Here is a 57,142-nt window from a genome sequence, read left to right as displayed (position 1 = left end):
GAAGAGGAAGCTTATCAAATAATTAACAATGACCCGCTTGTTATGCATCATGTTGTAACAGCTAAATTGAGCCCTTGGGAGCCCATTTATAATAAACAGGAAAATTCCAGCCCAAACTTCACCAGAGAATTTTTTGAAAGTCAAGGAATTATAATTTAGAAACTGTACAAGACTACCATTCATTATCGCTACTCATTTCCATTGACGGAAGTGAGTAGCGATTTTTCATGGCCGTATGCTTCTAATAAAACATCATCAAAGTTTTAAAATAACCTATCATGATGGTCTTTTCATTCTTGTTCTAGGTGTTCAGCCTACCCTGCAAACTTCCATTCTCATTAAAGAACCGCTTTATCTTTTCCTCTACTTCTGGATCGGGAATTAGTGGCGGAGCTTGATGCGGTTTCGTGCGAGCATCAATAATGACATTATCGCAGCCCCAATGCTTATGCGCATAGAAGCTGTTCACACCGTAAATATCATGGGACGGATTGCTGCGCGTAAATGCTGCCCATAAGAAGTTATCGAGCGTTGCACTCATAAACTCACTGTCATCGCACACGATGATTAGCGGACATGATGGCATATCTCCTTTTTCACGAATCGCCGCACTTAACTCGTCCATTTGACGCTGTACTTCCGCATAGCTCGTAAAGGCAGAACCTTGAATCGCCACAATCCCCGGCATGATCATATGAGCTTTTTCAAACCCTGGCAGCGATTTTAATGGTTCGGGCACTTCTGTGCACAGCTCCCTCTTCTTATCACCCACGGCTGCAAATATAACCTTACTTCCTGTATTTAATCCCGTACCAGAGTAATCCAAGGTGTCGATCGTCGTATTCGTTTGGAAATGAATATCACGATGCAGATCAATACGCTCCAATATATATCCCAAGAACTCCTCAATATGATGCGTACTAATTGGCTGCTTCTCTTCCGCTGCAATAAACAAATATTTCGCCAAGCTCAACTGGCCTGTACCAAGAATTCGATTCGCGATGGTTAGAATTTCGGCTGGCTGTTTCACCTGCTGATATGGCGTATAGCGTTCGCTGCCGATCGCAAACAGCAATGGATGTACACCCGCTGCATCAATCGCGTGAACTTCCTTCGCACCCGGAATTTCCTGACGGATCGCGCTTCCAGTCAGCTCATGAATCAACGCACCGAAAGAAGTATCTTCCTGTGGTGGACGACCAACGACCGTAAATGGGAAGATTGCATTTTTCCTTGCATATACTTTATGCACTCGCATCATCGGGAATGGGTGCGTAAGGCTGTAATAGCCCAAGTGATCACCGAATGGTCCTTCCGGCTTCGTTTCTTCCGGGTAAATCTCACCCATAATGACAAAGTCAGCATCATGACTGATGCAATAGCCTTCTTCATAGCTGTAACGGAAATTGCGCCCACCAAGCAAGCCTGCAAAGGTCAATTCGCTCATTCCTTCAGGCAAAGGCATAACCGCTGACAACGTATGTGATGGCGGACCGCCAATAAAGCAGCTTACTTTCAAGGGCTTGCCCAGCTTATTCGCCTTATGCTGATGAACACCGATACCACGGTGAATTTGATAATGAACGCCCACTTCTTCGTTCAGTTCATATTCATTACCGCTAATTTGAACACGGTACATTCCTAGATTGGAATTCATAATGCCTGGCTTGTCCGGATCTTCCGAATACACTTGTGGCAAAGTTATAAAGGCACCGCCATCCATCGGCCATGATTTAATTAAAGGCATATCGGAGATTTGGATCTCCTCAAAATTAGAAGGCACACCAGACTTCTTAATCGGCAGTGCTTTCGCTGCGGATAAGCCAGTGCCTGCGTATTTGAAAGGATTTTTGAGCGCTTTCATCGGATCGTTGCGAAGCCCAATTACCTCTTGTACCGATTCCAATGTATCGCGGAACATAAACTTACTGCGCTCCATCGTCCCGAACAAGTTCGATACAGCACGATATTTTGAGCCTTTTACATTTTCAAATAATAATGCTGGGCCACCAGCGGCATACACTTTCAAGTGGATCGCTGCCATTTCCAAATCCGGGTCAACTTCTTCATGGATGCGAATCAAATGCCCATGCTTCTCCAAATCAAGGATGCATTCTTCTAGATTGCGATATCTCATTGTATTGCTCCAATCTGTTGAAGATAGTGAGCTCATATCTTCCTGCTGCGGATGAGTCACTTCTAAAATGTATCGTATGAAACCTGTTCATTCACGAAGTAAAAAGTTGTCCCTTCTATTATCAGGAATCTGGCAGCTCAGGTCAATGATGGACCTATCCACATTGTAATTAATCATTTTTTCAGTTGTACTTTTGTACTTCTGAAGCACGCAAGCTCATTAGTTCTCAATTGCAACTGAAAAGAATAATGCTATTATTTTAGAAGTGCGGAATCATAATAAGGATATTCCATTGTCAGTGCAGCCGTACGAGCAGCTTCTTCCCCAAGAAGCCGTTCCACTATATACATCGACATATCAATTCCTGCCGATATACCTGCGGAAGTGAGCACATCACCGTTATCTACAAATCGCGTATTGCGTATCACTTCAATTTGTGGGAATTTGCTCTCTAAGATATCTAGTGCTAATACGTTTGTCGTTGCTTTCTTATTGGTTAACAGCCCCGCTGCAGCAAGGAAAAAGGCTCCCGTACATGCAGAAGCAATCGTCGCCCCTGACTTGTGCTGAGTAACAATCCATGTCAATAGTTCTTTATTGCGCATTCCATTTCTAATCGCCTTAATAGGTCCCCCTGGAATGATAACAATATCAAACGTCTGCTGATACGTATCGAAGCTGAAATCTGGCATTATTCTCATTCCGTGATCGGCAATAATCAAGCGCTCGTGCTGAGCAATTGTCTTAACGATAAAAGGTTTGTCCTCGATTTCCTTCTCACTTTCAAAAGACTCCTGAATCTTATTAAAATCTCTAAACGTCAAGTTAAATACATCATAGGGTCCCCCGAAATCCATGACGTCAACATCATCAAACAATAAAATACCTACGTTCCACTGATTTTTCATACGGTCATCCCATCCTTTTCCGAGACCGATCGGTCTCTTTATTATATAAAAATTACTGCTTTACGCAGTAATTGATATATCTCTTTAATTGAGCAGCATATTTCTCCACATACCCGTTATCTTTATATAGCTTCCCCATCATAATGCTGCCTTCAAAAGCAGATGTTAAAAATATAGCAGCCTCTTCTACATCCAGATCTGCCCGGAACTCCTTTGCCTGAATCCCCTCGTGCAGAATAGAGCTTAGCAAGGAAAGCCATTCGCTCATCACTTCACGTGCTCGTTGATTTAAGAGCGGATGCGTATCATCTGTATCGACAGCCGTATTTAACACCGGGCAGCCTCCTTGCAAAGGCGGAGCCTCTACTACATTTCTATAGACAGACAGGACAGCAATCAGTTTCTCCTCTGCGGTCTTCTTGCCATAGATCGCCTGTCGATAAGACTTTCTTAATACATCAACGGCATAATTGAACGCTTCTAGCGCCAGTTCATCTTTATTTTTGAAATGACGGTAAATACCGCCTTTCTTCAATCCTGTTGCATCCATAATGTCGTTTATCGAAGACCCAGAATAACCTTTCTCATTAAAAAGGACAGCGGATTGTTCGATAATTCGGTTTCTTGTATCTTGACCATTTCTCATACTAAATCTCCCGCGGAAAATTAGAGACCATTCGGTCTCAATAAGTAGAGTACCATATATTCTCAGATGAATACAACTACATTTTTAGCTTACTGAAAACTAGTCGAGGATTATTCAAATTATCCCAACATATTAGAGCCATGAGATACATACATGCTGAAATTAAATATGTAATAATTTATTTGAGAAAATATTCCATGCGTGATAACATCTACGGTAATTCAACCTACAGGAGGCGTTTGTTATGAAAACAGAACTGTTGTCGCAGGGCATAACTCTACAGGGGAAGCCGCTTACCTAGCCCTCTTAACCGCGAGCTCCCCCTACTTAAGAAAAGGGGTATTCTTTTGAGCACATCTACGTTCAAGCAAGAAAATGAGATCGTAATCCGCAACTTTCAACATGGCGACATGCCAGCTCTCGGTGAATTGTACAATGCTATCGTGGCTGAAGGTACTCCAGACTCTTTCTGGTGGATTGGCGATGAGCACAATTGGAGTAATGTATACTGCGCTTTTGAACATGGCAAAATGGTCGCCAAAGGTCAGGTAATCATTATTAGTACGCTGCCTGCTGGTCGTCCCGCACATAATAAGCATTCGATATATGTTAATTTGAAGACGCTGCCGCAAAGAGAATATGACTACGCACTGCTTGATAAAATGTATCCACATCTTTACGCGCGAGCCTTGGAGCTAAAGGCAACTTTACCACAACAGTACGGTACCAATCTTTGCGTTGGTAATGATGTTTCGGAGACAGCCAACAATCAGTACTTTAAACAAAAAGCATTCCATTATTTATACACTTCGTTCGGTATGTCCCGGGATTTAAGGGAGCCTATTCCTTCGTTTCCGCTGCCTAAATCTTTTCAATTTTCACAGTGGAAGATGGAGTCCTCCCAGGAGATACAAAATTATTTGGACATAGAAGCCGAAATATGGCCCGATACACCGCTTGGTCGCGACAGACTGGCTGAATATAAAAACTATCCGCTATGGATAGCCATGGTCGTGCGTGAAGCAGATACGATTGTGGGCAGCTTAATGGCTTGGCAGGATGGTAGCGCTGAAGATGCAGTTGATGGTGTAATCGAAGACGTATTTGTCCGTGAACAGTGGAGAAATCGTGGTCTGGCGAAGTACATGCTTGCACAAGGATTACACTATTTGAAATCTAATGGCTTAAAGACAGCACATTTAGAGGTGCTTACTACGAATAAAGCTGCTTTAGCCCTCTATGAATCAGTAGGATTCTTTCAAACTTCAGAAGAAGTTAGGCATTATATTGAATTGAAATAATTAAGTAAATATGAAACAGTAAAGGCCGTCCTTATAGGGATGGCCTTTGTTTGTGGTTCTTAAATATTTTATTCATAAATAGCGACGCCGCATTGTAAAGGAAAAAACTTCATACTCAATAAACAGTCTATATGCTATGATTTTCCTTATCTGCTAGCGAGGTGATCACATATGGGTAAACGAAAAAAAGAAATGAAAAGAGTATGGTCAGAGGTAAAGTCCGTCTTTCATTTTATTAGAAAAATCTTTCGAGTCATCTGGAGAGCAATACGGGCCGTTGGACGCATGATTCGAGGCATCTTTAGATTTTTTGCTGATCTCTTCGACTAAATAGCTGTGTGTTCAGCACTAGTACAGTTATTTATGAAACTATCTATCGTACATATGAAATTGGGGCGCTTCGCCCCTGTAAAACTCCAACATTAACACTGTCGTTTTCACTTATCCCCTACTTGCCTTGCACTGTTTTAATTATGCGCTTGTTCCATAAATATAATGGGTACGCCTTCAGGATCTATCAAATCAATTCTCCTACCAGCTTGAAAATGATATACGTCAGTCGTCAACCTAGCCCCTAGCGCTATCGCCTTTTTTGCGGTTTTATCCAAATCTATCACTGTGTAGCCAACTCTCCATTGAGATATTCCTGTTCCTGACGCGACTTGTTTCATTCCACCGACACTCTTACCACCATATCTACACACACGCAGCAACGAACTATCTTCTATCCGTTCAACATTCCAATTAAACACTTCTCTATAAAACTCACCCGAACGTTCAATATCCGTCGTCTCTAATTCAAACCAACATGGAGCGCCTTCACAGGATGCATCAACATTCATCCCTTTAAATTGTTCAGATTCCCATATCGAAATAACAGCTCCTGCATTATCCTGTATAACAGCCATGCGGCCAAAATCAGCCATATCAAACGGTGGGATGAGTATCGTTCCCCCTACTTCTTCTACCTTAACAGCAGATTGTTCAACGTTGTCGACAGCCATATATAAACTGATATGTGGTTTCGTACCCGGTGGAAATATTGGAGAATTCACATCCGTGAAGCCTCCCAGCTTCCCATGATTTGCATAAATCGTTGTATACATCCGGTTGGGCCATGCCTCTTCTTTAAACTGCCAACCCAGTACTTCTTGATAAAAAACTTGAGCAGCAGATATATCCGTCACCTTCAAATCTAACCAACAAAATTCATGTTCAGCACGGTAATTTTCCACTTCATTTCCCTCCCTTATTTCTTATACTCTATCGCGAGGCGTCCATATTTAAATAGGATTCACACAAGCCTCAACAAATTGAATGACCTCTGGACGAATCGGTACTAAACCTGAACCAGGGCTAGACGAAGCTGGGTCTTTGCGCACATCCCAAAACTTTTCCATCAGCTCTTTATCTCCTGAAAAAGTAAGTGCAGACAGCCTTTCTATTTCCCTAGCAATTTGGACTCCCTCCTTCGAGTGCGGGCCGACCCCCTCATGCAAACAACGTTCTATACGAACGATAACGTTAATCCACTGCTGCGTAATCTCATCGTTGCTTTCCAATTTAGGAAGACGGGTCGTAAGCAAACTCAATTCATCTTCATCAAAATAAGACCGCCAAGACTTTGTTTCTTCTGTTTTCGGTCCTTTTACAAGCGGCAGCAGGGTATCCCAGCGAAGTCCCCCCTCAATCTCATAGAGGTTCAACAGTGCGGTTGTATGCTCCAAACTTTCTTGCAGTTGAGCAACTTGAGCACGCAAATGCTTCTGATGCGCCTCAAGAATCTGTTCAATCGACAGCTCATCCAACAAATTCTGAATATCACTAAGTGGTAATGATAGTGACTTCAACAACGTAATTTTCTCCAGCCTGAGCAAGTCTTTTTCTGAATAAAGACGCTTACCGCCGTTTTGTTTACTTTCAGGACTGAACAATTTAATCGAATCGTAATAACGGAGTGTGCGAACAGATATACCAAGCTTGGAGGCTACCTGCCCTGTCGTCAATTGAACGGTCGTCATGATGTGATCCTCCAGATGTGAAATATTTTGTAATACGGCCTAAGATATAAAACGATTACCACAATATAAATTGGAAGTATATTGATATTTTACATCACGTAACTATTGGGAGGAAGCTTGAATACAGCAATTTCATCTTTAATATGACATATACATGACAGAATATTTTTCAGACAAGAAAGTCCTATCAAATGGAAAAATTTAATCTATTAATAATTAATTTTTCGTAGTTTATCCCCCCGTAAAAGGATCTATAGTATAGCTAGCAAAAGTAGTTGGAGGCTATACAGACATGCATAAACTAACACACAGCAAAAAAATTATAATAACTTCAGCGCTAGCCGTTTCCCTGACAATAACGAGTCTATTTGGCACGACTACGGTACAAGCTGCGCCTAGTGGCTTTAACGAAAATCATATATCAACCGGCTCTACTCAATTGTCCAAGCAATTCACAGGCAAAGGAGTCAAGGTTGCCGTTATTGATACGGGTATCAATATGGAGCACCCTCTATTTAGAGGCAACATTAAAAAGGGCTATGACTATGTCGATCACGATTCCATTCCTCAAGATGAGGATGGACACGGCTCGCATGTCGCAGGCATTATTATGCAGCAAGCACCAGATGCGGAGTTGCACATTTATCGCGTATTCGGCGCAGCTAGAGGACAAAAAAACTACGCTGATTCTGTTGTAGATGCCATTCAACGAGCTGTCGAGGACAAGGTCCAAGTTATTAATCTCTCCTTAAATGCAGATATAGATGCTCCTAGTGAACCCGTTGCTCGTGCGATTGCAGAAGCTGTGAAGCAAGGCATTGTCGTTGTAAAGTCAGCAGGCAATTTAGGTGAAGCCTGGTCGATTACATCCCCGGGTTATGGCGCAGAGCCCATTGTCGTGGGAGCAACTTCACAAGCGCGCACAGATGCCGCTCTTGTTAGCGGTACAACAAGAGTGCAATTGCATCCCTTGTATGGTGCAAAGAAGCTACCTATAACAGGATCTACCTCCTTCGTATACGCTGGACATGTAGCTCCTACGAAGCTAAAGGACGCTAAATATCGCGGTAAGTATGTCGTGATTGAAGCAAGTGAAGATTCGGATTATTTCGTAGATGAATGGTATGCAGCGGCTCAAGAAGCAGGCCTGAAAGGGATTATTTTCGCTGTTGCCTCCATTAATGGAGAAGGGTCTTCGATGTACGTCAATGTAGATAAAGATCCTTCGCGTATGATTCCAGGCGCTATTATTTCGATGGAAGATGCTCAAAAGTTGAAGAAGCTAGCGTCCAAATCTTGGTCTTGGGGCAGCGTTAACGTAGCAGAACGATTAGGTAATCTAAGCTCAGGTGGTCCAGCAGTAGGCACTTGGCTGCTTAAGCCTGACCTTGTAGCACCTGGGATGCATATTTACAGTGCACTAGGCGAAGAAGACGGATATGTCATGAATAGCGGAACAAGTATGGCAGCGCCACAAGTAACGGCAGCAGCAGCGCTGCTGCTGGAAGCTCATCCAAATTGGACCCCTGATATGATCAAGTCCGCGTTGATGCAGCATGCCAATCAACTCCTGAATGGGAAAGGCGTCCCTTATAAGCGTACGGAGCAAGGCGCGGGAAGCTTGAATGTAGAAGCAGCATTGCAGACCAACACGTTCGCTTCACCAGCTAGCTTATCATTTGGACATATTGCACCTGGTTACAAAGGGAATAATCCCGTACTGTCTCAAACACTTGAACTAACAAATACGTCGGACAAGCCGGTTACTTATCAGCTGAAAGCAAATATGGAAGCTGGAAAAGGTCAATTGGAACTCCCACAGCAGATAACGATTCAACCAAATCAAACCGTTAAAGTTCCTGTTAAATGGACCGTAGATTTGAAGCAAAAGGCAGGAATATGGTCAGGTGCTATTTCGCTTAAAAGTGATAAGGATGAGCTAAACGTTCCTTTCGTACTAGTTAATCAAGTAAAGAGCTATCCGCTAGTAAAAGGAGAGTACATTGATAATACGATGTATTCACCTAAAGGTGACAGCAGCAAAAAGTCTTCGACGATTCATTATTATGCAACCGTCCCATCGCAGCGCGTTCTAGTAACAGCAACACGTGAAGATGAGCAGCCTAAATCTTTGGCAGGAAAAACGTATGTGTTGTTGAATCAAGCGAAACACGCCAAAGGATTGGCGCAGTTCAAATTTACAGGTAAAGATGTAAATGGAACAACACTTCCAGATGGCCGCTATAACGTTAAAGTAAAAAGCTTTGCGGAAAACCGTCAGACGGTAACAGAGGGTATCACCTTCTTTATTGATTCAAAAGCACCTGTTGTGACGGTCAACAACCAGAAAGCTGCCAAAGGACAGCTCTTTGGTAAAATCGAAGATCAGCTCACCGCCTTTAACGGATTGATAGTTACAAAAGAGTTAGAAAGCTATCTTATCTTTGATCCTAAACTGATTACGATTCAGTGGCGAGTCAAGGATAGTCAGAAGTGGAACTATGTGAATGTCAACGTAGAAGAGAAACAGTTTTTTGCCGATTTGCGTTCCGCCAAATTAGCTCCTGGAAAACATACCATTGTGCTGCGGGTGAAAGATGTATTTGGGAATCAAGCAGAACAGACAACACAAATAACTATTAAATAGAGATATAAATGATGCTGTACGCTGTAAATAGAGATATGAATAAGGACTTATATACGGAAAAAGACCGTTTCACACTAGGTATAAGCTTAGCGTGGAGCGGTCTTTTATTTTTCAAAATCTCTACCCCTTTACCAACCAACTCTTCTCATAGGCATAACGCGCAAGCTGGACTCTATTTTCCAATTGAAGCTTCTGAAGAATATTTTTCAAATGGTTCTTTACCGTATGTTCGGAAATATCTAGCTTACTTGAAATCTCCTTATTGCTCATTCCTTTTGCAACCAATCCTAATATTTCTCGCTCTCGGCAAGTTAAACGATCGGATTGTGCGTCATCAGCTCCCATGGGGGAGAATTCTTTCAAAATACGAAAAGCCAGTTCTCGCGTCATGGGCGCCTCATCAACAGCGATCGCTTTCAAGTATTCATGCCATGCCTCAGGCTTTAAATTTTTTAATAAATAGCCTTGAGCACCCTTCTTGAGCGCATCGAATAAATGAGCAATATCATCCGACACCGTTACCATCACAACTTTGACATAAGGGAATTTCTCCTTCAATCGTCGAGTTGTTTCCAGACCATCTATGCCAGGCATTTGAATATCCATAAGAATTAAGTCGGGCATCCACAGCTCACTAAGTGCAAGCGCCTCTTCGCAGTTGCTTCCCTCCGCAACAATTTCAAAAGCAGGATCGCTCTCTAAAATCATACGAATTCCTGCCCTAGCCAATTCACTGTCGTCCACAATTAATACCCGGAACGTTGACATTCACTACCCCTCCTTAACGATCGCAACACAAGTCCCTCTATTTTTCCTATCGATTTGCAGCTTCCAAGACATATTATTGGCTCGATCCTTCATCATTTTAAGGCCATAGCGGTTGCTGCCAACTGCTTTGTCTGGATCAAATCCCTTGCCATTATCCGTAATCTGACACATCCATCCTCGTTTTGTCGACAACGCTTTCACTCGAACACTTGTAGCATCCGCATGTTTATAACTATTAATCAATGACTCTCGAACGATTGCTAACAATTCTATTTTATCTTTCGAAGAAAGCTGAGAATCTTCTATATCCCACTTTGTTTCAATTTGCATATCCGTTTCACGGCTCAACTCATCTATCAAGCTTCCCATCCCCTGCAGCCAAGGATTTTCGTCTGCATCCGCAGCATGCCGTAAATTAGCAATGGCTTGTCTTACGTAGTCGTTGGTACGGTACACACTTTCCTTCAATTGTTCAAAAGGCAAACCCTCAGCTTGCTTCATTTGTTCCATACGTGTTACTTGAGCGTTCAAGAAAAATAGGGACTGTGCAATGCCATCATGCAATTCTCGAGCAATCTTTTCCCGTTCCTCTAAGACAACCTGCACCGCCTTGGCACGACTCAATTCTTCTTGATTATGCTCAATCATTTTAAACAATTTCGTCAGAAACAACAGCGTTACTACTAATACAAATACAGGTGAAAGCCAATTGCCCAGTTCCATAGAAATATAAGGAAGTAGAAATTCATGCCTTACATACTCCCATAGACCAATCGTCAAGGTGGGAATAATTAAAATTAGCCATTTCATTTGCTTATAGGTCATCTCGACTTCTCCTCTCCATAGGCTTACGGCTTACTGCCGCACAAAACACCTTCTATTAGTAGGCTGCATTCGCCTTGCCGTTTCCTTAATCTTATCCTATAACGTTTGATCAATCGACCAAAATTTGTTAGTGCACCAATTAAACAAAGAGGGCTTTTATATTGTACGCTGCTTTGTTGCTTCAGACTCATTCTCATTTCACATTTCGAAACTATCATCTCGGTACGATCATTGGTATTCCGAACAATTCGTTAAACGCTTCTTGCAAACCAGAGACTCCAAACCTTTGATGAATATCGGACTTCATAATGTCCAGCACCATTTGTCCATCTCGCAAAAATATCATTCGATCTGCCACAGCCTCGGCAATGGGCAGCTGATGCGTCGAAAAAAATACAGTTTGACCACAGGCTGCTGCTTGTCGAACATGCGTCACGAAGCTTTCCATCCAGTAAGGGTCAAGCCCATTAGTTGGCTCATCCATAATAATAAGCGGCGGTTCTGCGAGGAGTGCTTGTCCAAACAACATGCGCTGCCGCATCCCTTTCGAGAAGGAAGCTACAGGCTTACTACCGGTATCGGAGAGACCAACCAAAGATAGAATCTCTATTGTTCGCTCCTTACCGAGTCCACGAAGCTTTGCCCAGAACAGCATCGTTTCCATTGCCGTAAGTCCTGCACTAAAGCGATAATCATCTGGCATATACCCGATTAGACTAGCATATTTCCGTCTATCTTGTTTCCAACGCAATCCATCTACTGTAATCGTTCCGCTAGTCGGACGCAAAATACCGGCCAGCATGCGCAGCAGTGTGCTTTTACCTGCACCGTTGCCACCACATAGAGCGATTACCTCACCACGGTTCACCTGTAAATGGACCTCATCAATGATAGGTTTGCATTTGATTGACTTGTGTACAGCATCAAAGTGAATGAAACAGTCAGCCACGTCCTCTGCCCCTCTCCCATAGGTAATACGAAATAGCTTGGGTTACACCGATCCAAAGCAGCATGACTCCAAAAAATGCTGGTGTCCCCCATGGACTGCGAATCCAGTCCATCCATTGGTAATACTCAGGCCCTAGCGTAGATCCTCCTCCCAGCTTAACCACCGTAAATAGACGAGTTAATTCTGCCGGATTTATAAAGGTCAGTATCGTAACTGCAGTTTTCATCCATGAATAAGGCAGCGTTCCAAGCAGCGCGATGAGAATCGCTGGCCAAGCAATAATAGAAAAAAACCATACTCCTACAGCCATCGTGAGCGCTTGCCAGCGATTCCGTGCAATGGAGCCGATCAGCATCGCCGCACCAAGAAAAAACAGAGATAGGCATAGTGAAAATATGAGCAGTTGGAAATAAGTCACTGCCGCAAACGCTCCTCCAAGCAGCCAGCTCGCCACACCGGATAATCCGAAGCCAAAGCTAACGATGACCATCAGCACGGCGGACAATCCGATATATTTCCCTGTAAGAAACGTCCATGTCCTTAGCGGATAAGTAGATAACAGCTCCCAGTTCCCCTCTTCCTTTTCACCAGTCAAAGAGAAAGAACCCAACATGAGTGCCATCAGAGGAAGAAGATACAACGCAAGATTGATCATGGTACTACTGCTGCCCGTATATCCTTGCACATAGCTTTGCGTATTTATGAGCAGCAGGCTGAACATGAAGAGAGCAAAAAGGGCCGTAAACGAATAGGCCCATGGATTGCGAAAACCAATTTTCATTTCTCTGGAAGCGACATATCCGATTTCATTCACGAATGATGCCCTCCCGTGGTTTCATGATTTTTCTCGTCAGTATGCGGATGTCCTTCTTGTTGGTTAGGTATCTCTGCCGTTGGTTCTTTCTTATGACCATCTTGGGAATGGGAATGACCATGCTCTCCCATTTCCTTCATCATATCGCGGTTTACTGCCCACGAATGATTAGCCAGATCGGCTGCCGTCATAAGCTTACCCATTCCTTGTTTCTTAATAAAGGTATTTGCATCATTTTCTTTTTCAAATGAGACAACTCCATACGCCATTGGTGTTTTCAAAGATGCATCATATACATAGTAGGCCTTGTCATAAGTTATCCATTGCTTGCTGTGGTAGTCGCGAACGAATTCAGCGCCAATCGTGTCTGTACCATTCTCTTTCTTCCATGTATGCATACAGCCGAGATCGTCAAATTTGAGTGACTGCCCATCCTTCGTTACGATTTGTGTGGCATACTGATCATCCTTCACGGCCATTTTGCAGACGACACACACATCTGTCTCTTCTTTAATGATATGTGGTACATAGTTTTCTCCGCCGCATGCAGCAAGCAATGTGACCATCCCTATAAATAATAGAAGCAATCCCATCTGGGGTCTTATCTTCCTATTTTGTCTCATGTGTCTTGTCTCCTCATAGTAAAAAATATCATCCCCGTACATAGTAATAAAATGAATCCCAATATACCGGTTATGACTCCATCGTTCGGATGTTTAGCTTGAATTCTACTATCGGAAGGAGCCATAAGCGGTGCTGTGTCTGTTGCCCAATAATTTCTTTCTGTCTGGTATAAACTCTCTAGAAACACCATGCCAGGCGACTGGAAAAATAATTGGAACGCAGGCCGTTTCTCGGCAACTCCTTGAAAGAATGGATTAATCGCATAGGATAAATCACTTTTTCCATTACCGTCTATATCCAAGCCGCGGAAGCTGTCCCAATAATTTTCCGACAACGCATTGTTTTCACTTCCATGTGCCTGGGAATCAGCCACGTTGCCAATAAATTGGTTGCCTACCATTGTATTGCCGCTCGACTCAAGCAATTGAATACCTATAAAATTGTAGCTAATCCGATTGTTTTCCAAGCGGTTTTTGGTTGAAGCCTCCACGTAAAAGCCGACTCTATTCCCATCCACCGTGTTGTCTGCCACAATCGTTTCGTGGGTATCGTACAGCAATATGCCTTGAGAATATACATTTTCACTTTGCTTCGTGAATGTATTTCCGATAACAGACGCCTGCCGTGATGCCATAATCATCGCACCGGTCACATTGTGCTTCCCCACATTGCGTTCGATCAATGCGCGTTTGGTGTACATTCCATGAATGCCATATCGTGAGCGCTCTATTACATTGTCGGAAATCATTACATCATCACTATTTTCCATATAGATTCCATCATGAACCCCACGAATCGTATTATTGGTCATCTTCCAACGGTGTGCGTTGAGCAGATCGATCCCATTACCTTTGTCGGACCTCTTCACTCCCTTGACCGCCCAAATAATCGTTGTATTCGACACCGTGCCTTCATTCGCATCACGAACAACAATGCCATCTGATCCGGTACGAATGGATAGCCCTTCAAGCACAACTTGGTCACTGGTAACAAGCAGAGTTGGTGTCTCCTTAAGCTCCTCTTCAATAATATGGAGTCCTGAGATGGTCACTTGATCGTCACTAATCGACACAGCTGGCTGCGAGCTGCTATTGTGCAATTTGACTGAACCTTCCCGCTCCACGTGCAGTGTAAGCGGCTTGTTGATTGTGATTGGGCCTTCATACGTTCCTGCTTTTAGTACAATGGTTTGTCCGGATTCAGCCTGATCGAGTATCGACTGTAGGTCCAAGCCAACATTGTCTGCACGAGCTTCTACTGGGAATAGCCATATTGTTAACATGATGAGTACAAAGACTAACCATCTGCTGCGGCTATCCATCATTGTGTATCACTTGCCTTCCTCTACATATAAATTGTCGTTCAAACGATGATAGGATCCATGTTTTCTGTCTCATTCAATCACCACCTACTATTTACTCACCTAATCACTAAAATTGTAGCAGTGTGAAATGTCGTATTCCTATAACTCCTTGGAGCTATTAGCGGGCATAACATCGACAGATTTGTGTCCACTTTCCCGAAAAGGGAGTAGCATGAATGACATCCTTTCACCTCATGCTTCGTACATCATGTGAACTAAAGCCAAAAGGAATGCTGCAAAAAAACAGCCCGTATTTCGAAGTCGTTATGACCCGATATACGGACTGCTTTCACTTTTTATATAAGATTATTGCAAATACTGAACGGTATATCCCTTTTCTTTCAATAGATCGACAACCATGCCTTTTGTGACATAGTGTGCCGCTCCTACAACGACGAAGGATGTGTTCTCTCCTTCTTTCTCCAGCAACTTGGCTAACTTGAGAGCCATGTTTTTGTCCCGCTCACCGATTAAACGTTTACTAGCTTCATCCTCAAATCCGATTTCTAGCAATTTCGCCAAGCCTTCTGCATCGCCCTCGATCCAATCAAGCTGCATCTTTTTCAGGCTCTCTTCGCTTTCCTTGATACCGTTTCCAGTGAGAATCGAGTCCAGCATAGCATTCAATTCTTTTTCCTGCTGTGCAGGAGGTACATTTGCAAATAGGTCAGCTTGCAGCTTTATTCCTTCCAACTCATGAATCGGCTTGCCTGTTAACATAGCCTTTGTAATGAAGTAATTGTCAATACCAGTTAGCATCGCCATTTGGTACGCTTCTGGATTTTGGGCATACCCTAAAGTCGACAGACTCGTGGAAATTGCAAAAGGTTTAAACCCATCAAAAGCATTCCCCTGCAAGTCTAGCTTCGTCAATGCTTTTTGCAGCTTTTCATACGTTTCTTTAGACACATGATCTTTTATGGTAGTTCCATCACTATACTGCATCTTTTCATTAAAATAGCTCATGTCTCCGTTCAGCATATCCAATTCAACCCACAGATTGTCTGAGGCATCAAATGCTTCGCGAATGCTCTTCTGCATCGGATACATATCGGTAAGGCCAAGGTGAACGGAACCTAGCAGATATAACGTATTTTTGTCATTCGTTACTTTCCACATCAAACCTTCAGCGCCGACTCCAGCCACATCGTAGGCAAACTCCACCAATCGGCTCGCCATTACAGCAGCATGCTCAACTGTACTCGGCTTATCCAACTCTAAGCCTGCCTTCGTGCCTTTTACGATTCCTTTTTTCTGCAAATAATCAATTGGCTCCATATCGGCGTCCATGTCGAATGCTTTCGGCAGCTCATAATTTGCTAACAGCTTATGTAAAGAAGTAATAACCGTTTCTCTCGTAATAACTTTATCCGTTGGGAAAGACAAGGACGCTACTTTTTTCTTAAATCCGAGCTTATCTAATTTCGTCGCTGTTCCTTCCATGAGCGTTTTAAGCTTATCTGGTGTAATCGCCTTTTGGAACGACCCATCATAATACCAGTTGATTGGATATATCCCGTACTTTTCACCTTCATGTAAGGTTTTTACTGACCATTGACTAATTTGTGGCGCTGCAGGAGCAGCTGTTTCTGCATGAACGGGGAACACATTTCCTAATAAGATGGAAAAGCTCAACATCCCTGCAGTTGCCCAACGCGTAAGCTTGGACCAGCGTTTTTGTTCTGGCATCATTCTATCTCCTCTCGAATCTAAGATGTGGTAAATCTTGCATACAGTATTATACCTTATCTATTAAAATTACATATGTCAAAAATATAATGAAATTGTTTATATTTGGATCAATCTGTGGAACAGCATTTGTGGAACAGCATCAGTGGTATGCGCTTCGTCTTCGCGAACTAGCGCTTTCGTACGTAGATCATGATGAAATGGACAAAAGTGCAGCTATTTTAAGTAGAAAACGCCATTTTCTACTTAATTAGGACAAATGTGCAGTTATTTTTCTCAATTAGGCACTCAGTAGGGAAAAGGGGCCAAAATAAATGCATTTTTGCCGATAATGACCCAGAAATTCACATTTGCAGATAAAATAACTGCATAATTGTCCATAATTCAAATCTGGACTTGGCACTCATACCATTCGGTTCGGTCTACTTCCACCTCATTTCACTTTTTTCATATAGAAATAGATCGTTAACGGCATAAATAGAAGAAGCAACAGTAGACATACCCCAACACCAGCTGCAATATCGCCAGTCGATGCCGTTCCATGCATCAATCCCCTTGCTGTCGTAGCAGCAACACTAATCGGATTCAGCTCTACAATAACGCCCATCCAGCCCGGCATCGTATCGGAATCCACTAATATATTGCTCGCAAACAGCAGCGGATACATCAGCATCATACTCGTGCCGGATACCGTCTCTGGCTTTTTTACTAGCACACCCATCATCGAGAAAATCCAACTCACACTAAAAGCAAAGCAAACAATAAACAGCAAAGCCATTATCGCGCCTATTGCGCCCCCCTCTGGTCGGAACCCCAACAGCATTCCCACTCCAAAGGAAACAAGCGCAGCACTCATATATCTTAATCCGTCCATCAGAACAGAACCTATCATCGTAGCAGGCTGCCAGAAAGGCATCGTACGGAATCGATTATAGACCCCTTTTACAATATCCTGGCACAACGTCGTTCCACTATACACCGTCATTGGAAGAATCGTTAGCAGAAGAAAGCCTGGCAAAAAATATTGCAAATAAGCAGTCGTAGAGCCTGCAATCGCGCCGCCGAATAGATAAGTAAAAATGAGCAGCGTGAGAACAGGAGCGAGAACAACATCCATGCCATAAGCAAACAGATTGTTGCTCGTGTGCTTCCACGTTCTCCATACAAAGATGCGAACGGCTGTAACCGCATTAGGGCTCGCTAGATTCATCGATTCCCGTGAAAACAGGGAACTGTCTGGAGCAATCCGCGGCATCGCTTTCGTTGTATTATTCATGACATAACCTCCTTGCTTGGAGTATGAAGCAGAGCTAAAAATACCTCATCCATGCTCGGATCACTAAGCGAAAAATGAGCAACCGGCATATCGTTGTCTAGCAAAAGCTGAATGATTTGATTCGCACGTCTCGCTTCTGTTACTGGTATTTTTAATAACATGGGATCTGTATTTTGCAGTAGGGTGAGATGATGTCTGGCCAGCAATCGTTCGATATTAATAGCATTCACCTGATACGGATGCTGCAGCTGAATAGACAACGTCTTCCCTCCAGTAGAGGCCTTCAACTGAGTCGGTGTACCTTCGGCAACAATACTTCCTTTATCGATAATAACAACCCGATCGGCCAACTGATCCGCTTCTTCTAAATACTGCGTCGTTAACAGCACAGTCGTTCCTCGCTTCAGCAGCGTTCGCACGACATCCCATACTTGCATACGACTCTGTAAATCAAGTCCTGTTGTTGGCTCATCTAGAAAAATAATTTCTGGTTGGTTGATGACACTCGCAAGAATATCCAACCGTCTCCGCATGCCACCTGAGTACGTTTGCACAATTCTATCTTTCGCATCCGACAATCCGAATGCTTCTATCAGTTCGTCCGCTAATGTACATGCTTCTTTCACAGAATAGCCATACAGCCGCGCAATCATAACGATGTTCTGATGCCCCGTTAGCCCCTCATCAAGTGCAGCGAATTGCCCTGTCAAGCTTATGTTCCTACGGACGTCATTGGCTTGTGTCGCGGCATCGTATCCTGCAACAAAAGCCGTACCTGCATCAGGCTTAATTAGTGTGCTGAGCATACTTACGATCGTCGTTTTACCCGCACCATTCGGGCCAAGCAGAGCCAATAATTCGCCTTTTTTAACTTGCAAATCTATACCTTTAACGACCTCAATGCCGTTGTATGCCTTCCTCAGACCGCTCACTTCGATAGCAAGTGGCATATCTGCTCATCTCCCCTCTGTAATAGAACAATCAAATCCTATCTTTCTATTAAAATATCTAAATTATCTAAAATATCTTTTATTAGATTCTATCCTTTATCTTTTATCTTTTATCCATTACAAAAAACGGTCTTTATGTTCAGCGGCCCACTCCGCAAACGTCCTGCCACGTCGTCCAGTCACAAGCTTCACTGTAGGCAATACCGTATATCCAACTTCAGGTGGATTTTTGCCCATTTCTACGAAGAAATCGATATCGCCTTCTTCATAGCCTTGCTCTCTCCAACGATCACGAGCTTGCTCTTCCGTTAGCTCTATAAATTGAATTTCCTTGCCAATTTCTTCACTAATCACTTGCACCGCTTCGATACGAGTAAGCACCTCTGGTCCCGTAATAAAATAGCTTTGCTTATGATGCCCACCATCTAGTAATGCCGCGACAGCTACACTTGCAATATCCGCTTCATGCACTCTGGAGCTACGCACACTACCGAATGGCTCACGCACAACGCCTTCCGCACGAATGGAGTCTGTCCAGTCGATTAGTGTATTCGCCATCACTTCCACTGGCTTAAGGAATGTCCACTCCATACCGCTTCGTTGAACCGCTTCTTCTACTGCGCCTTCATAACCCACCAATACCGTCACACGGCGTACACCTGCTTTTTCCGCCATTTCGATAAGGGCAGGATTCGTCTGCAAATAACCATCTGCACTCAAACTCGATGTTATTACGTGCAGACCTGTAACCCCTTCCAATGCAGCTTGCAGCGTCTCAGGCGAATTCAGATCACCCGCCACCACTTCTACACCTGTAGGCAAATTCGCTTTCTCCGGGTTGCGTGATAAGGCGCGCACAAGCGCTCCTTTTTCCACCAGCTGACTTACGATATGTCTTCCCACTGTACCTGTAGCACCTGTCACTAAAATTGTCATTACAAATTCCCCCCACTTACTATTCATAACGTTGTTGAATCTTTTTGATTTCTTCCATTAGCTCGTCTTTCAAATCTTCAGGTGATAGAATTTCGACTTTGGAGCCATAGCTTAAAATGACGGAGATTGCATATTCTCTTAGGTAAAACTCCTTATGAACCTCGATGTGCGTACCAAGATGAATACAGTCGTCTCGAAACTGTTCTGTTACACGCGGCTGCGCGGATAGATCAAAGCGTAAATGCGCTACTGTTCCACGAACTTCTTCCACGACAGGGGAATCAACCAATTCCCTCGGCTGGAATGTCACATCTGTGATTTCCACTTGCTCCATACGCGACACTCGGAACAATCGCTTTGCTTTTTTACTTAAGCAGTAGCCCTCCAAATACCAGAATCCACGCTCCCAATACAGATGGACGGGTTCTAATTGTCTGTTCGTACTTTCACCTATCGCATTTGTATACGAAAAATGAATGATTCTACGCTCATTGACCGCTTGGTGCAAAACTTGAATGATAGCTTTCTCATCTTCCGAGGCGTTCAACGCGAAGATCAGCTTTTCATGCTCGCCTTGACTGAGCAGAGCTGGCTGTAAACTACCGAGCTTATTTACCAAGGAAGTGATTTGCTCTCCGAATGCTCCCTCCATACCCTTTAAGAGGTTGTAAATGACCGCAAAATCCTGCATTGAAAAATGCTGCTTCGTTAAAAAGAAACCTTCCATAAGCTCGAAGCCACCATCTGTACCTGCAAATGAAACAATCGGTATCCCTGCTTGATTAATAAGCTCTATATCCCGATAAATCGTTCGAATCGACACCTCAAACCGAGCAGACAATTCGGTTGCGGTTACTCTTTTTTTGGACATCAACTCCATCGTAATGCCAAGCAATCGATCCAGTCTCATTAGACTCTCTCCTCATCACCGCCATCCTCACATCTGATAATGGCATCATAATATACGAACCCTGACATCTTATATGTCAGGATTAAATCATGACTTTAAAAAATAGACAATAAAAATTAAAAAAAGGGCCCTACCTGCTTATTAGGATTACCCTCTTGGATTAGATTAGATCCGTTTAGTTTAGTTTACATAACGTAATTTACACATACATCGCAACCTTACACATGATGAATCGTTCATCTGTTGTGAAGTTCATGCATTGGATCTATGATGATAAGTAGAAGCGCAAACAGCACGAGTTCGTCAGCATGCTCTAATCAAGGAGGAATGATGAATGAGTAATCTTACTGCGTTATTTCTTAAAAGAATCGGCTACACCAACACCATTGAGCACGATCATCATGAAACGATCACATTTGAAAAGTTACCCCTGATCCTCGAATTAGCATCCACTTCAATCCCTTTCGAAAATTTACGCGTATTAACGAATCGCACTAGAGATATTACGAGAGAGCATTTAATTGAAGATATCCTCATCCATAACGAAGGCGGCATATGTTATGAGCTAAATGCATTGTTTTATTTATTTTTGCTAGATAACGGATTCGATGCTGCATTTACAAGAGCCATTATTTACGAAAATGAAGCGAAAGAATACATTGCGTGGGGCCGAACACATGTAGCGATTCTGCTTAAGCATGAGGGACAAACATATCTGGTAGATGCAGGTGTTGGCGGGAATATGCCATTGAAGCCTGTCCCACTGACTGGGGAGACGGTTACGTCTAATAATGGTGAGTTTCGGGTGACAAAAGTTGAACATGCGCTCGGTGATTATGTATATGAAATTAAGTTAAAACATAAAGATACCGATTGGCACATCAATTATATATTCGATTCCAATATACTGTTGTCTGACTTAGCAGAATGTACGGAGGTACAGCAAATTGTAATCGAACATCCCGATTCACATTTTAACAAAGGCCCGCTCATTACGAAGTTAACGAGTACAGGCAATATTACCTTAACAGCCAACTCATTTACACAATGGGAAAATGGAGTTGTTACGAAGGAACAAATCGATGGTGCTGCATTCTCGAAATTGCTACAAGAGCATTTTGGATTGAAATAGCGGACGGAGATCAGTTAAGCCGGATAGAGTCAAATGGGCACTAGATTCAGGTTCTAGTGCCCTTATGGTTTTCTAACATTCAAATGTACTCATACTCCAGTCTCTTCACCACTTTCGACGAGCTGGCGGAATGCTCTGCGGGAAATGAAAAATATTTTCCGGATCATATCGTCCCTTGACTCGTGTCAGCCTATCAAAATTGCAACCAAAGTAAGCCTGTTTCCAATTCTTAAGTTGGAGATCTGGTGTATTGACATAGACACCGCGGGTATAGGGAAGCAGCGCCCTGCGGAAATCTTCCACCCAGCGAATTCCTCGCTTCGCCCCCGCTTCTGTGTTCCATGTAGCTGACGGAGTCATATTATACAACGCTCGCCGATAAAAATAAGCGGTTGCCCGATTTGGCACTTTAGCCACCCTGCCTCCTAACCCATGCAATAACAGCGTAGCTTGTGAGGTTGGGGGCGATTCGATAAAGCGCCTGATCGTAGCAATGGCGCTCTCGGGCAGCCGATGATAAACGTAGGGCCCTACGCTCTTAAAGGGATAAGGACTTGTTGGTGTAGTCCTTGCCACAAGTTCAACGGACTCAATCCATGGAATTTCCTTAATAACGACCTTCCGTGGGGAGCCTGCCCGAAGCAATGGCTGCAGTAGTTTGCGGAGTTCCTTAGCAGAACCAAGAAAGACCCCTTGCATCAATATCGGAGAAAGCTCTGAAGACTGCTGCTTTGATTGGCTCGATTGTGGGGACTGCTGACCGTTAGCAATTCCCAGTGTCACAGTGAGGCGATCGTTAGCTCCTGGAACGGTGTAGTTTTGCCACGTGCGCAGCACCGGTTCCAAATCGTTCAGATCCCATCCGATTTCTGCAAAGCCAACGGTTTCGATCGGATGTGTACGGAAGCGGAAGGATGTGCAAACTCCGAAATTACCTCCTCCACCTCCACGCAATGCCCAGAACAAGTCAGCATGTTTATTCGCGTTGGCATGTATAATCCGTCCGTCAGCAGTGACCATCTCTACATCGACTAAATGGTCAATTGTGAGTCCATAAGGGCGGGACAGAATACTATGACCGCCACCAAGCGTGACACCAGCAACGCCCGTAGTTGGACAAAGCCCTACCGGCACAACTAGTTTTTCTTTCCAGAGTGCTTGATTCAAGGCACCTCCTCTGATGCCCGTCTGCACCGTAGCTACACCACGCGAACGGTTTACATCCACCTGATGCATATCACTTACATCAATTACGATGCCTCCGTCAACGACTGACAATCCTTCATAGCTATGACGGCCGGAGCGCATGCGAATCGGTACACGATTATAACGGGCCCATCGTATGGCATTGACTACGTCTTGTGTCTTTTGAGCAAATACAATGACACGCGGGAATTTATTAAAGTAGGTGTTGAATTCCTGACGTGCTGAGTTGTATTTTGAGTCCCTTGGTTCTACAATACGTCCGGTTAGTTCAGGCACCTTGCCTCGTCTTAGGAAGCGAGGAGCAAATTGTTTATTGAGCAATAACGTAGATGTTTTGTTGCCGCTCTTTTTATTTTTCAAGTCTTGGATGACATTCGAGCTTACTTTCACTTTGCGGAGTGACATTTTACCGTTCAACCTCTCACATCCTTATTGCTATTTTACATCGCACTCTCTCGAGGCATCTGCATATATCGATCTCTAGAATACATAGGATGTTAGCCCGAACAAATATGTTTGGGTAATCGTGGAGACGGAAAGGAAAGTTTAAAAAAAGGCGCAGCAGAATGAAATTATGGAGACAAGAGCTAAAAAAGCACAAAAAAACACTTGGAGAGTTCCAAGCGTTTTTTACAATGCTTTAAAATATTCTGCTACGAAATACGTGTCAGCTTATCGGGATTTCGAACAATATAAATATGCTGGACTTTACCTTGTCTCATATCCAAGAAGAACACCGATTGAACAACTCCATTACTCCGAATAATAATTCCAGTCTGTCCGCTAATTGGCGCCAGCTCCACGGCAAAGCCGCCTTCCTCTTCTGCGTTCTGGGGCCAATTTCGACGAATCCCTAATAAGAAGCGAGCGACGCGATCACTCGTCACGATTGGGTTAATCGCAGCGGTTACTTTACCTCCACCGTCAGACAGAAGCACTGCATCCTCAGCAAGCATGGAAAGTACTTTATCCACTTTACCGAGCGAGAGCGCAGCAAGAAACTGCTGCACCCACTCTTCTCCGATGCAGCCTTTTCCGATCAGCTCCTCTTCGGATACACCCATCTTCCCTCTGGCGCGGCTCATAAGCTTGCGACAATTTAATTCACTCTTGTCGATTAGTCCAGCAATAGTAGGATAATCAAACCCCATCGCTTCCCTTAAGACGAATACAGCCCGTTCGGCTGCGGACAACCGCTCAAGAAGCGCCAGAATTGCATAAGACAATAGGTCATTGCGAACGACCACCTCAAAGCTATCATCATCCATCGTCGGGATCGGCTCCGGCAGCCATGGCCCAACATACTGCTCGCGGCGCTTTCTCGCTGAGCGAAGCAGATCCAGACAACGGTTTGTAATCATTTTGCACAAATAAGCTTTCGGTTCCTTTAATCGATCGGGGTCGATGCTTTGTACTTTGACGAACACATCTTGAACCGCATCTTCTGCATCAGCGGCAGAACCGGTTAATTGATAGGCAAGACGGAACATTAGACCCCGATATTGTTCATAAAGCTCAATCATAGGCTGCCTCCTTTGATGAGAACTCAGAACTTGGAAATTAGTACTTAACACTTGATACTTGGTACTTGGCAATTTTGAGCTAGAACTTACACCTCGATGAAGCATCAACCGTTCTCACACCATACTGACATAATCCCATAATGTTTTCTTCGTTTTATAAGCTAACTTACCTGTGAGGATTATATCAAGTCCCCATTTATGCGTCCATAATAAGCCACGGTCTGGTCCAAGACCGATCGAGAAAGAGTCTAGCACTCCTTTGTGCTGTGGAGCCTGACCTCCCGTTAAATCCGCCCAAATAATTTTCCCTAAACGTTTCGCTTGCGGTATGGCCTCTTTACACGTCATTTGATCCGCCTTACCGCTCTCCATATCCACTACGTGCGCACAATCACCAACGGCATAAATACCTTGTGATGACGGTACACGATAGCATTCATCTACGATAATTTTACCATCGTCCGTAAGAGGCAGTGTCATGTGCCGCAAAGCTGGATTTGCGATAAGACCAAGTGCCCAAATCGTTAAACCAACAGGCAGCTTGGCACCGCTGGACAAAATAAGATGACCATCTTCTTCGCGTATCGCCTTCTCACGGTGATGAACGATAACGCCTATTTCAGCTAATGTGCTGTCCAATTTACGCGAAGCCTTAGCAGGCCCTTCCATAAATAAACGCTCCTGTGCATTTAATAAGTGCACCTTCACCTTCGCAGGATCGATACCCATGTTGACTGCTTCCTTTCGCATCGCGTGTGCCAGCTCGGCTGCTGTCTCGATGCCGGTTATACCCGCTCCTGCAACCGCTGCAGTTAATAATCTTTCCTGTTCTTGTTCCCCTTTCGCAGCGGCAAGCTTCATATTGGTATACCACTGCTCCCGCATACGCCCTGCAGTATGAATATCATTTAGCGAGATGCCTCCTTGATCCGGTTCCGGCTGGCGCGCGACACTACCAATTGCTACTACAAGCAGATCATAATGTATCCGATGATCCTGCCCTTTTTCGTCTTTGTATAACAGCCATTTCTTATCGCTCTCCACATGCTGTAGCGCACCTTGAACGAACTGCGCATCCTCCTGTAAAATCTGTTTCCATGGAATCGTAATCGGCTCATTGGATACAGCCGGGCGGAACAGCAACACTTTTCGTACATGATAAGGATGTGGGTCCAATAGAATCAGTCGAAGCTTCCGATCCACCTCTTTTTCCTGAAATGCTTTACGTATCGCCTTAATGGCGTGAATCCCAGCGAAACCTCCACCAACAACAACACAAGTTAATTCTTTCATTCCAACCCTCTCCTTTTCCGTATTTGACAATAGAACGAGAAAGGGTTGGTTTTTGTGACACGTCATGATCCAGTGTAATTGGAATACCAATACTATGTTGGACAATTGCTGTAGAACGATTACATAATTGCATGATGATTACGTTTATAGATTAAATGATTAAATGAATGATCGAACAAATGAAAAACCACCTGCCGTGGATATTTTCCATAGTAGGTGGCATCATTTATTAGGCTATTTCAGCATTAACGCCCACGAAATTTTATTTATTATATGCTTCAAACATCAATAAACACTGCAACTTAACAACGAATGCTACAAGAGCTACTCTGGACCAGCGCCCGTTTCAATTCTCGTCATCGTAGACTCATATCCTCCGCCGTCTGGGTACACCCATCTGCCTGAATTGACATTGCCATCCGTATTGAATTCGCCTTTGAAATAGGCAGGAGATCCCTTTTCACCGCCCCAAATCATCAACGTATCGCCATCTATTTCGTACACATAGTCCAGCGTATTGCCCATGCTGTCATAGTACCGCGACTTAATATCCTTGCTCGGCTCCTCGCCAAACGACTGTACGTGACCGATAATCTCAATCCCTTTCACATCTTGACCATACTGCTTCAACTGAACATCTTGGATAAGAAAAAATCCGCCTTCCATCCATCTATAAGTGACGATGCCTTCTACACCGCCGCTCACCTTCCAGCTTCCAACTAAGCGATTCAACGATTGCATATCAGGATTTGGTGTTGGCGCGGTATATGCACCTGTTTCCATAAGATTATCTGTCATAAGACGATTCCTCCTTATATTTACGTGAATGAGTAACATTTCGATGTATTTATTCCCGCTCCGTATCTATGTCTGAACCATCATGTCATTGCGAGTTTGATTCACGCAGCTGCCAGTACTCTTCCAATCGTTCTAACGTATCTGTATAGCCTTCAATCATACCCATCGCCTCAGCTCCTTCAAGCTGCTCCACACTTGTAAAATGGGTCGTAATTGAAACTTTCGTGCCCTGTACCGTATCGCTAAACGTAACCGCCGTTAACATATCACTACCGTTCATAACATTCCAATTCTCATCCGACATTGAGTCTACATAAACAAGCTTGGAAGGCTCAACTACCTCACGATAAACGGCTTGGCATAATACTTTATTTGTTCCATCATCAGCGGCTAATTGATAGCGCCATACGCCTCCAGGGCGGACATCCATTTCATACACCGTAGTAGTCCAGTTCCGAGGTCCCCACCAACGTACAATATGTACAGGCTTCGTCCAGCCTTGCCAAGCAAGCGTACGAGGGATGGCAACTATCCGCTCCACGATAAGTTCCCGCCGCTCATAATTTTTAATAGTGGTCGTCTTCCTGTTCATCGCATACCTCCACAATGGCAATCGAATAGAGCATTCGTATCATGTATGTCATCGAGTAGTAATCCAATATGCACGCAAAATGAAGCGAGCGCTTAAAAGTATCTCATTTATTGATAACTTTTTTGTTGCTCCTGCAGCTAAACGTTACTGTTACTGCTCCTCCTTTCTGTAAATGTCGAGCATATAGTCCTCAAATTGATCAAGACGCTCTTCCCATAACAAGCTAAAGGAATCGAACCAAGCATCCAGCTCTTGAAATGGTCCTGCTTCCAGACTATATATCCGCTGTTGACCCTTGTGCTGCACACCTACCAGTCCAGCTTCGCCCAAAATGCGTAAATGCCGTGACACTTGCGGCTGACCGATATTAAGCTCTTCTACAATTTCCCCAACCGAATGCGGTCTTTTTTTTAACAACTCTACAATGTTAAAGCGGTTGGGCTCTGCGATTGTAAATAACATCATCTGAATTGGTAAAGTTTTCATATTTAATATATACACCAAGGTGTATATATGCGTCAATGTATATTTAGATTGTATTAATCGTTCTTCGTACTCATCTACCCTGTGCGGATAGAAATTTTTTTGCATATTATCGTTGAAGTCTATTGACATAAAATACGCCATGGATATAATTAACAACAAAACCCACTGACATAGTTTATGTCAGCAAGGAGGAAAAGAAATGGAGCCCGCACATTCGATAACAGCGCTGCAGTATGTAGCCCTTATTCACGAAATATCTTACACAAAAGTATGTAAAGAAATCGGATTAACCCCACAGCAATTTTCCGACTGGGTCAAAAAGAGACGTCCCATTCCAAGGGAGCGGCTCCACTCGATCGCCCGTTATTTTGACATTGAGCCTGCTCTGCTTATTGACGAACAGCATTATCTTCAAGACCTGACTGCTGATTTAAAAATTGACCTGCAAATCCTGTTTCTTAACAAGCTCGTACAGCAAGCAGAAGAAGGCAGCGATATCGAGGCTTTTGAAGAGAAGCTAATCCGACTGCAGCACAAAAAAGCACAACAAGGTCTCATTAATAGATTTACAGCTGTCATCCAACAAAACGATGTGCAAACGACCCAACTGTGCGAAGCTTTTTTAGATCAAATACAGAGCGGTAATCTGTCGGCGCTGCAGCAAGCAATTAACCCGAGCGAAGAAGGAGACTGACCATGTGCACAATCTTTCATTTGAACCATGACGGCAGCAATCTAATAGGTAAAAATCAAGATATGATATACGACGGTGTTTATATTTTTACGAATTTACGAGGTATTCGCAAAACGGCACTTATTATGCCTCCTGCTTTGCCTGCTGTATGGACATCAAAGTATGGCAGCTTGACCATTTCCCAAACAGGCAAGGAGCTGCCGAGCGGCGGAATGAACGAAGTCGGTCTCGTCGTGGAGCAAGCGACCCTTTGGATGACGGAATATCCAGCGGCAGACGATAGATCGGCTATTAACGAAGTACAGTGGATTCAATATATGTTGGACACTTGCAGCACCGTTCAAGAAGTACTGCAAGCAGCTGCTAATTTTCGTATTGACCAAAGCACATCAAAAATTCACTATTTCATAGCAGACAGAAACGGAGAACGAGCAATTATTGAATTTTTGCACGGAAATATGCAGGTGTTCCACGATTCTCTCTCCATCCCTGTTCTGACGAACTCCCTTTATCAATACGCAACGGAACAATTCGAGAGAAACGTTAGACAATGGCCTGAGAGCGACGATTATGAGCAGAATTCCATGGAGCGATTTACAACCGTTTCCGCGCACTTGCTACAAGATATCCATCATACCGACCAAACCGACAAACTAGATTTCGCCTTTGAAACGTTGAAGAAAGCACGCCGTGAGGATACCATCTTTACACTGGTATACGATATAGAGAAACTGGAAATTCATGCAAGTACGAAGCGAAACCAGGAGCGTATAGTGCTTCCGTTGGCTGACTTCTCATTTATAAATGATTCCCTTCCTCTCGCCGCAGACCTCCAGACGCTTCATACCTCCAAAGTCCGAGAGCAATTTGTAACGTATCATTATGATTTCAATTTGCATGCTATCCGTTCTTTTTTTAACGATCCTATACTAACTTCCGTCTTCCAATGGAATAGTTCAGATGAAATGATAGCCTTTTTAGCTCGTTATCCGGATTCATTTGAATGATTCAACCACCTGCTCCCTGCCATTTGCTTAGATCATTCTCGACTGTATAAAAAAGAGCAGCTCACTCATCTTAAATGAGTAACTGCTCTTTCATAGCATCATAGCGTATAATACCAAGCTCCGTAGACAGCTAAGCCGTCACATACAACCATTTCAACGCCTCAGGCAAATAGTGAACACCTTTCTCGAAGTTATGCGAGTCACTTTCGTAAACGATCTGCTCCGCCGTATGCTCCGAGAAACCTTTGCTCAGCAATAATTCATAGATTGCCAAGTTGTTAGGTACCATCCACTGCTGCCCATTCGTTCGCCCTACGCCTTCACCATGTCCAACATTCATAAAGATCCGCTGTCCATGATTGCGTACAGGCTGCTGATCAACCCAATCTACAATGCCTGGGAACCAGAACGAACCAGAGAAACTACCTATTTTGCCAAATACATCGGGATAGAGCAATGCCGTATACAACGAAATGAGTCCGCCAAAAGAGAAGCCCATAATCCCCGTATGCTCGCCATCTGGCAGTGTCCGATATCTGCTGTCGATATAAGGCTTCAACTCATTAACCAAATATGCAGCATATTGAGCAGCTTGGCCACCGAACGTTTTTTCTCCCGACTCGAATATATGGTTTGCAGCAAACGGGGTATATTCATCATTTCGATCGAATGGCTTAATACCGACAAAGAGAAATGCGGGCAGTTCTCCCTCAGCAGTAAGCGTGCGGATAGTCGATAAAGAGTTACTTTTCGCCGGATCAATCAAATCCGCACTGTCCTGCATGTATATAACCCGATATCTTTCTGTACTTTCTTCATAGCCATCCGGTAAATAAATGGTTAAATGACGCGCTCCGAACTTTACATGTTTCGCTGTTATCATAAAGACCATCCCCACTGTCCGTTAATCTTTTAATCTTGACCTTTACATACAAATGAAATATGTACTCGGTGCTTTATTTCTAATTGATAATCATTATCATACAATACTTATCCAATGTCCAGCATATGAACAGAGTTCTATATTTTATAGCTAAAACCTATGAAATTCATTGATACTATATATTTCATTTATATCGTTACAGAGTCTATGCTAATAACAGAAACTTGGAGGTGGGCGTATGAATGGCCATGGTCAACATAAAGTGAAGTCTCAATTCGATGAAGCTGCTCAACAGTATGATCAGCAAAGAAAAATGCTTATCCCCTGCTTTGACGACTTTTATAAAGTGTCCGTATCGCTTGCGAGTGCTGCTACAAGTTCCCCGAATATATTAGACCTAGGTGCTGGAACCGGCTTATTCTCGTCATTTTTACTGCAAAAATATCCTGAAGCCAACCTGACCCTCATTGACTTATCTGAAAAGATGCTAGAAATCGCGAAATTAAGACTCAAAGGGTATACGAGCGTCAATTACAGCGTAGATGATTATACGAATTATATTTCTGACGTGAAGTTTGACATTATCATTTCAGGACTATCGATACACCATCTTACCGATACCGATAAACAGACACTGTACAAAAATATTTACATGAATTTGAAGCCAAATGGTGTATTTATCAATGCCGACCAAGTACTTGGCGATACTCCGTTTGTTAATTCCCTCTACAAGAACGATTGGAAGCAAAAAGTAGAAGTAAGCGGGCTTTCTAGACCTGAACTTGACTCTGCGTATGAGAGAATGAAACTAGATAAAATGTCACCATTGCAAACTCAACTTGATTGGATGAAAAAGAGCGGCTTCTCTGAAGTAGACTGCATGTATAAGTATTTCAATTTTGTTGTGCTATACGCCAAAAAGTAACGTTCATTCTCGATCAGAAGAGGATAATATGACAAAAAATATGTATATAGACTTAGTAGAATATCACATGGTATTTTGATTAATACCAAGTCGTAGGTACATAAGAAATGGACTTTTGTGTGTCTGGATTTGAGTTGAGATTTTGGGAGGAGTCTATTTGAAAAGAATCCTTGGTATTGTCATGACACTTGTATTGTTATTACCGTTAGTGAATATCCATCCCGTCCATGCTGCGCCAAGTAAATACACAGGCGGGCTGCTGGATGGAGCAGCTATTAAAGTCAGCAAACAAGTCGGTCAACCTTCTGGCGCAGGTGTTCTCCAAATGACGGATAATAATGTAACAACCTACGCTCGAGTTGAATTGAACAGCCTAGCGTGGTATACGTTCAGCTCCCCAAAAGAAATATCATCGCTCATCCTAAAAAGCGAAGATACCAAGTCAAGTATCCAATTCTATGATAATAATAACAATTTACTATATACGTACAACTCGGTCGTAAATGACGGTGTACAAACGCTGCCGACTTCAGTGAAAAATGTGAGTACGGTCGTATTAAAACCATCTAGGGCTGATTTCGTATTTGAATGGAATGTCTTTACGAAGGCACTCACCCCACCCGCTTCAACCAAAATCAACTGGATACAAGGTGGAGATAAAATAGTAACTTTCGATTGGAATAATACCGGTGCTGCATACTATACGATCAAGCGGGCAACAACCTCTGGTGGCCCATTCTCCACACTTGCCTCTACTATTTCAGGAACTACCTATACAGACCGAACAGTAACGAATGGTGTAACTTATTATTATGTAGTCTCAGCATGGAATGAAGCAGGTCAAAGTGTTGACTCACCTCAAGCAATGATAAAGCCAGCTGCAACGAAGTACACAGGTGGCTTGTTGGATAGAGCTACGCTAAATATAGGCCCTTCCATTTCAAATCCAATAACAACGACGAGAGTGATCACAGATAATAATGCGACCACCTATACTCGAGTGGAATTGAATTACTTGGTTTGGTATAAGTTCAGCTCTCCACAAGAAATCTCATCCCTTATCCTAAAAAGCGAAGCTACAAAGTCCAGCATAAATTTCTATGACAGCAATAATAATCTACTGTATACGTACAACTCGCTCATAAATGATGGTGTACAAACTCTTCCGCAGCCAGTGAAAAATGTGGCTTCCGTGGTGTTAAAACCATCTAAAGTCGATCTCGTATCCGAATGGAATGTCTTTACGAAGGCATCAGCTCCACCAGCTCCAACCAAGATTAGTTGGATCCAAGGTAGAGATAAACTTGTTACTTTGGATTGGGATCATACGGGTGCTGCACATTATACGGTCAAACGAGCAACATCTTCTGGTGGCCCATACTCCATACTTGCCTCTAATATTGCAGGTACGACCTATACGGACCGATCAGTAACCAATGGTGTAACCTATTATTATGTTGTAGCAGCTGGAAATGAAGCAGGATTCAGTGCAGATTCTCCTTTCGCAGCGATGAAAGCAAGCGTGACCAAATATACAGGTGGCTTGTTGGATGGAGTAGTGCTAGATATAGGTACTTCCATTCCAAATCCAACAAAAACAACGAGAGTAATAACCGACAATAATCCGGCTACCTATATCCGAGTCGAAGCGAATAATTGGGTCTGGTATAAGTTCAACTCTCCAAAAGAAATCACCTCGGTAATCCTGCATAGCGATGTTAAGAAGGGGAGTATAGAGTTCTATGATAAAAATTTTGGTCATCTATATACCTTTCATTCGAATCCAACCTTAAATGATACCGTTCAAACCCTTCCGACTCCGGTGAAAAATGTAACGACCGTTGTGCTGAAACCAGCTGGGGCCGATCTTGTAATCGAGTGGAATTTGTTTGGAAAAGACCAAGTACAGCCACCTTCCAAGCCGACTAATCTGATAGCGACAGCAGGGGATTCGAAGGTGACGCTGAACTGGCAATTAGTCAATGGTGCATCCAATTACAATATTAAGCGAGCTACCAAAACGGGTGGTCCATTTACGACAATAAGCACGGTTACAGGAAGCACATATCGCTTTGTAGATACGAATGCCGTAAATAATACGACTTATTACTATGTCGTATCAGCTAGCAACCAAGGTGGCGAAAGTGGTAACTCCAACGAGGTTTCTGCGACACCAAAACAAGTAGTACCACCTACTCCAGCGCCAGCTGGTCTAATAGCCGAAGCAGGAAACTCAACTGTAACGTTGTACTGGCAGTTAGTAAACAGCGCTGCACAGTATCATATTAAACGAGCAAGTACATCCGGTGGTCCATATACGACCATTGCAACCGTGACTGGGAGCACGTATGGTTTTGTTGACTTGGGCGTCATAAATGATACGACTTATTACTACGTAGTTACGGCTAGCGGCCTAGGAGGCGAAAGCAGTCCTTCCAACGAAGTTTTTGCGATACCGCAAGCTGTTGTAAGCTCAGCCCCGAATCTTGGTCGGTTCGATGCTCAAATTAAAACAATAAAATAATGTATCAAAAAAGCAGCCTACTAGTAGGCTGCTTTTCGTTTGTTATATTTCTTTCGTAGGTATCAGACAAAATGAGATTATGACCGCGTCTATGACTCTAGCGATAGCTAAGTCCAAAATCTCTTGGGTACTCTTTACTTAATGTAACAGGCAGTTTCCCCTTTGGATTTGTGCCGAATATAACTTCAACTGATGCATTCCAAGCGATCGGGACAGGAGTAATCCAATACCATGTATCAGCGGCATAAGCTGTTAGATAAGCCTTCACATTTGGATAACTTACGATATCGCTAGGATTGCCGAGAGCAACCGCCACAACAGGCTTACCTGTAGCGACTAGCTGGTTAACAAGATCTACTTGGCCTTTTGGAATTTTGCGATCTGACTGTGTAAATACAATAATACGATCGGCTTGTTTTGCTTTTTCAAGAGCTCCTTGAATAGCCTCTTCCGTTGCATCTAATGGTTCTCCCCAAGCTGGTGCCGCTTGATAAGACAATACTTCGCCCTTGCTTACTGCCCTAACCATCTTTGCAATCCGTTCCGCATAGGCCATACTTACGACAAGTGTTTTTTCATTCGACTTAGGATCGAACGGAAGCACGTTTTCATTTTTGAGCAGCGTTATTGAGTCCAAAGCCATCTGATAGGAACGATCCCAATGCTCTCCGTTTCCGACTATTTTTACAGCCCGATCAACATCAACATAACGGTTATCAAACGTTTTCATTTTTAATTTATAAGTAATAATTCGTGTCACTGCATCATCAACACGACTCTTTTCTATTTTCCCGGCCTGCAATGCTCCGTATAAAGTATCCAACGTCTCGAATTGATCTGCTGCTGAGCCATTGGCCATTACTATATCTGCACCTGCATTAACAGCCATAACGGCGGCTTCGCCCGCTCCCCAGTTTTTTGATATGGCGTCCATGACCATCGCATCGGTAATAATCATTCCTTTAAACCCCATATCCTCACGCAATAGGCCGGTTAGAACTTTTTTCGATAACGTTGCTGGAAGTGTTGAGTCAATCGCTTCAATAATAATGTGGGATGTCATAATCGATTCAATGCCTTGATCAATGACTGCTTTGAATGGAGGGAGATGCACTTGTCTCAATACATCTTCGCTGTAGGATACTTTAGAAAGTGTTGTATGTGTGTCAAAGCTAGTGTCCCCGTGTCCTGGAAAATGCTTAGCGCTGGATAAGACACCTTCACTTTGATACGCTTTCAATTGTGCAACAGCCATGTCGCAGACCATTTGAGTTTGCTCTCCAAATGAACGTACACCAATAACCGGATTCTCTATATTGGAGTTTACATCTACGACCGGTGAGTAGCTCCATTGAAAGCCCAATGCTTTGGCTTCCTTGGCCGTTATCCGTGCTGCTTGCTCCGCGTATCCGATATTACGTGTCGCTCCAATCGCCATCTGTCTAGGCAAAATGGTACCGTTAGCAGGAACTCTCTGAGCCGTTCCATATTCCATATCACCAGAAATGAATAACGGGAGGCCTAATCGGGTTTCAGACGCTAACCGTTGTAATTGGTTGTTGAACTGAGCCGTGTGAACCGTATTATTCATCGTTGCCGTTACCAAGGCACTGCCCACGTTATATTCATTTATCATCTTCTCTGAAAAGGGATCGGCTTGATTCGTAGGCGTATACATGACAAGTTGGCCTATTTTTTCCTTATCATTCATAAGAACGACAATCTTTTTTGCCTTCTCTTCAATTGGCATATTACTGCCAACAATGGCCTCTACACTTACACTCTTCTCCGTTTCCGACGTCTTACCCGCTGGAGGGATAGGGATAACACGAGGGCTGGCACTACTTGCATTCCATGCATACGTAACAATTGTTGTGATCAGTAAGATGCAGGTGAAAATAATAGCGACTTTCTTCTTCATCGTAATCTTCTCCTTCTCGCTCATCTAGGCCGCCATACAAAATGCTGCTGTAGCGCTATATGTTATGGATATCTCCGATGTAGACTACCATGAGGAACGAAACGAGACAATATAATACATCAATTATTTGTTATAGATATCCATGATTTAGGAGATATCTTTCTGTTAATTTTAACATTTTATCAAAATAGGAATACTTTGGACCTGTTGATTACCCATTATTTTGAAGTTCGCTCATGTTTAATAATAGTTCACAGCTCTCTTCTCCAAAGGAGCTCGCCCTTTTACTTATAGGTACTTCCTACACGTAGGCAAAAAGCTTATGCAAAAAAGTAGTAGCAGCTTATAGCTATGTGATTGTATCTAGGACTGAGAGTCAATTGCCCTAACTGCAAAGAGCAACGCAGCAAAAATTGCGCTAACGGTTGCCACGGAGGCTATTCCGTGCTTATGGATGAATTTTGAAATGTAACGGGTGTCAGCGAGCTTAATTGTCGGTGTGATCGATATCATTTGGTATCATTGCTAAAATAAGCTCGACTACAACCGTTAGCAATCTAAAATGAATCATTTTACGAAAATAACGTCCATAGCGCTCGTTAGCGGAATTTGATTGGCATAGGTAATCCATAGTGCAGCGCAGCCTGAGATACAATTCCCCACATGGACTACTGTACAAACCGAAACGAGAACCTTCTCATATGCTGGTACATTCCTATCGCTCAGATGGATGATCAGAGGGGGATAAGATGGAAAAGACGCGGCGCTTTCAAATCTCAAAGGACATTTTGTTGGAAGCATTCCGACAATCAGAAAAAACCAAAGTGGTCGGCATAGATGGTCAGACCATTGAAGATTTTAAGCAAGATCGAATCAAACGGTTACATGAATTGTGGGTAGAGCTTAACTCCGGCAAATATGTTCCTTCTCCCGTTCGAAGAATCGTAATCCCCAAGAAAAGCGGCGGATGGAGGCCAATGGGTATTCCAACGGTGAAAGATTTTATTGTACAAACACTGTTAAAAAATGAACTTGCCCCTGGATTCGAGCGTCTATTTCATCCCAATTCATATGGCTATAAACAAAAAAGACCAGCGCGTGATGATGCCGTACGCATAGCAGGCGAACGCTGTTTACGATATGATTGGGCACTTGTCATAGATATTAAAAAGTTTGGAGAAAACATTAACCATCGGCTGCTTATGGAGATGTTGAAAACACATATTCGGAGCAAATGGGCATTGCTGTACACCCATCGCATGATGATAGCACCTGTTCAAATGAAAGATGGAACAGTAGTCAAATCAAAAAAAGGACTCGCACAAGGCAGCAAACTCAATATTTTGCTAGGCAATGTGTATTTGCATCATATTTTTGATAAATGGATGCAGCAGAAACACCCCGATATTCCTTTCGAGCGCTACACAGATGATATCATTTGCCATTGTAAAAGTGAAACAAGCGCGAAAAAGCTGCTTGCCCAGTTGCAGCAAAGATTAGCGCAATACAAGCTTACCCCTCATCCAGAAAAAACGAAAATCGTGTACTGCAAAGACGATAGCCGTAAAGGCAACTATGCTCATGTTTCTTTTGAGTTTCTAGGCACAACTTTCTGTGCACAGAAGATAACATCCAAATCTGGCAGTTATACCGCTCGTTTTGGTCCAAAAACAAACGACTTCACTGCACCTGCAAGCAGGACAACGTAGCCGTGATTTCGCTTTCAATGATCTATTTCCCCTTTTACAGGAAAACGGCTTTTACAATATAATTGAGCACCTGTTATGGATATTAAAAAATAGGGAGAACATTAACCATAAATAAAAATCGTATATTGCAAAGATGATAGCCGTAAGGAAACTATGTACATTCTGCGTTTGAGTTTCTATATAGGTTCAATTATTAATAATAGCCACGCTGAGCTTGAGTATATAGAAATTCCATAGGTATGCACAGGCGGTCCATGATCGCCCATTTGTCTTTCGAGATCTCATTCATGAAGACTTTTACATTATCCACTACGTTTAAATCGGATCGATAACATCTGTCCCTCATAACTATCCTGCAAAACATGAATAAATATATCAAGGGTAGCTCCATCAGGGATTGAGGCAACATACCCCTTCTCTTTACCACCATATTGATGGTCCCTTTCAGCATAATGAAATCCTGAAATTAATTTTTTATTTTTCCATTCGATTAATACTGTCTCATAAAATGAAATAACATCTTTATCTTTCGAAAACGTCAAATAAAACGGGGAACAAGCATCTGATTTGCCTTTTAATACACTTCTTTTAGGAAGAGGGAGAGAGTGTGGTTTTAAGCTGTCGTAATACTCACAAGTATAAGTGTGAGCTGCGAATAAATAACTTCGTACATAATTATTTAGGCTAGTATTCCAAAAATACAATAAAAGCAATGAGATACAGGGCACAGATACCCACAGGTACCCTCGGATGAATTTAGTATTTCTTTTTATTATGAAACCTGTCAGCAATAGCACCCATACTAAGATCAACAAAACTGTATATAGAATATAACTAAGATTCATCAACAAAACCTCCTCTCTAAAAATAACGTTTATTGTACTTATATGATTAATAATTAAAGTAAATTTACCTTCTTAAAATCTCACTAGCAAGCGTACCTATCATCTTATACCGACTTTATCTCGGAGGAAACTCTTTTCGTTAATCTAAGATATTTTATGTCTACTTTTCATTATCATGAAACGTTCTACTGCTTGAAATTTAAATCCAACCCCGGCAGTTACATCACTCGTTTTGGTCCAAAAGCAAACGACTACGCCGCACCTGCAAGCAGGACAACGTAGCCGTTACATTCATTTCAAATTCAACTATTATTCCTTACGCTCCGTTTCATCGATTCTTGCCACGCATAACGCTCCTTCAGCATATTCTGCTGTTGTACCTTCTACTTCAACGGCTGTAATCGCTCCTCGCGGAGCCGCACCTGGCAAGCGGAAATCAGCCACATCAATCGGCAAAATAGCAACCTCTTCTGGCTGTTCTAGCTGAGGCACCCACTCATAAGGCACACGATATGCCCGATAGACCATATTGGCATTCCGTTGATTTTTATAAGGAGAAATATACTCCCACACCAGTTCATGCTCCCGAGTCACCTCGAAAATTCTACCGTCAGCCCCTTCTGTAATTAACGTATTGCCATTAGGAAGACGCTGCGCCGAGCTAATATATGGACTATAGAAACGATAAGAATCAAGCGGAGCCTGAAATCCCGCTTCAGTCGGCGTATACTGCCACTCAATCTCCAACGTTACTGGATTGATTTCTAAAATACGAGAATGATCCCGCCGAGCTACCCTCAGCCCGTCCGCAGACTCTGGATTTGGCACACCGTAGCCTGCCCAGCCCCCGTTATCAAATACGAGCAAATTCCCTTCACCAGGTAATCCTTTCGGAATAAGATGCGCGTGATGCTGACCAATAATCCAGCCGAGATGCTTCGTTTCCTCTGTGTCGTAATTCGGCCCCAGCTTCCATACAATCTTCCCAGATTGCTTGTCTATAATGGCAATAATGTTAGACTCGCGGGCATCCCAAATAATATTGTCTGGATGGAAACGCTCATCGCCAGCATCGTAGAACTTGTTCGGACCTAATACCGAAACGGAATTAATATGCATCCAATCCCCTGCATTCGCACCAAAGAATCTCGTGTTCGGGTCGCGATACAGTACTTCCTTCGCCTGCTCATCAAAGCCCAGTTCATCGAAATGATCACTGCACGCCCACTCCCAGAGGATATTTCCCTCCCAGTCCACTTCAATAAGGACATCATCCAGCAGCAGCTTATCCGAAATGTTCGGACGAGTTACATTTTTATGGACAAGCAGAAGCGTACGACCAGCATCTACCTTCGGCTCCTGCCCTGGCACATAATAACCGACAGGATTGCCTTCACGCTGATAATCATGATGCTGACGCGCCATCCACTGCGCTGGATTGTCGGGATCTTCAATCCATTCATAGCGGTCGAACTTCCAGACAATATTGCCATGCCAGTCGACTTGAACTAAGTTTTTTTCATCCTGAAACCCGTATCTTGTATCACGTTGTGCCGTACTTCCAAGTACATAACCGCCAGGCAACAGCTTGTTTGGAAATCCACGCAGCCCTTTCCAAAGATGAACCTCTCGACCATTCATATCAATAAGGAGCGCTCCCGTATCTGCCGCTTGATACAGTGTATATCCACTCCATGCCTGCTCTGGCTTGTAAACCGTTGTTCCCGTTGGATAAATCGTAGGATGTCCCATATTTCATACTCCTCTCACTCTCTAGGAAATAAAAAAGACTCATGTCTCTCTATCAGCTTGAAAGCTTAAAAGATACATGAGCCTTTGGTGATCCAATCGGCTGTTGCCTATGTAAATGTATTGGGATTATATTATCCACATTATTCCTAGCAGTCAAGTGCGGATTTTTATATTCATTAAAATGACAGTGACTCAGCAATTTCACTCTTAGCTCTTTACTGCTTGAACCTCATGGCCATCAAGTTAAGAACCTGTGGTGTACTTGCGCTTTTTTGTACTTGTTTAGCAGGAAGAGAATATGTTAGCTATCAATTTTTCTGTAGCAGGGCTAAGGACTTTATTTTTTTGACGAATTAATCCAACAGGTAAAGCGGATGAAATACCATCGATGTCACGAATAGCGTATTGATGTGAATTGGCAACGAAATTGCTAGGCAGCATAGCAATACCAAACCCCTGTAGTACAAGATTTAAAACCATCTCCATATTCGCCGCATCGTACTTAGAGTGTAAATGAAAGCCATGATGAAGAAAAACATGCTCTATTTTTCGTCGATATTCACACAATTGTCCAGTTAAAATGAAATTTTCATCTTCTAAATCAGACATGTTAATTTTTTTCTGTGTAGATAATGGATGGTCGATTGGCAGTATTAAACAAAGCTTGTCTTCATATAGCGGATAAAATTCAAGATTTAATTCTGGCGATGGAGGAGGACATAATGCAATATCAAGTTCATTAGCGATAATCCGTTGACTAAATTGTTGGGTTACGCCACTTTCGATAGAAAGACAAATTTGTGGATGGTCTTTCATAAACGCTGTTAGTACAGAAATCAAATTTGTTTTGCCAATAGAATCAATTGCCCCAATCCGAATAAGTCCTTTCTGACCGATTGAAAATTCTTTTGCAGTTTCGGTGATTACATCCACTTGATTTAATAAAATATCTGCCGTTCTTTCACAAGTCTTCCGGCTTCGGTTAGCACCATTTGTTTTCCTTTGCGCTCAAACAGTTCAATGCCGAGATTTTCTTCTAATTGATTGATGTGTAAGGTGATGGTAGATTGTGCGTATTGCAGCAGATTTGCTGCTTTTATCTGACTACCACATTGGACAACAGCTTGAAATGTCTGTAACAAACGAATTTCCATAGTTCATTTCTCCTGAAGAATAGTTCATTTTTGTTCATATTGAACAATATATCATCGTAAGTTACGATTTGCATAGAAGGAGATGATAACATGAAAAATTTCTTTTCCGTTGATATCACAAACAGTGAGTGGAAGTTTGTTGTGGATGGTATAGAGCAAATTCCATTACGAGATGAAAATGATGAACTGCGTTATGTTGTGCGATTTGCACCGGGGGCAAAATTCCCTCAACACACGCATAAGGATACTGAGGAATTATTCGTATTAGATGGAGCTCTTATCAGCAATGATGTTGAGTATGAAGCAGGTTCTTATCTCTGTTATGGACCTAATACAGAACATGAACCATGGTCTGAAAAGGGTTGTACGGTGCTTGTGATGGAACGTAACGCTGGATAATGTTTTTTGTGTAGGAATTTATTAATTTTTATTGTTTTCATGTAAACATTGCCACCTAGAATGGATAATCTTCATTCCAGGTGGCAACTGTTCGAAAAGGAGCTGTTTTTTTATGTTATGTACTCAGCCAGCTAAGAGCCTTCCATCTCTAACTTTATTGAAAGGCTTATCCATTTTTAAAAGATAATCTTCTTACTTCACAAACTTCTTCTTTTCTCTTGGCCATATAAAATAACTAAGCGTAATCAATAGATCTATACCGATTACAATACCCCATATTCGAAGCGTTCCCATTAAAGCTTCTGTTCTTATTCCTACATTTTAAATTTGTACCGTACGTTCCACAACCGAGCTTGGATCGATATCCAGCTGTTTTGAGTATCGAACTTCACCGATCTTGCATTTCGGGCCAATTCGAATATCCTCTCCAATAATAAGATTGGCTTCTACATAACTCACTTCAACCTTACGTCCCTTTATACTAGAGCAAACTACCTTCTTATTCCCCAATGAAAATAAATTTAAAAATGCACGTCGCTCTATGCCGATCTCGATCGTTCCCTCTGCAATGAGATGTTTAATGGAAGAAGTCACTCCCTGCGAACGAATATTTACATCTCCAGCTGTCAACGTGTCCCCAATTATAACACTGCCTTTTGCAGAAAATGATTGTGTATCCACGGATTGATCAGCTCGAAATGAGCCAGAACAATCGATCCGTTCTGCACTTATGGAGTGAAAATGTCCATGACCAGCACTAGACAGCTGCTTCGCACTACAATGCCCTTTTACATGACAAGAACCCGAGCTTTTGAAACTGTCTGTGCTAATACTGCCCTCAAATCGACCATGACCTGCAACATGTACGCTTTTGGACTGAATATCTTGACGATACGTCCCTGCTCCATTAATCCGTATATGTTCTGCTGTTTCCACTACACTCGCCGCCCCCATAAGTATTTCTGTCATTATTTTAGAAGATAAATGTTTTAACTATTAAAATATATAACTATCAATATAATTTCAAAATCTTATATTGTCAATAACACCCATAAACATAAACACATACAAAAAATAAGCCAACCAGAAATCTCTGGCTGACCTATTCATACGGAAGCCGCCACGTCACTATGCAGCAGCCTATCTTTAATCGACAATTTGGGACATAAGGTCATTCACTTGTCTAAACACATCGGAAATCGTACGCAGTTTTTGAGCTGGAATCCTTGTAAAAATCTCATATACCTTATCTTCTCCTGCTTTCGTTAGAGCCACCATAACCACTCTACGGTCTTCCTTTGAACGAATTCTGCATACCAATTGCTGTTCTTCTAGCTTGTCACACATGGAAGTTGCCGCACCAGCTGTAATAATGAAGCGTTCAGCGATTTCCGTTATGCGCATGCTCCCGTTTAATTTTAAATCCATCAACAGGGTAATATGATTTTGCGACAACACATCATTACTCGTCAGTATATCGATGAAAGCTTTTGATTTCTGCTGTACGAGACGCATGTCCATCATGATGGCTTGTATATCTACAAACTCTTTATGGTTATCCGCCACTGGACATCCTCCTATATTTTAATAAGCATATATTTTATTCATTAAAATATATAGAACGAATATGTTGCAGTCAAGTCAAACGCCATTCTTTTGGTAGAGTCAAGAATAGTATGTAAATGAAAATAACCTTCCCTTGTGAAAATTATGTACATTATTAGTGATGAACATGTATGTTATTGATCAGGATGTATTGTCGGAACAAAATAAAGGATTAGACCCAAAAGCAATTCATTCTTTCGAGTCTAATCCTTTATTTTCTTTTATGATTTACTAGTTTCTTTCCGAACTATAGGAACTACTTCAGAAGCTAGTAGTTCAATGCTTTTCATTACTTTATCAAACGGTAAACCGCCGATATCAAGCTGAGCAATAAAGCGTTTATGACCAAACATCTCGTATTGGCTTAAGATCTTTTCAACAATTTGTTGCGGGCTGCCCACAAACAAAGCTGTATCAGGACTTGTCATATGTTCAAAATCTTCAATAGAAATAATTCTATTACCCATCCCGCGTTGGCTATTCACATACGACCAATAATTAGAATAATAAGGATAGAATTCTTTTTTTGCTTGTTGCGTAGTCTTCGCGATATAGCTGTGCCCTGTCACACTAACGTTTAGGTTTTCTGGAGAATGACCTGCTTCAGCACCGGCTTTGCGATAAATGTCAACTAGTGGCATAAATTTCTTTGGATTGCCGCCTAAAATAGCAAGTGCCATGCCAACTCCCATTTTTCCAGCACGTATTGCACTTTCAGGTGTACCGCCAACGCCCACCCAGACAGGCAATTGACTTTGAACAGGACGAGGTGCAATCTCAGCATTATGCAAAGAAGAGCGGAAGCGGCCGTTCCATGTGAGCGACTCATTAGCGTTTAATTGTAAGAGTAAATCTAGATGTTCTGAAAATAGAGCATCATAGTCGTTAATGTCGTAGCCGAATAATGAAAATGATTCTATGAAAGCCCCTCTACCAACAATGATCTCAGCTCGTCCATCCGAAAGTAAATCCAAAGTAGAAAAATCTTCGAACAGCCGAACTGGGTCAACTGTACTTAAAACTGTAGTTGCACTCGTTAGTTTAATTTGCTTGGTTTGCTGGGCAATCGCTGCTAATATAACTGCCGGTGACGATACCGCATAGTCCAATCGATGATGTTCACCAACTCCAAACACATCAAGTCCCGCTTCATCAGCGAATTTAGCTACTTCAATAATTTCCTTTATGCGCTGCCTAGAACTAATCATCTGCCCTGTATGGGGATCTTTACCTAGATCAGCAAGTGTGTATACACCAATTTCGATTCCCGACTTTTCAGATTTCATAATCGTTTGCATCGTATTTCATTCCCCTTTAAAGCTGTTATAGCACTACTGCATTCAATGGCCTCGATTATTATACGTGAAGTTGAATCCTATTACCTGAAGGGTCTTCAGTGACATAATAACCGTTTTCCTCTTGAACAGGAGCACCGATGTTTTTGAGCTGAGCTATAATATGATTTCTGGCTTCCTCACTCGGGAGCACAAGTAAATAGGATTCGAGCCCTACACTATTCGGAGCAGGAGGTGGAGCACCAATACCCGCCCAAGTATTTAATCCGATGTGATGATGATATTTCCCTGTCGAGATGAAAAGTGCTTGTGCCCCATAGCGATTCATCACTTCAAAACCAAGTCCTTGTGTGTAAAAATGTTCCGCTTCAGCGAGCTGGGATACATGTAGATGGATATGCCCCATAATTGTGCCCGCTGGAAGTCCATTCCACTCAATCTCCTGCTCTCGAGTGAGAAGATCATTGAAATTTAATGGATCAGTCGCCATTGCTACATTGCCACCACTCCAGCTCCAAACGGACGGATTACGGTCGATATAAATTTCAATTTCATTACCATCCGGATCCGCCAAATACAATGCTTCACTCACAAGATGATCTGCGGAACCAATACGTATATTCAGTTCCGCGAAGTGTCTCACAATACTCGCCAAATCAGAACGATTAGGCAATAGTAGTGCAAAATGATACATACCTGTCGTATTTTTTTGCTTAGGCTTAACTTGGTCGGGCTGCTCTATAGTAAGCAGAATCGTTTTCCCATCTGCGGTTAATTCCGCTTTCGTTTCAGTTTGGCTTAAAATTTTAAATCCAATAACCTCTTGGTAAAAAGAAAGAGATTGCTTCAAGTTCGATACCTTGAGATTCACTTGGCTTACAAAAGTGCTCGGCTCACGATGATAATTCATATAAAAAGTCTCCTCGTTCCCTAAATAATCTTTGTATGATGATATTATTCAGAAACAATAACCGGCTTTACTGTCGCTCTACTTGTCAGGAACAGCCCCTACTACCGTCATCGTCAAACTTATTTGTTTGCCAGTTCAAACTGATTTTTAACGCTGTGCATAAGTAGAAAATCGGTGTTTTCCCAATCTGGATATAGCTGCATCATCTTCTGTTTGGCCTCATCTTCACTTTTAGATGCCTCGATAGTGTCCAGCAAGTCATTCATATACTTCTTATCAATATCAAATATTGAAACGTCTGTCGGATTTCCGTGTCCTGGATAGATCGTTGCATTTAGAGGGCCGTATTGTTCCTTCAGCTTATCCAACTGCTCCTGCCAATTGTTAATATGTTCGCGCGCAACCCCAACGCCCATCCAGATATGAACTTTGTTATAGGTTAAGTCAATTGTAAACAGTGCATTCAGGTCTTCTGCAAATACAGTCGTCATATGTGCGCATTCTGTTGGAGGATAGTCCGACTTAATTTGTAAAACACCACCACCCGGAAGCTGCAGCGTGCTTGACTGTAGCACTTCGAGACGTCCCTCATAATCAAAACCGTCTGGATTCTGATCAGACTTCGACTTCATATGAGGTTCGCCTTCTAACCAGTTAACAGAATCCATCCACTGTGTAAAACCAATAATGTCGTCTTTTACTCCTTGCGAAGCAACAACAAATCGAATATTGGGAAACTCCTGAAGAATAGCTCCCATCCCCAAATAATGATCTGGGTGCCCATGCGTAATCAATATCGTTTCTGGATCAGCACCTTTCGAACGAGCTAATGCAGCTACTTTTCTTGCTTCCTCACTATTACGCGTACAATCGATAATGAACGTACCTTTATCATCCGAAAATACATAAGAATTCACGTTAGCCTCTATCGCGTGGTGTACATCTACTTTAAGGTTGTTTGCCGTCACTAGAAAGACTCTCCTTCGCAATTCAGTACAAATTTTATATTAACGAAACCGAAATTATTATCCCCGTCGAGGTACATATTAGTCAGTACAGGCTGTCAACAACTCGACAGCCTGCAGCTGATACAAGTAACGATTATTGATAAGAATACATTTTAAATGCAACCATCTTTGCATTAGCAGGTGTAGAATGTTCGAAACCGTATAGCTTGCCATATTTCGGACGGAGCGTATCTGTTGCTTTTACAGACACTGCATCCATCCATTCTGCTAGGTATGCGGTATGTGCTCCTTTACTTGAATCCACGTAATTTCCATAAGGCAATGCCACCATGGCATCACTGACTGCTTTTTTCAGATCAGCGATGAAAGCTAGATGGAAGTTAATATCTTTTTTCTCGCCCACGTTGCCGTGTCCGCCATTGAGCCATTTCCAATCTAGCTTCAACACATCTTTATAATTTTGCTCTAAATATACAAAGTTCTCAGAGCCTGCAAAATTCCAGAAAGAAGGTTGATCCGGATTCAATAAGTCTGGTGCATGAAGCACTTTTTCTCCTTTAATGAGCCAAGCCGCATGATCGTCTGTATGTGCAGCCCGATCGAATCCATGCAGTTCTACAACTTGATTTTCAAACTTAAACTTCCCCTTCGGCCAAGCCACAAGTTCAGTTGGACGAGGAATTTTGCTATCAACGTATGCAAGCTTCTCTGCGGTTGCTTTTGAAGCTACGATCCGAGGTTTCTTTTGTCCTTCTGCTTCTAGTGCTTTAAGGAATCCTGACGTTCCGTTAATATGATCCGCATGTGCATGGGAATATACAATTGTCGTAATTGGCAGCTTCGTTACTTGACGAATAGCTTTGAGAACTTGTTCAGACCTGTATTCTAACGGATCGAATACCATAACTCCCTTTGAACCTACGTAAAAAGTTGTCCCGTAGTATTGTGCTTGTACCCAATACGTGTTTTTCGTTAATCGTTGTAATACATATGGTTGTTCGGCATTTAGATTGAAAAGATTACCGATTTTCTCACCTGATTGAATCATTCGTGTACTCGACGGGTTTACGTACTTTGCACCGACTGGTGAGAATTCTGTCTCATTTGTATCTATGTTGCTTACAGCAGCTGACACTGGTTGTAATTGATTGCTTGTATCACCATAAGAAATGGCTAGATTAGCAGCCCCCGTTGTGATTGTAATCGCTGCAAAAGCAGAAATAACTTTGATCTTATTCATAAATAATGAACCTCCTAATTTCGAATAAATTTCTTTACGCTTTAATATATTACTTATAACAATGTTTGTTTTGTATAACAAATATAATTTAATGCTATGTAGCATGTCAACAAAAATATTGTTATTATTAATTTATATTTAGTATTAGAAATATTCCGTCGAGGTGATTGCGATATGAATATCGGCTCTGCAATACGGACCATCCGTAAACGAAAAAAAATGACAATAGCTCAAATCTGCGAAGAAACGGGCCTATCACAAGGCTTTATGAGCCAAGTGGAAAATAACAAAACCTCACCTTCCATCGCCACGTTAGAAAGTATTGCTAACACCTTGAAAGTACCTTTGGCTTACTTGCTACTGCGACAAGAAGAACGAATGAATATCGTCCGCAAAGCAGAACGACGGGTAACACAAAGTGGGATTGAGAATTTAAAAGTGGAGCACTTAAGCTCAACAAAGAACTTACAGATGAGGCTGGTTGAGTTACCTCCCGGCGCTTTGACAGGAGATGCAGATGCCCCACATGCGCATGAGGGAGAAGAAGTTCATTTTGTTGTGAAAGGACGAATCTATGCAGAACAAGGAGAAGATTCGGCTGAATTTGAGGAAGGCGATTCTTTCAGCTGGAATGCTTGCACACCTCATTTAGTTAGAAACATCGGTGAAGAAACAGCGATTGTTCTCATTTCCATCTACAGTGAGAGCGAGCAAAGTAAAGATTTTATGTAAATATAAAATAGTAAATAACCTCAATCTACTACGGAAAAATGCCTATGATGATTTTAAAAATCATCATAGGCATTTTGTGTTTGTTAACCAATAAATACGATTTAGAAATGCGCCGCACAACTACCAGAAAATCACTTATCTTTTTCCACAGGAAACCAACCTTCAAGCGATAAAATTAATTTCCATAGAGGGGTAGGTATACTTTTCTCTTTCTGAACGGATGTTTTTAACGTATGCGTAATAAGAGATTCATTGCCTGCATGTACTTTCTCCACCCACTGAGGATCAACAACTAGAGCCCGTCCGATTGCTACAAAGGGTACGTTCGCTTGCTCTAGCACTGCTAGCGCATCATCCGCTGTATGAATTGAACCTACTCCGATTAGCGGCACACGATTATTAATCCTTTCAGCTAAAAGTTCCATGCGTGAACTTTCACTCGTTACACCACGCCGTGGTTTTGCCCAAGCATCTGTTGACGCCAAATGTACATAATCGAGTTGATGTTCAATGAGTGCCTCCACTAGTCCAAACGTTTCTTTCATCGTGATACCAGGTGTTTCAGGCTCTTCCGGTGAAAAACGATAACCAACTAAAAATGGTTTTGTCGCATACTCTGCAATCACACGCTTCACTTCTTCAATGATCGCTAAAGAGAAGTTTAATCGCTTCGCTTCAGACCCACCCCAGTTATCCTGTCTGCGATTTGAATGCGGTGAAACAAATTGTTGAAGTAAATAGCCACTCGCACCGTGGAGCTCGATCCCATCAAAGCCAGCGATAATCGCACGTCTTGTTGCTTCTCCAAAATCATGGATGACTTGTAATACTTCTTCATGGGATAACGCTTTAGGTGCTTGGTCGATACTATAAAAACCACGATCAAGAAGTGGCGCTACATTACTAGCACTCAACGTTTCTTGATTTGGAACTAAACGAGGCACTGCAAGTCTTCCCCCATGGTAGAGCTGCACTACCGCTTTAGCGCCACCTTCTTGAATTACTTTTGCAAGTCGAGTAAGCCCGTCAATTGTCCCATCATGATCAATCGCCATTTGCCCATCAAAGCCTTTACCACTTTTTGATACATAAGCACAGGCTGTAATGACTGTTCCAACACCATTCGCACGCAAACGATAATAATCAAGTTCTTCTTCTGATACATAATCATGTTGATCTGCAGAAAAAGTGGTCATTGGAGCCATCATGAGTCGATTTCTAACCTGCACGCCACTATTAAATGTGAAATTCTGAAATAACCGTTCATATCTTTTACTCATGTTATCCTCCTTTAAAAAATCCCTCACGCTTTAACTGTTCCCAATGCACCCATTGACGCACCCATCATGATAGATAGTTTGCCGTGCATGATTTTATCCACCCGACTCATCCAGTCAATAGCATTGCCTAAAATGCCTTGAATTGTTGAGTTATATTCTGGTGTAACCCAAAGCACAGCGTCTGCTGCATTTACTCTTGGTTTGAAATCTATCACAGCTTGCGGTTAGTCCACTTGATTCTATAAAATCAATGACTGTATTTCGTGAGTAATGGCTTCGCTTCCCTTTGTTAGAAGTGCAACGAACCGCTTCATATTCGCGCGTGTAATAGCGTCCTTTGGTGCAGCAATAGCAACAGCAGCAATGACTTGTTCCTGCTTAAAAAGTGGTACTGCAATACATCGAATACCCACGATTCGTTCTTCATCGTCAAATGCGTAGCCCTGTTTCTCAATTACCTTCAAATGATGCATAAATAACTGCGGATCCTCAAACGTGTTTACAGTTGCCTTCTCAAAGGATAGCTTGTGCATCCATTTTTGCTGGGTGCTGAGTGGTAAATTAGCCAAAATGACTTTGCCAAGAGCTGACTGATGTAAACGTGAACGATTCCCAATCTCCTCTTGAGCCGGCATTGTAAAAGGGGCGTGCAATACTTGTGTCATCACAAGATTGGTCTCATCCATTTTTCCGATATACACACTGTGCCCAAGTTTTTTTGCCAGCTTATAAACAGACTTTAAAGATACCCAATCAAAATCTGCCCTTTTCTCAAAATGGCCACAAAACATCTTGTGATTCAGATGAAATTGGTTCTGAAATTTATACACATAATCCATTTCTTCCAATGTGGCTAGTAAACGGAATACCGTAGATTTGTTCAAATCAAGCGTATTTGTAATTTCAGTAAGTGTGAGCGCTTCTTGTTGTTTGATCAACTCTAGTATTTGCAAACCCTTTTTCAAAGTGGCTACTTCATATTGTCCCATCTCTTCCCCTCAGTCCTCGCCTATATTACTTTTATTAAAAATAAACTACAAAAAAACATGATCAAGTTTCAAATAATGAAACCGAAATTTTTCTCTATGTTAACTCACACACGTCCTTGGTATGTTTCTAGATTATTTCTATAAAAAATAAATTTACTATACTTTATATAGTATAATTAGTGTATGAATAGTGTGTCAAATTTTAACCCAAACGCTTATGTTGAGAAGTTATCATAGAAAAAAGACTATCTCTCAACGATCGTAAATGATCAAGAAATAGTCTTTTTTATACAAAAGTTATTAAGACCGCTGCACTTCTTGTTGCTTCTTTTCAAGCTCTTCCTGTCGTTTTCGTTTACTCTCCTCCATTGCCTTATTTCCTTCTAACATAAGTTGCTCATCTATCTTATTTTGCTCCTCAATACTCAAAGTGTTAGCAGAAAATAAAGTACTAGACTGTCGCTGTCTTAGTGAACTAACTTTCACTGTTAGCTTAAGAACTTACCAAGACAAACACACTCTTCACGATTTAAATATTTACCGTAATTGGTTATTCTCTGATATCCCTTATTTTCATAGAACGATATTGCTTTTTGATTTAGCAAACATTCTTTTTAGTTCAGCTGTGTTATTATCGATTGGACGGATTGCTCCACATCCTATAGGCTCTCCATCCTGGTTTCGGGCAATAACAAATATCGAACGCGGTACATATACATCTGCAAGATCAAAAGAATTCTTCCCGCTATCTCCAGTAATAGATTGTAATGTATCAGATAGTAAATCCATTAGTTCTTTTGCATCTTGAGATGTGGGGACTTCCGCCTGAACACCAATATAACTTTGCATTCAATCACCATTCCTTTTTTTTCTATTATTATGTAATAAACTATAAGACCGAGGGCTCAGATTAATGCAAAATTCTAAACGAAAAAAGGATTACCACTCTTAATAACAAGTAGCAACCCTCTTAAGTTTAGTAGTAGAAATTATAAATAACCTCGTGCTTTTAATATCTGCAAGTACTGAGTGAAATAAGGATTATCTACATGAACGTAGGAAGACGGTATTCCTTTTAAAATAGTAAGATCATGGACTATAGTCATACACATACCTTGGACCGTAAAGTTGGTAAGATTGTCACTATTATTGCTTTCCAATATTACTCGAATGAGTTGGCCAGATTGTATCTTTTCCCATTCGCTGTTGGCGCAAGTAATTGAGTGGGATTGTCTATATTCTTCTTGCATTGATTTTTCAATATCAGAGTATATGCGATTAAGGATATCCTGGTTATTAATGTCATAGCATTTGTATATTTGAGTGAAATTTACTTGAGGGTCTGCTTGTAATTCTTCCATTGAGGACTTTGAGATTTCAGTAGCATCATATCTGCTCCTTAAAAAATCATCAACTACATGGAGCTTATATTCTAGTGGGAATTGTTTTTCTAGAAACTTTTCGAGGAGTTGCTGCATGATTAATTACCACCCTAACATTGTAGTCTAGAAAAATGAATGCCACCAACGCGATTCCAAGTATAATAATGGTATCCAAATCCTAGACTTGGTCCATGGATTTCTGGTCCGACAGGATCTTTGCCTCCACCTGCAAGTTTTGCAACTTGAGCTGCTAAAGAAAATGTCCTTGACCATACCATACATCACTACCAACATTTCATTTGATTGGCTATCCACACGCCACAACTGCAAGCAAAAACATCAATAAATGTTTCTTCAAAGTCAAAACGCTTGTAAAAGGATTTTTTATAAATACAACCGCACCTCGTGTAATAATGAGCTTTATTTCTTAGATCTATATCTTTAATCTCTTCTCCTACCAACTTACGTACTAGAAGTTTATTTTCTTCTGTGAATGAGTCATTACGTAAATACTTCAATCTTAACATCATTGTAAAGGCACTCCCTTTGGTACTTCAGCAATAACTTATCCAGATCCTGGCTCATTTCAACCATCCTACCATCGGTCAATTCTAAACCACTTCTATATGCTTCATTTATTCGGAATCGTAACAATTCGATCTCTTCAAGCATTCTCATCAGTCCTTGCATAATAAACTATGTGGTGGACGAACCCCCTAATTCATCCACCACGCGTATCAAGGTCTCCCTGAACAGAATATATCTTTTGTTTCCAGCCGTTTTCTTCTAATGGAAAGTATGGAAACAAAAAACAAAAAGAGTAGACACTGAATTCAGTGTCTACTCTTCGCTGCGTAACTTCAAACAAAATATTTATATTTTATTTTGGTAGTACCTATCCATGAAAAAATAGCTTGTTCACTAGGTCTTAATCCAAGGAGTGCCGCCTCCAAATAACGTGATAGCATCGTCAAAATTAATTACTCCAACAGACAGCACAGTCAATACTAAAAGAATCGGAAATTTAGACATTATCTTTTTCACGCCAACCAATCCTTTCTAAATTTTTTTATTAATGATTTGCTTGTATACTTCATTGATTTTTCTGACAATTTCAATGCTTAAAAGTGAATGATCCTCAAGGATGCTCTCATTAATTAACATTACGCTACCCAAAGCTCGGTCATACAATCCTATTTTCATATACTCCAAAGCACTCTCCAAATAATAATCAAATGCCTTTTCTACATCTTGGCTTATTAAAGCATTTCCAGCCAGTTGATAGAAGTAAGCCATTCTAGCCTTTTTATCTGGAGTAGTATATTCGAGATTTAAGGAGTTTTTCATTTCTGCTTCGTATGTAAGCAAATCTCTTGCGGAAATAAGATCTGATTTGATTAAATATAAATCCATTAGCATTGTAACGACATATACAAAATTAAATGGAGAGGTCACTTTAAAATATTGTTCTAATTGCTCTATACCTAATTCAATTTTTCCAGATCTCCCATTTATACAACCCGTCATAAATTGAACGTTGTCTTTAACAAACGAAAACGAGTATTTTTTATATTCATCAAGAAAAATTTCACTTTTCGCAAAGTCATTCAAATAGTAATAACAGTTACAAATATTAAATGTAGCATGTGCACTGAACTCACTCTTATAAATATCTATATCAATTACAATCATACTAAAATCAATAGACTCATTGAACTTCAGAAGGGCATAAGCGTGATTTTCCAAACAATAATATAGCTTTATTTGTTCTTCCAAACTTAAAAAATCAACGTAGGCTAACACGTTTTTACCCGATTGATAGCTAGCCTCTAACTTGCTAAAATCATTTCTTTCAATTAAATAAACCTGATACATGCCTTTGGCAATATAAGTCATGACCCCATGACTACGCGAGTAATTTACTACTGTCTTAAATAATGAAAGTTTAATGGAAGTATCATTAACATTGTTTGCAGAGGTAAACATTTGCTCAATAGCGTCATAGCTATCTAAGTGAGGAAGTTCTAAATACTTTATAGCAATATCCGTGATGAGGAGTATAGAATTAGAAGTTGAAATCGCTTCTTGGAGTATATCTAGCATAGCATCTGAATTACGTTCCAAAGAGATATAAATCCCTATGTAATCATCATAAGATATATCCAATGCCTCTGCAAGCGATTTTATTGTCTTAAACTCAGGCTTTTTGACTTCTCCGTTTTCAATTTTGGAGATCGTGCTTTTGCGTATGTTCGCCTTCTCAGCTAACTTGTCCATTGTCAATTCTAAATTTGACCTACGGTGTCTGATCATGTCTGCAAAAGTAACAATCATCTCACTTTCACATCCTTTATCATTATAAACCAAATACTATAGTAGGAATTATGAGTGTCTAAGAAGGGAAGAAATCATAGATTTATACAACATCGTTTCGTGGGATTTCTCTATTAGAGCATTGAGGAAACCTTACTGAAAACTCAGTATAGCATAATTTTACCAGCAGTCAATACATATCAAGCCCTGCTATAGCCTCGCAAACGTGATGTAATCGATTTGGACAGGTTCTGCCGATTCGATCCGCAGTGCTCGGTTGATCTGTCCTCGATGATATTGCCCATGCAAGAGGACCTGCAAGAGGATGTCCCGGACGGACGTTCGGAACGGAGCCCCGCTCAGGTTCGCATAGTCGATCATCTCGTCCAATTTGGATTCCTTGAGCCCTTCGATATAGACGCGATATTGCTCGGCGTTTTCTTCGAACATCATCCGGATCGCGATCAGGTCTTCCGCTTCCTCCCACAACGAATATTGCTCGTTACCCATGCCCTGCAATCGGGACAGCCAAACTCGTTCCGCGACCGCAACGTGCCGAACCAGCTTCAGAAGGTCCTTGTTCTTCGTGTCACTCTCCTCGAGAGCGTCCAAGATGCGCCCGTCTGCCCAGTAAAGGTGATCCATCATGCATTTGATCGTCTTCATTTCGGTTTCCCTCTCTTCATCACATTGATTACTTGAATTTACTGTTATCCGTTAGTCTAATCATATAAATGAACTAAAACAACCTTCCCTTATTGTACACTTCATCCTTTTGATCTTGTACAAATATTGACAATATGAAGCAATCTATATACGCTGAATGTGGTCTTTACCCATTTACAAATTAAACCATCATATTAAAGGGGTTGCTGACATGAATACTGTGATCATTCGTTATTTGAAAGGCGCATTTGTCCTATTCTTTGCGGTCTTTGTTTCCCTCATTGCGTTCGGAAATATAACCGATTACAACACCAACTTCCAGTTCGTCAAACACGTATTAAGCATGGATACTACATTTGAAGGAAACACACTTATGTACCGCGCGATTACGAACCCTCTCTTCCATCATATCGGATATATTATCATTATTATCGCTGAAGTTGCAGCTGCCGTAACCGCTTGGATTGGCGGCGTTAAGCTGCTGAAACATGCAAAGAATGGCGGAGCAATTTATCAAAATTCGAAAAGTTGGGCGTATATTTCACTTGGTCTCGCTATTACCATCTGGTTTTTCGGGTTTACAACAGTAGGTGGTGAATGGTTTGCCATGTGGATGTCCTCACAATGGAACGGGTTAGAGGCTGCTGATCGTATCGTAAGTTATATTTTTGGTGTACTTATCTTCCTATCCCTTAAAAATGATGAGTAATACGTATTTATTATTCTGCGGCAAATAAATCAAACACCGTCATCCATCACTAGCCCCTCGTATGGGCTCATACTGGATACGGTGTTTTCCTTTTTTGAAGAGAGTTGATACTTACTATTATTCAACTTGCATCGCCTATCCATCGAGATTGTATTATGATTTCAAACTTGGGCTAAAAGGTTAAAGTACTTTCTAATGTCATCTGCTTATTTAGTAAGATTAATGGTTGTTATTCCTTATAACCTTGGAATTTGCATGAATGTTATAAGATCAGAGGGTAATAAAAAGTCGATAATGAAAGGATGAAGTGTATGACAGAAGCATTGAACATGCTGCAAGGAATATTGAAAGAACGCGGAGAGGCACGCATCAAAGGAATCGCTCACTTTATTGAGGAGCATATTGCACAACACTGGGAGGGAGTGCTTGTAAACAATGAGGAGAAACTGCAAAAAGCTTATAAAGAAGCTGGCGACGCAGCCTATGGTACGTATTTGAATCTGCTGTTTCTTCCGGTTCACCGTCAATTGAAAGAGGCTGGCATTACGCCTGAGCCTAGATTCCCAGGAGAGTTTGACATCTCAAGAGAATGGGGCAATGAGCAAGAAACACATCAGCAGCGCTGGATGTGGAGCACGGTTTATGGACCACAGGAAGAAGCGATCGGCACGATTGTTACGATCATTTATCATGACCATACCCAATATCGAGTGCCGCAACAGCCAGAAGTGTTAGCTTTAACGGAAGTCGGCAAAGAAGCAGTCGTTAATGCTTTGTCAGCTCACTCTCCACAATTTGCACAAGCACTAGAGTTTACGGTTGAGTACGAGCTTTATTTGAAAAGTCTCCAGTAGACTAGACGCAGGCTACACCATTCACCTCTATCTGGGCCAGTGAATATAGTAGGCAATCACCCACTTTAGAAAGGCGGGATATTGCCAATGTCCACTGACAACATGACGGCCGTACTCAGCTCTCCTTCGCTGAACTTAGCCTTTGACTTAAGAACAGCGCCATTTTACCAAAAGAATGCCCAAAACTTTATTCTCCAGCAATTCGCCAAGCAGCTGCCCGTAATGCAAAACTTAGGCTTGCTCGACATTTATTTGAGTAAAGGAAACAGTGTTGAAGCCCATTGGCATCCGAACGCAGCTGAACTTGTATACGTTATACAAGGAGAAGCAGTTGTCTCCGTACTTAATCCATTTACGTTGCAAGTACTTACCTATCGCGTAAAATCTCCCCAAACGGTATATATCCCGATGGGCTGGTGGCATTGGGAAATTGCGCTCACGGATCAAACACACTTGCTAGCTATTTTCGATAATAGCGCCGCGCAAACGGTATTCGGTTCCGATGTGCTGCGCAAGACGCCGCCAGAAGTGTTCCAGATCATCTACGGCGTAAATGCCGCTCAGCTTGCCGAAGTGCTTAAGCCGATCAATC

55 protein-coding genes and 1 pseudogene (1 of these 56 only partly in view) are annotated in these 57,142 nt (G+C 42.0%); 13 read left to right on the top strand and 43 right to left on the bottom strand.

Features of this window, described 5'->3' with window-relative positions; all coding sequences use genetic code 11:
* Positions 1-301: 301 nt before the first annotated feature.
* The 3 genes from FPZ44_RS04925 to FPZ44_RS04915 form a co-directional block, all read right to left on the bottom strand.
* Positions 302-2,137, bottom strand: a complete 1,836-nt coding sequence (locus FPZ44_RS04925) for a UbiD family decarboxylase (RefSeq protein ID WP_144987940.1) — start codon at positions 2,135-2,137, stop codon at positions 302-304.
* A gap of 254 nt (positions 2,138-2,391) precedes the next feature.
* Complete coding sequence (locus FPZ44_RS04920) at positions 2,392-3,045, bottom strand: DJ-1/PfpI family protein (protein ID WP_144987938.1); 654 nt, start codon at positions 3,043-3,045, stop codon at positions 2,392-2,394.
* Between the two features lie 52 nt (positions 3,046-3,097).
* Positions 3,098-3,691, bottom strand: a complete 594-nt coding sequence (locus FPZ44_RS04915) for a TetR/AcrR family transcriptional regulator (protein WP_144987935.1) — start codon at positions 3,689-3,691, stop codon at positions 3,098-3,100.
* Positions 3,692-4,101: 410 nt separating this feature from the next.
* On the opposite strand from FPZ44_RS04915, the gene FPZ44_RS04910 reads away from it, so the two are divergent.
* Positions 4,102-4,992: a GNAT family N-acetyltransferase gene (locus FPZ44_RS04910; RefSeq protein WP_144991686.1), complete on the top strand. Its 891-nt coding sequence runs from the start codon at positions 4,102-4,104 to the stop codon at positions 4,990-4,992.
* A gap of 467 nt (positions 4,993-5,459) precedes the next feature.
* On the opposite strand, the gene FPZ44_RS04905 is transcribed toward FPZ44_RS04910, so the two are convergent.
* Positions 5,460-6,227, bottom strand: coding sequence for a VOC family protein (locus FPZ44_RS04905; RefSeq protein ID WP_144987933.1), 768 nt, complete (start codon positions 6,225-6,227; stop codon positions 5,460-5,462).
* Between the two features lie 48 nt (positions 6,228-6,275).
* Positions 6,276-7,013 (bottom strand): MerR family transcriptional regulator, encoded by a 738-nt coding sequence (locus FPZ44_RS04900; protein ID WP_144987932.1) that lies wholly within the window; start codon positions 7,011-7,013, stop codon positions 6,276-6,278.
* A gap of 292 nt (positions 7,014-7,305) precedes the next feature.
* On the opposite strand from FPZ44_RS04900, the gene FPZ44_RS04895 reads away from it, so the two are divergent.
* Positions 7,306-9,660 carry a S8 family serine peptidase gene (locus FPZ44_RS04895; RefSeq protein WP_144987930.1) on the top strand — a complete coding sequence of 785 codons (2,355 nt, stop codon included), beginning with the start codon at positions 7,306-7,308 and terminating at the stop codon, positions 9,658-9,660.
* 120 nt (positions 9,661-9,780) lie between these two features.
* On the opposite strand, the gene FPZ44_RS04890 is transcribed toward FPZ44_RS04895, so the two are convergent.
* From FPZ44_RS04890 to FPZ44_RS04840, 11 genes are all read right to left on the bottom strand, one after another.
* Entirely contained in the window at positions 9,781-10,428 is a 648-nt protein-coding gene (locus FPZ44_RS04890; RefSeq protein WP_144987928.1) for a response regulator, read from the bottom strand.
* Between the two features lie 3 nt (positions 10,429-10,431).
* The gene (locus FPZ44_RS04885) at positions 10,432-11,253 is read right to left on the bottom strand and encodes a sensor histidine kinase (RefSeq protein ID WP_144987927.1); all 822 of its coding nucleotides are present in this window, start codon (positions 11,251-11,253) and stop codon (positions 10,432-10,434) included.
* Positions 11,254-11,467: 214 nt separating this feature from the next.
* A complete protein-coding gene (locus FPZ44_RS04880; protein ID WP_144987925.1) occupies positions 11,468-12,202 on the bottom strand; it encodes an ABC transporter ATP-binding protein in 735 nt (244 codons plus the stop codon).
* Positions 12,195-13,016, bottom strand: a complete 822-nt coding sequence (locus FPZ44_RS04875; RefSeq protein ID WP_261378208.1) for an ABC transporter permease — start codon at positions 13,014-13,016, stop codon at positions 12,195-12,197. The genes FPZ44_RS04880 and FPZ44_RS04875 overlap by 8 nt, the downstream gene beginning before the upstream one ends.
* Positions 13,013-13,639, bottom strand: a complete 627-nt coding sequence (locus FPZ44_RS04870; protein ID WP_144987923.1) for a nitrous oxide reductase accessory protein NosL — start codon at positions 13,637-13,639, stop codon at positions 13,013-13,015. Before FPZ44_RS04870 ends, FPZ44_RS04875 begins: the two co-directional genes overlap by 4 nt.
* On the bottom strand, positions 13,636-14,964 hold the full coding sequence (locus tag FPZ44_RS04865) for a right-handed parallel beta-helix repeat-containing protein (protein ID WP_144987921.1): 1,329 nt from the start codon (positions 14,962-14,964) through the stop codon (positions 13,636-13,638). The genes FPZ44_RS04870 and FPZ44_RS04865 overlap by 4 nt, the downstream gene beginning before the upstream one ends.
* Positions 14,965-15,309: 345 nt before the next feature.
* Positions 15,310-16,692 carry a TraB/GumN family protein gene (locus tag FPZ44_RS04860; protein ID WP_144991684.1) on the bottom strand — a complete coding sequence of 461 codons (1,383 nt, stop codon included), beginning with the start codon at positions 16,690-16,692 and terminating at the stop codon, positions 15,310-15,312.
* A 433-nt stretch (positions 16,693-17,125) separates the two neighbouring features.
* Positions 17,126-17,968 (bottom strand): ABC transporter permease, encoded by an 843-nt coding sequence (locus tag FPZ44_RS04855; RefSeq protein ID WP_261378207.1) that lies wholly within the window; start codon positions 17,966-17,968, stop codon positions 17,126-17,128.
* The gene (locus FPZ44_RS04850) at positions 17,965-18,918 is read right to left on the bottom strand and encodes an ATP-binding cassette domain-containing protein (RefSeq protein ID WP_144987919.1); all 954 of its coding nucleotides are present in this window, start codon (positions 18,916-18,918) and stop codon (positions 17,965-17,967) included. The genes FPZ44_RS04855 and FPZ44_RS04850 overlap by 4 nt, the downstream gene beginning before the upstream one ends.
* 117 nt (positions 18,919-19,035) lie before the next feature.
* On the bottom strand, positions 19,036-19,854 hold the full coding sequence (locus tag FPZ44_RS04845; protein ID WP_144987917.1) for an NAD(P)H-binding protein: 819 nt from the start codon (positions 19,852-19,854) through the stop codon (positions 19,036-19,038).
* 19 nt (positions 19,855-19,873) lie between these two features.
* The gene (locus FPZ44_RS04840) at positions 19,874-20,764 is read right to left on the bottom strand and encodes a helix-turn-helix transcriptional regulator (RefSeq protein ID WP_144987915.1); all 891 of its coding nucleotides are present in this window, start codon (positions 20,762-20,764) and stop codon (positions 19,874-19,876) included.
* Positions 20,765-21,098: 334 nt separating this feature from the next.
* On the opposite strand from FPZ44_RS04840, the gene FPZ44_RS04835 reads away from it, so the two are divergent.
* Positions 21,099-21,896 carry an arylamine N-acetyltransferase family protein gene (locus FPZ44_RS04835; RefSeq protein WP_144987913.1) on the top strand — a complete coding sequence of 266 codons (798 nt, stop codon included), beginning with the start codon at positions 21,099-21,101 and terminating at the stop codon, positions 21,894-21,896.
* A gap of 105 nt (positions 21,897-22,001) precedes the next feature.
* Here FPZ44_RS04835 and FPZ44_RS04830 read toward each other — a convergent pair whose 3' ends face one another.
* The 6 genes from FPZ44_RS04830 to FPZ44_RS04805 form a co-directional block, all read right to left on the bottom strand.
* Positions 22,002-23,519: an FAD-binding oxidoreductase gene (locus FPZ44_RS04830; RefSeq protein WP_261378206.1), complete on the bottom strand. Its 1,518-nt coding sequence runs from the start codon at positions 23,517-23,519 to the stop codon at positions 22,002-22,004.
* Positions 23,520-23,755: 236 nt separating this feature from the next.
* On the bottom strand, positions 23,756-24,625 hold the full coding sequence (gene sigJ / locus FPZ44_RS04825; protein ID WP_144987911.1) for an RNA polymerase sigma factor SigJ: 870 nt from the start codon (positions 24,623-24,625) through the stop codon (positions 23,756-23,758).
* A 114-nt stretch (positions 24,626-24,739) separates the two neighbouring features.
* Complete coding sequence (locus tag FPZ44_RS04820; protein ID WP_144987909.1) at positions 24,740-25,918, bottom strand: NAD(P)/FAD-dependent oxidoreductase; 1,179 nt, start codon at positions 25,916-25,918, stop codon at positions 24,740-24,742.
* Between the two features lie 324 nt (positions 25,919-26,242).
* Complete coding sequence (locus FPZ44_RS04815) at positions 26,243-26,716, bottom strand: DUF1579 domain-containing protein (RefSeq protein ID WP_261378205.1); 474 nt, start codon at positions 26,714-26,716, stop codon at positions 26,243-26,245.
* Between the two features lie 85 nt (positions 26,717-26,801).
* On the bottom strand, positions 26,802-27,308 hold the full coding sequence (locus FPZ44_RS04810) for an SRPBCC domain-containing protein (protein WP_144987907.1): 507 nt from the start codon (positions 27,306-27,308) through the stop codon (positions 26,802-26,804).
* A 150-nt stretch (positions 27,309-27,458) separates the two neighbouring features.
* Entirely contained in the window at positions 27,459-27,794 is a 336-nt protein-coding gene (locus tag FPZ44_RS04805; protein WP_144987905.1) for an ArsR/SmtB family transcription factor, read from the bottom strand.
* Positions 27,795-27,993: 199 nt separating this feature from the next.
* Here FPZ44_RS04805 and FPZ44_RS04800 point away from each other — a divergent pair, with 199 nt between their 5' ends.
* Together FPZ44_RS04800 and FPZ44_RS04795 are read left to right on the top strand one after the other, a co-directional pair.
* Positions 27,994-28,488: a helix-turn-helix domain-containing protein gene (locus FPZ44_RS04800; protein WP_144987903.1), complete on the top strand. Its 495-nt coding sequence runs from the start codon at positions 27,994-27,996 to the stop codon at positions 28,486-28,488.
* Positions 28,489-28,490: 2 nt separating this feature from the next.
* Entirely contained in the window at positions 28,491-29,495 is a 1,005-nt protein-coding gene (locus FPZ44_RS04795; RefSeq protein ID WP_144987901.1) for a linear amide C-N hydrolase, read from the top strand.
* Positions 29,496-29,625: 130 nt separating this feature from the next.
* Here the strand turns inward: FPZ44_RS04795 and FPZ44_RS04790 are convergent, their stop codons facing one another.
* On the bottom strand, positions 29,626-30,378 hold the full coding sequence (locus FPZ44_RS04790) for an alpha/beta hydrolase (protein WP_144987899.1): 753 nt from the start codon (positions 30,376-30,378) through the stop codon (positions 29,626-29,628).
* 238 nt (positions 30,379-30,616) lie between these two features.
* Here FPZ44_RS04790 and FPZ44_RS04785 point away from each other — a divergent pair, with 238 nt between their 5' ends.
* Together FPZ44_RS04785 and FPZ44_RS04780 are read left to right on the top strand one after the other, a co-directional pair.
* Positions 30,617-31,303, top strand: coding sequence for a class I SAM-dependent methyltransferase (locus FPZ44_RS04785; protein ID WP_144987897.1), 687 nt, complete (start codon positions 30,617-30,619; stop codon positions 31,301-31,303).
* A 157-nt stretch (positions 31,304-31,460) separates the two neighbouring features.
* Complete coding sequence (locus FPZ44_RS04780; RefSeq protein WP_144987895.1) at positions 31,461-33,827, top strand: fibronectin type III domain-containing protein; 2,367 nt, start codon at positions 31,461-31,463, stop codon at positions 33,825-33,827.
* 97 nt (positions 33,828-33,924) lie between these two features.
* Here the strand turns inward: FPZ44_RS04780 and FPZ44_RS04775 are convergent, their stop codons facing one another.
* Positions 33,925-35,748, bottom strand: coding sequence for a glycoside hydrolase family 3 protein (locus FPZ44_RS04775; protein WP_186785915.1), 1,824 nt, complete (start codon positions 35,746-35,748; stop codon positions 33,925-33,927).
* A 749-nt stretch (positions 35,749-36,497) separates the two neighbouring features.
* Here FPZ44_RS04775 and FPZ44_RS04770 point away from each other — a divergent pair.
* Positions 36,498-37,457: a reverse transcriptase domain-containing protein gene (locus FPZ44_RS04770; RefSeq protein ID WP_144987891.1), complete on the top strand. Its 960-nt coding sequence runs from the start codon at positions 36,498-36,500 to the stop codon at positions 37,455-37,457.
* A gap of 302 nt (positions 37,458-37,759) precedes the next feature.
* Here the strand turns inward: FPZ44_RS04770 and FPZ44_RS04765 are convergent, their stop codons facing one another.
* The 4 genes from FPZ44_RS04765 to FPZ44_RS26760 all read right to left on the bottom strand — a co-directional run bounded on the left by FPZ44_RS04765 (position 37,760) and on the right by FPZ44_RS26760 (position 41,208).
* Positions 37,760-38,302 carry a hypothetical protein gene (locus tag FPZ44_RS04765; RefSeq protein WP_144987889.1) on the bottom strand — a complete coding sequence of 181 codons (543 nt, stop codon included), beginning with the start codon at positions 38,300-38,302 and terminating at the stop codon, positions 37,760-37,762.
* Between the two features lie 309 nt (positions 38,303-38,611).
* The gene (locus tag FPZ44_RS04760; protein ID WP_144987887.1) at positions 38,612-40,054 is read right to left on the bottom strand and encodes an aryl-sulfate sulfotransferase; all 1,443 of its coding nucleotides are present in this window, start codon (positions 40,052-40,054) and stop codon (positions 38,612-38,614) included.
* 282 nt (positions 40,055-40,336) lie between these two features.
* Entirely contained in the window at positions 40,337-40,987 is a 651-nt protein-coding gene (locus FPZ44_RS04755; protein ID WP_261378204.1) for a LysR family transcriptional regulator substrate-binding protein, read from the bottom strand.
* Positions 40,988-40,992: 5 nt separating this feature from the next.
* Complete coding sequence (locus FPZ44_RS26760; protein ID WP_261378203.1) at positions 40,993-41,208, bottom strand: LysR family transcriptional regulator; 216 nt, start codon at positions 41,206-41,208, stop codon at positions 40,993-40,995.
* Positions 41,209-41,298: 90 nt separating this feature from the next.
* Between FPZ44_RS26760 and FPZ44_RS04750 the strand changes: the two genes are divergently transcribed.
* Entirely contained in the window at positions 41,299-41,607 is a 309-nt protein-coding gene (locus FPZ44_RS04750; RefSeq protein WP_144987885.1) for a cupin domain-containing protein, read from the top strand.
* A gap of 321 nt (positions 41,608-41,928) precedes the next feature.
* Here the strand turns inward: FPZ44_RS04750 and FPZ44_RS04745 are convergent, their stop codons facing one another.
* From FPZ44_RS04745 to FPZ44_RS04720, 6 genes are all read right to left on the bottom strand, one after another.
* Entirely contained in the window at positions 41,929-42,543 is a 615-nt protein-coding gene (locus FPZ44_RS04745; RefSeq protein ID WP_144987883.1) for a hypothetical protein, read from the bottom strand.
* 210 nt (positions 42,544-42,753) lie between these two features.
* Positions 42,754-43,173 (bottom strand): MarR family winged helix-turn-helix transcriptional regulator, encoded by a 420-nt coding sequence (locus FPZ44_RS04740; protein ID WP_261378202.1) that lies wholly within the window; start codon positions 43,171-43,173, stop codon positions 42,754-42,756.
* A 260-nt stretch (positions 43,174-43,433) separates the two neighbouring features.
* Positions 43,434-44,510: an LLM class flavin-dependent oxidoreductase gene (locus FPZ44_RS04735; RefSeq protein WP_144987881.1), complete on the bottom strand. Its 1,077-nt coding sequence runs from the start codon at positions 44,508-44,510 to the stop codon at positions 43,434-43,436.
* A gap of 58 nt (positions 44,511-44,568) precedes the next feature.
* Positions 44,569-45,417: a VOC family protein gene (locus FPZ44_RS04730; protein WP_144987879.1), complete on the bottom strand. Its 849-nt coding sequence runs from the start codon at positions 45,415-45,417 to the stop codon at positions 44,569-44,571.
* A 119-nt stretch (positions 45,418-45,536) separates the two neighbouring features.
* On the bottom strand, positions 45,537-46,385 hold the full coding sequence (locus FPZ44_RS04725; protein WP_186785914.1) for an MBL fold metallo-hydrolase: 849 nt from the start codon (positions 46,383-46,385) through the stop codon (positions 45,537-45,539).
* Between the two features lie 133 nt (positions 46,386-46,518).
* Positions 46,519-47,625, bottom strand: coding sequence for an MBL fold metallo-hydrolase (locus tag FPZ44_RS04720; protein WP_144987875.1), 1,107 nt, complete (start codon positions 47,623-47,625; stop codon positions 46,519-46,521).
* 174 nt (positions 47,626-47,799) lie between these two features.
* On the opposite strand from FPZ44_RS04720, the gene FPZ44_RS04715 reads away from it, so the two are divergent.
* Positions 47,800-48,357, top strand: coding sequence for a helix-turn-helix domain-containing protein (locus FPZ44_RS04715; RefSeq protein WP_144987873.1), 558 nt, complete (start codon positions 47,800-47,802; stop codon positions 48,355-48,357).
* A gap of 131 nt (positions 48,358-48,488) precedes the next feature.
* On the opposite strand, the gene FPZ44_RS04710 is transcribed toward FPZ44_RS04715, so the two are convergent.
* From FPZ44_RS04710 to FPZ44_RS04675, 9 genes and pseudogenes are all read right to left on the bottom strand, one after another.
* On the bottom strand, positions 48,489-49,637 hold the full coding sequence (locus tag FPZ44_RS04710) for an NADH-dependent flavin oxidoreductase (RefSeq protein ID WP_144987871.1): 1,149 nt from the start codon (positions 49,635-49,637) through the stop codon (positions 48,489-48,491).
* Positions 49,638-49,663: 26 nt separating this feature from the next.
* A pseudogene (locus FPZ44_RS04705) lies at positions 49,664-49,861 on the bottom strand (NADPH-dependent FMN reductase); the annotation flags it as partial.
* 15 nt (positions 49,862-49,876) lie between these two features.
* Entirely contained in the window at positions 49,877-50,626 is a 750-nt protein-coding gene (locus FPZ44_RS04700) for an IclR family transcriptional regulator (RefSeq protein WP_144987867.1), read from the bottom strand.
* 573 nt (positions 50,627-51,199) lie between these two features.
* Entirely contained in the window at positions 51,200-51,475 is a 276-nt protein-coding gene (locus FPZ44_RS04695) for a GNAT family N-acetyltransferase (protein WP_222429793.1), read from the bottom strand.
* Between the two features lie 140 nt (positions 51,476-51,615).
* Positions 51,616-52,104: a hypothetical protein gene (locus FPZ44_RS04690; RefSeq protein ID WP_144987865.1), complete on the bottom strand. Its 489-nt coding sequence runs from the start codon at positions 52,102-52,104 to the stop codon at positions 51,616-51,618.
* Positions 52,105-52,292: 188 nt separating this feature from the next.
* Entirely contained in the window at positions 52,293-52,538 is a 246-nt protein-coding gene (locus tag FPZ44_RS26350) for a hypothetical protein (RefSeq protein WP_186786108.1), read from the bottom strand.
* Positions 52,510-52,680 (bottom strand): aspartyl-phosphate phosphatase Spo0E family protein, encoded by a 171-nt coding sequence (locus FPZ44_RS27075; protein ID WP_186785913.1) that lies wholly within the window; start codon positions 52,678-52,680, stop codon positions 52,510-52,512. The genes FPZ44_RS26350 and FPZ44_RS27075 overlap by 29 nt, the downstream gene beginning before the upstream one ends.
* A gap of 387 nt (positions 52,681-53,067) precedes the next feature.
* Complete coding sequence (locus tag FPZ44_RS04680) at positions 53,068-54,342, bottom strand: helix-turn-helix domain-containing protein (protein WP_144987861.1); 1,275 nt, start codon at positions 54,340-54,342, stop codon at positions 53,068-53,070.
* Positions 54,343-54,531: 189 nt separating this feature from the next.
* Positions 54,532-54,987: a DinB family protein gene (locus FPZ44_RS04675; RefSeq protein ID WP_144987859.1), complete on the bottom strand. Its 456-nt coding sequence runs from the start codon at positions 54,985-54,987 to the stop codon at positions 54,532-54,534.
* 211 nt (positions 54,988-55,198) lie between these two features.
* Here FPZ44_RS04675 and FPZ44_RS04670 point away from each other — a divergent pair, with 211 nt between their 5' ends.
* The 3 genes from FPZ44_RS04670 to FPZ44_RS04660 all read left to right on the top strand — a co-directional run.
* A complete protein-coding gene (locus FPZ44_RS04670; protein ID WP_261378201.1) occupies positions 55,199-55,696 on the top strand; it encodes a DUF2165 family protein in 498 nt (165 codons plus the stop codon).
* A gap of 311 nt (positions 55,697-56,007) precedes the next feature.
* The gene (locus FPZ44_RS04665) at positions 56,008-56,550 is read left to right on the top strand and encodes a DUF6022 family protein (RefSeq protein ID WP_261378200.1); all 543 of its coding nucleotides are present in this window, start codon (positions 56,008-56,010) and stop codon (positions 56,548-56,550) included.
* 87 nt (positions 56,551-56,637) lie between these two features.
* On the top strand, positions 56,638-57,142 hold the 5' portion of the coding sequence (locus FPZ44_RS04660; protein ID WP_144987857.1) for a cupin domain-containing protein. The gene runs 74 nt beyond the window's last position; 505 of the gene's 579 nt are visible here — the first part of the coding sequence; it begins with the start codon at positions 56,638-56,640; the stop codon falls past the right edge of the window.

It is taken from the genome of Paenibacillus agilis, from assembly GCF_007786455.1.
GTDB classification, from domain to species: Bacteria; Bacillota; Bacilli; order Paenibacillales; family Paenibacillaceae; genus Paenibacillus_B; species Paenibacillus_B agilis.
This window is presented reverse-complemented; position numbering and strand designations above follow the sequence as displayed.

Excerpts from the sequence above, each read along its gene's own strand:
- FPZ44_RS04805 (WP_144987905.1), bottom strand. The coding sequence starts at position 27,794 with ATGAAAACTTTACCAATTCAGATGATGTTATTTACAATCGCAGAGCCC.
- FPZ44_RS04855 (WP_261378207.1), bottom strand. The coding sequence starts at position 17,968 with ATGAATAATACAACGAAAGCGATGCCGCGGATTGCTCCAGACAGTTCC.
- FPZ44_RS04810 (WP_144987907.1), bottom strand. The coding sequence starts at position 27,308 with ATGAACAGGAAGACGACCACTATTAAAAATTATGAGCGGCGGGAACTT.
- FPZ44_RS04665 (WP_261378200.1), top strand. The coding sequence starts at position 56,008 with ATGACAGAAGCATTGAACATGCTGCAAGGAATATTGAAAGAACGCGGA.
- FPZ44_RS04815 (WP_261378205.1), bottom strand. The coding sequence starts at position 26,716 with ATGACAGATAATCTTATGGAAACAGGTGCATATACCGCGCCAACACCA.
- FPZ44_RS04760 (WP_144987887.1), bottom strand. The coding sequence starts at position 40,054 with ATGGGACATCCTACGATTTATCCAACGGGAACAACGGTTTACAAGCCA.
- FPZ44_RS04710 (WP_144987871.1), bottom strand. The coding sequence starts at position 49,637 with ATGAGTAAAAGATATGAACGGTTATTTCAGAATTTCACATTTAATAGT.
- FPZ44_RS04720 (WP_144987875.1), bottom strand. The coding sequence starts at position 47,625 with ATGAATAAGATCAAAGTTATTTCTGCTTTTGCAGCGATTACAATCACA.
- FPZ44_RS26760 (WP_261378203.1), bottom strand. The coding sequence starts at position 41,208 with ATGGAAATTCGTTTGTTACAGACATTTCAAGCTGTTGTCCAATGTGGT.
- FPZ44_RS04850 (WP_144987919.1), bottom strand. The coding sequence starts at position 18,918 with ATGCCACTTGCTATCGAAGTGAGCGGTCTGAGGAAGGCATACAACGGC.
- FPZ44_RS04735 (WP_144987881.1), bottom strand. The coding sequence starts at position 44,510 with ATGCAAACGATTATGAAATCTGAAAAGTCGGGAATCGAAATTGGTGTA.
- FPZ44_RS04700 (WP_144987867.1), bottom strand. The coding sequence starts at position 50,626 with ATGGGACAATATGAAGTAGCCACTTTGAAAAAGGGTTTGCAAATACTA.
- FPZ44_RS04835 (WP_144987913.1), top strand. The coding sequence starts at position 21,099 with ATGAGTAATCTTACTGCGTTATTTCTTAAAAGAATCGGCTACACCAAC.
- FPZ44_RS04885 (WP_144987927.1), bottom strand. The coding sequence starts at position 11,253 with ATGACCTATAAGCAAATGAAATGGCTAATTTTAATTATTCCCACCTTG.
- FPZ44_RS04915 (WP_144987935.1), bottom strand. The coding sequence starts at position 3,691 with ATGAGAAATGGTCAAGATACAAGAAACCGAATTATCGAACAATCCGCT.
- FPZ44_RS04890 (WP_144987928.1), bottom strand. The coding sequence starts at position 10,428 with ATGTCAACGTTCCGGGTATTAATTGTGGACGACAGTGAATTGGCTAGG.
- sigJ (WP_144987911.1), bottom strand. The coding sequence starts at position 24,625 with ATGATTGAGCTTTATGAACAATATCGGGGTCTAATGTTCCGTCTTGCC.
- FPZ44_RS04675 (WP_144987859.1), bottom strand. The coding sequence starts at position 54,987 with ATGAAGACGATCAAATGCATGATGGATCACCTTTACTGGGCAGACGGG.
- FPZ44_RS04840 (WP_144987915.1), bottom strand. The coding sequence starts at position 20,764 with ATGAGACTGGATCGATTGCTTGGCATTACGATGGAGTTGATGTCCAAA.
- FPZ44_RS04790 (WP_144987899.1), bottom strand. The coding sequence starts at position 30,378 with ATGATAACAGCGAAACATGTAAAGTTCGGAGCGCGTCATTTAACCATT.
- FPZ44_RS04910 (WP_144991686.1), top strand. The coding sequence starts at position 4,102 with ATGCCAGCTCTCGGTGAATTGTACAATGCTATCGTGGCTGAAGGTACT.
- FPZ44_RS04820 (WP_144987909.1), bottom strand. The coding sequence starts at position 25,918 with ATGAAAGAATTAACTTGTGTTGTTGTTGGTGGAGGTTTCGCTGGGATT.
- FPZ44_RS04670 (WP_261378201.1), top strand. The coding sequence starts at position 55,199 with ATGAATACTGTGATCATTCGTTATTTGAAAGGCGCATTTGTCCTATTC.
- FPZ44_RS04730 (WP_144987879.1), bottom strand. The coding sequence starts at position 45,417 with ATGAATTATCATCGTGAGCCGAGCACTTTTGTAAGCCAAGTGAATCTC.
- FPZ44_RS04845 (WP_144987917.1), bottom strand. The coding sequence starts at position 19,854 with ATGACAATTTTAGTGACAGGTGCTACAGGTACAGTGGGAAGACATATC.
- FPZ44_RS04925 (WP_144987940.1), bottom strand. The coding sequence starts at position 2,137 with ATGAGATATCGCAATCTAGAAGAATGCATCCTTGATTTGGAGAAGCAT.
- FPZ44_RS04920 (WP_144987938.1), bottom strand. The coding sequence starts at position 3,045 with ATGAAAAATCAGTGGAACGTAGGTATTTTATTGTTTGATGATGTTGAC.
- FPZ44_RS04695 (WP_222429793.1), bottom strand. The coding sequence starts at position 51,475 with ATGCAAAGTTATATTGGTGTTCAGGCGGAAGTCCCCACATCTCAAGAT.
- FPZ44_RS04870 (WP_144987923.1), bottom strand. The coding sequence starts at position 13,639 with ATGAGACAAAATAGGAAGATAAGACCCCAGATGGGATTGCTTCTATTA.
- FPZ44_RS04865 (WP_144987921.1), bottom strand. The coding sequence starts at position 14,964 with ATGATGGATAGCCGCAGCAGATGGTTAGTCTTTGTACTCATCATGTTA.
- FPZ44_RS26350 (WP_186786108.1), bottom strand. The coding sequence starts at position 52,538 with ATGATGTTAAGATTGAAGTATTTACGTAATGACTCATTCACAGAAGAA.
- FPZ44_RS04785 (WP_144987897.1), top strand. The coding sequence starts at position 30,617 with ATGAATGGCCATGGTCAACATAAAGTGAAGTCTCAATTCGATGAAGCT.
- FPZ44_RS04775 (WP_186785915.1), bottom strand. The coding sequence starts at position 35,748 with ATGAAGAAGAAAGTCGCTATTATTTTCACCTGCATCTTACTGATCACA.
- FPZ44_RS04715 (WP_144987873.1), top strand. The coding sequence starts at position 47,800 with ATGAATATCGGCTCTGCAATACGGACCATCCGTAAACGAAAAAAAATG.
- FPZ44_RS04765 (WP_144987889.1), bottom strand. The coding sequence starts at position 38,302 with ATGAATCTTAGTTATATTCTATATACAGTTTTGTTGATCTTAGTATGG.
- FPZ44_RS04900 (WP_144987932.1), bottom strand. The coding sequence starts at position 7,013 with ATGACGACCGTTCAATTGACGACAGGGCAGGTAGCCTCCAAGCTTGGT.
- FPZ44_RS04770 (WP_144987891.1), top strand. The coding sequence starts at position 36,498 with ATGGAAAAGACGCGGCGCTTTCAAATCTCAAAGGACATTTTGTTGGAA.
- FPZ44_RS04750 (WP_144987885.1), top strand. The coding sequence starts at position 41,299 with ATGAAAAATTTCTTTTCCGTTGATATCACAAACAGTGAGTGGAAGTTT.
- FPZ44_RS27075 (WP_186785913.1), bottom strand. The coding sequence starts at position 52,680 with ATGCTTGAAGAGATCGAATTGTTACGATTCCGAATAAATGAAGCATAT.
- FPZ44_RS04800 (WP_144987903.1), top strand. The coding sequence starts at position 27,994 with ATGGAGCCCGCACATTCGATAACAGCGCTGCAGTATGTAGCCCTTATT.
- FPZ44_RS04795 (WP_144987901.1), top strand. The coding sequence starts at position 28,491 with ATGTGCACAATCTTTCATTTGAACCATGACGGCAGCAATCTAATAGGT.
- FPZ44_RS04895 (WP_144987930.1), top strand. The coding sequence starts at position 7,306 with ATGCATAAACTAACACACAGCAAAAAAATTATAATAACTTCAGCGCTA.
- FPZ44_RS04680 (WP_144987861.1), bottom strand. The coding sequence starts at position 54,342 with ATGATTGTTACTTTTGCAGACATGATCAGACACCGTAGGTCAAATTTA.
- FPZ44_RS04860 (WP_144991684.1), bottom strand. The coding sequence starts at position 16,692 with ATGCCAGAACAAAAACGCTGGTCCAAGCTTACGCGTTGGGCAACTGCA.
- FPZ44_RS04690 (WP_144987865.1), bottom strand. The coding sequence starts at position 52,104 with ATGCAGCAACTCCTCGAAAAGTTTCTAGAAAAACAATTCCCACTAGAA.